The organism is Flavobacterium silvisoli, assembly GCF_004329815.1.
GTDB classification, from domain to species: Bacteria; Bacteroidota; Bacteroidia; order Flavobacteriales; family Flavobacteriaceae; genus Flavobacterium; species Flavobacterium silvisoli.
In genome coordinates, this window is record NZ_SJPE01000003.1 from 115,343 (window position 1) to 173,013 (window position 57,671).

Below are 57,671 nucleotides of genomic sequence, written 5' to 3' on the forward strand. Positions count from 1 at the left end.
TACCATATATGACCGCTACGGAAAGGTATTAAAGTACCTAAGACCAAACAACAGCGGTTGGGACGGAACCTACAACGGAGCACTCATGCCTTCTGACGATTATTGGTTCAGTGTAAGCTATAAAAACAAAGACAACGAAGAAAAAGAATTCAAAGCCCATTTCGCTATGAAGCGATAATTACCAGCCTTAACCTACTATTTGAACTCCCAAGTCCCCAACTTGGGAGTTTTTTTATGTTAATATTTGTAACATATCTTACCGTTCGGTGTCTACTACAACGTTAAACAAAATCATCAATCAAAAATAAAAATGAGATTAAGAGCATTACTCGTAGTTCTATTGAGCAGTATCAGTTTTTTACAAGCTCAAACTTCAGTTCCTGCCACTATCAACATCGGTAGTATTTCGGGAAAAGTCATCGACAAAAACAGCAAGCAGCCCATTCCTTATGTAAATGTTACTCTTAAACAAGCCGGTAAATTTATAACGGGCGGAATCACACAGGACAATGGAAATTTTACCATAAAAAATTTGGCTTTAGAAAAATATACGGTCGAATTTCAATTTATTGGTTATAAAAAACAAACTGTTGATGTAACGTTGGATGTCAACTCCAAAAGTGTTAGCATGAATACTATTTTATTGGAGGAAGAAGCTGTACAATTGGAAGGGGTAGAAATTGTTAAAGAAAAATCGACTTACGAACAAAAAATTGACCGTAAAGTAATTAATGTTGGAAAAGACTTGATCTCGGCTGGAGCCACTGCAGGCGAAATCATGAACAACATTCCTTCGGTAAGTGTTGATGCGCAAACCAATGCCATTAGTTTAAGAGGAAACGAAAACGTCCGAATTTTGGTAGACGGCAAACCTACCAATATCGATCCATCTCAGTTACTGAAACAAATTCCGTCAGCATCTATCAAACAAATCGAATTAATTACCAACCCTTCAGCAAAGTACAATCCGGAGGGAATGAGCGGCATTATCAATATTGTTTTACACAAAAATGCCGGCCAAGGTTTTAACGGAAGCATCAACAACGGAGTTACTTTCGCAAAAACACCTAAGGTAAATTCATCATTCGATATGAATTATAAAGTGGGTAAATTCAATGTTTACGGCAATTACGGTTTTAATCACGGAAAGCAAAAAAACCATGGTTTTGTGAACAGCTACCAACCCAATGCCGAGAAAGCGGTAGATTTTAATTTTCAAAACAAGAACACCTCGCATTTGTATAAAATTGGTGTTGACTACTATATTGACGACCGCAATACTTTTTCAGCCTACACCACGCAAAATCAATTCTTTTCATCAGGATACAGCACCACTGAAGTAAATTATGACGACCCTGCCATATATGACATTATTCAAAATAACAATGGCAGAAACTACAATCCTTCCGGAACCTACAATTTAGATTACAAACACAAATTCAAAAAAGAAGGCGAAAATATTGAATTAGAATACAACTTCAATCGCAACAAAGGAACCGAGAATACCATTTTCAGGACTTTTACCAATAACACTTCGAGCGATGACCCTAACGACATAACCAATATTAATAACAATACTAAAATCAATTTAGATTACACCAATCCGTTGCCTAATGACGCCCGTTTAGAAGTTGGTTTAGAGACACGCATCGAAAATACCAACAATACTTTCAACCGAAATTATGCTTACAACTCCGATTTTAAATACGAAAGACAAATACATTCGGCTTATGTGACCTATGGTCGCCAATGGACAAAATGGGGCTTTCAAATTGGAACACGTTTTGAAAATTATAAGGCTGATGCCAAATTCAACGCTTTAAATTCAAATGAAGAAAAATTTAACGATCAGATTAACACGTTTTATCCGAGTGGTTATGTGTCATATAAATTATCCGAAAATAACTCGTTTAACTTTAATTACTCAAGAAGAGTAGACCGTCCAAGCATCGGTCAGGTAAACCCCATCAGAGAATGGAGCACTCCAACGGTTTCTTCGATAGGAAATCCGTATTTGAAACCTCAGTTTACCAATTCATTTGAATTGAACTATACCCGAAAAACAAAAATAGGTTCTATCTCTACCGTAGTGTTTTATCGAGTAATTACTCAGGAAATCACCCGTTTAGTTGAAATTGACCCGAATGATCCTAACCGAAACATTTTGTCTTACGACAATTTCAAAGACAACAAATCTTATGGAGCCGAAATTTCAGGAAATTTAGATTTCACTAAATGGTGGAGTGCCAATATCGGTACCGATATTTATTTCAAAACCATCAGAGGTACCGTTTCTTCATCATTTATTGAAAAAGATGTTTCTATTTTCAACGCCAGAATCAACAACACATTCAAAGCTTCTAAAAATCTGCGATTCCAACTTTTCGGTATGTATCGCGGACAAGAACAGGGCTTACAATTTTTAAGAAAAAGCATGTACAAGACAGATCTGGGTGCAAGCTACAATATCCTGAAAGGAAAAGGCACCATCAGTGCTCGAGCCAGCGACATTTTCAACACCATGAATTTCAGCTTCGACGGCGATTTACCGTACAAACAAGACGGTGCCTTTTACTGGGAAAGTCAGTCAATTTATTTAGGATTCAACTATCGCTTTGGGGGTGGTAAAAACGCAGCGCTTCAAAGAAAGCAACGCGACAAAAACGAAACCCAAGGAGGCGGTGGAATGATGTAAAACATCCTATTTAATTTGGTTTAATTAGTGAACGAAAAAGCCATGCATTTGCATGGCTTTTTCAATTTATAGTAATCTGTTTTTACCATTTGATAATAGCGCTTCCCCAAGTAAATCCACTACCGAAAGCCGCAAGAACAATAGTATCACCTTCTTTTATTTTTCCCTGTTCCCATGCTTCGGTCAATGCAATCGGAATGGAAGCTGCAGTAGTATTGCCGTATTTTTGAATGTTATTAAAAACTTGATCGTCAGTCAACTTAAATTTTTGTTGAATGAATTGGGAAATTCTCAAATTGGCCTGATGCGGAATCAACAAATCGATATCGGATACCTGCAAATTGTTGGCCTGTAACCCTTCATTAATAACCTCACTAAAACGAACTACCGCATTTTTAAACACAAACTGTCCGTTCATGTGCGGAAAATAACTTTCGTCCTCCGGATTATCATCCGCTAAAATATCCGTCACCCATCTACCGCCCATTCCGGGAGCCAAAACAGCCAGCTCTTTGGCGTGTTCACCTTCGGAATGCAAATGGGTGGAGAGAATTCCTTTGGTCACATCTTCTTCTCTGCTCAACATGGCAGCTCCTGCTCCATCGCCAAAAATTACGGAAACTCCTCTGCCTCTGTCGGTCATATCCAATCCTAACGATTGCAACTCAGAGGCCACCACCAAAATATTTTTGTACATGCCGGTTTTGATGTACTGGTCAGCGATAGATAAAGCGTAAATGAAACCCGAACATTGGTTTCTGATATCTAAAGCTCCTATGGTGGGCAACCCCAATTCTTTTTGCAAAGAAACTCCGGGACCGGGAAAATAATAATCCGGGGAAATCGTCGCAAACACGATGAAATCTATGTCCTGATAAGCAACTCCCGAACGTTCGATGGCAATTTTGGCGGCCTTCACGCCCATAGAAGTGGTTGTATCTTCACCCCTGATGATGTGTCGTCTTTCTTTGATTCCGGTGCGTTCCTGAATCCATTCGTCACTGGTATCCATGATTTGGGCCAAATCATCGTTGGTTACTACATTATCGGGCACATAAAATCCCAGTCCGCTTATTTTTGAATGAAACATAAAAGTTACTTTTTACTAAAATACATAGCGCAAATTTAACAATCTTATAATGGCAATGATTGTTTTACTGCTGTTTTTAACAATTGATAAAAATTCATACTCATACCAAAGTAATCAAGTTTAACAAAATATTTACTTTTTTGTAACCATTCCACTTTATCTTAGACCTACCTATACAAACAATCAAAACCAATTTTTTAACTTATGAAATTACGTTACAAGCTACTGTTCTTATTCATCGGGTTTGGATTTTCAGCCATTGCCCAGGAAAACCTGACGTATCAAAAACCGTCAGCAGAAATTTTGGCATTGGCCGATTATGAAAGAACGCCCAATGTGAGCATGGATTCTAAAAAACAATACGTGCTTTTCACCTATCGCAACACCTACAAATCACTGGATGATCTGAATCAGGAGGAAATGCGTTTGGGCGGCTTGCGCATCAATCCGGTGACCAACATATCGAGTTCGGTGACTTATGTAAACAATCTCAAGATTCGAAAAATTGCCGATAAAACCGAAACTCAAATCAGCGGTTTGCCAGAAAATCCGAGGATAACCAACATTACTTGGTCTCCCAATGAAAAGAAAATCGCTTTCACCCACACTACCAACACCGGGGTTGAACTTTGGGTACTCGATGTGCTTTCGGCTACCGCCAAAAAAATTACAGAAGCTAACCTCAACGCCAATTTAGGCAATCCATTCAACTGGATGAAAGACAACGAAACCTTATTGGTCAAAATGTTGCCTAAGAATCGTCCGGCACTTATTGATTTAAAAAAAGAACTACCCAAAGGCCCAACCGTCTCTGTGAGCGACGGTTCCAAATCGCAAAACAGAACCTATGCTGATTTATTGAAAAACAAAACCGACGAGACTAATTATGAAACCCTGGTTACTTCTGAATTGTATAAAGTTTCACTAAACGGAAAATCCGAATTGTTTAAACCGGCCGCCATTTACGCCGGAGAAAGTTTTTCGCCCGATGGGAATTATTTGATGGTTACTACCATTCAAAGACCGTATTCGTATGTGGTTCCTATGAGTCGATTTCCGCAAAAAACAGTGGTGTATGATTCGAACGGAACAGAAATTAAAATTGTGAATGAAGTACCGCTAAACGAAGTAATGCCAAAAGGTTTTTCTTCGGTACGCAAAGGCAAAAGAAGCATGAACTGGAGAGCCGACAAGCCTTCAACACTAACCTATGTCGTAGCCTTAGACGAAGGGGACCAAGCCAACAAAGTGGATTTCAGAGATGAAATCTTCAATTGGGAAGCGCCTTTTACTGGTGACCCCAAATCGATTGTAAAAACCAAACAACGTTTTGCCGGCATCACTTGGGGGAACGACACAGTAGCGATAGCTTACGATGATTGGTACGACACCCGAAACACGAAAACGTATCTAATCAATCCGTCAAACCCGAGTCAAGAACCTAAAATCATTTTCGACCGTAACTCACAGGATATTTATGCCGATCCGGGCAATTTTGAAACCAAGCGCAACGAATACAACCGTTACGTATTAGCCATTGAAAACGATAATCTGTATTTGATGGGTGATGGTTTTACCAAAAACGGACAATTCCCTTTTATTGATGAATTCAATTTGAAAACCCTAAAAACGAAACGCCTTTACACCTCAACCTACAAGGACAAAAAAGAAGATTTGTTATCGATTGAAGATTTTAAAAAGGGCGATGTCTTGGTACAATTGCAGTCCAAAACCGACTATCCGAATTACTATTTCCGAAACCTGAAATCGGGTAAATTGACGCCAATTACCAACTTCAAGAATCCGTTTGAAAGCATCAAAAATGTGTACAAGGAAGTGATTACCTACAAGCGAAAAGACGGTGTCGATTTATCGGGAACCCTTTACCTTCCGGCCAATTATGACCGTGTGAAAAAGAACGAAAAACTGCCTTTACTGATTTGGGCTTATCCGGCAGAATTCAAAGACAAAAACTCAGCCGGGCAAAGCGATAAAAATCCCAACGAATTTACATTTCCAAATTATGGTTCGTTTGTCTATTGGGTAACCAAAGGCTATGCTGTGCTTGACGATGCTTCGTTTCCTATTATTGGAGAAGGTACTACCGAACCGAACGACACTTTCCTGCCACAATTGATTGATGACGCGGCGGCGGCTATCGATGCCGTGGATCGTTTGGGTTATATCAACCGCAAGAAGGTCGCTATCGGCGGGCATTCCTACGGTGCATTTATGACCGCTAATTTACTGACACACTCCAATCTTTTTGCCTGTGGTATTGCCCGAAGCGGTGCCTACAACAGAACACTGACGCCATTCGGTTTTCAAAGCGAACAACGCAATTACTGGGATGTACCTAAGGTGTATAATGAAATGTCGCCTTTTATGAATGCTGAAAAAATGAAAACGCCGCTGTTGTTGGTTCATGGTGATGCCGATAACAATCCCGGAACGTTTACATTGCAATCGGAACGCTATTTCCAAGCTTTGAAAGGATTAGGAGCACCGGTACGCCTAGTGTTATTGCCTAAAGAATCCCACGGGTATGCCGCCAAAGAAAATATTTTACACCTGCTTTGGGAACAAGATCAATTCCTCGAAAAGTATTTAAAAAACTAACTGAAAAGCCCCGAAATCAAATTGTTTCGGGGCTTATTTTTTGCAAAAAAACGAAAGTTCCTTCCGGAATGGCCGTGATGTGTTCAAAATAAAACGTTTCATCGTTACGACTTCCTTCTATCAAATAATGACTTCCTCTGAAGTAGCTTTCAGTTACCACAACCTTAAGCTCAGATTCAGGAACGACTTGTAATTGATTGGGGTAAATCAGTTCAACTTTCCCATCAACGACTATTTCGTTTACATCGCCAAAAAGTGACGCCACATATTTGCTTTTCGGATGGCTGTAAATGGTTTCAGGCGAACCGCTTTCTATGATTTTACCTTGTTGTAAGACCAAAACGGCATCGGCAAACGACAAAACATCAGTACTGTCGTGGGTAGCAATGAGAGTGGTAATTTCTTTTTCTTTCAAGTAGCGGAACAACTTACGGCGCAGGCTATTTTTTCTGAAATTATCGATGTGACTGAAAGGTTCGTCCAACAACAAGACTTCGGGTTCCAGTGCCAGAACACGCGCAATAGCGACGCGCTGCATTTGACCTCCGCTGAGATTTTTGGCTTTTACATCGACCCATTCCGTCATTTCAACCACCTCGAGGAGCTCGGCTATACGGGCTTGCTTTTTTTCGGGATAAAAATTGGAAAGATACTTCCCCACATTTTCCGCCACCGTGATGTAGGGCATCAAATCAAAATCCTGCGCCAAATATTTCATGTAAGACATACCGGGTATCAAATGGAACTTAGGTCCCAAGACTTCCTGTTCGTTCCAAAAAATTCGACCTTCATTAAGATCGTACAACCCATAGATGAGCTTTAGCAAAGTACTTTTTCCGCAACCGCTTTCTCCGATTAAAGCCAGTGTCTGCCCTTTTTCGAGTGAGAAATGAATATCGGACACTGTTATGGCATCTGAATAGGAAAAAGAGACTTGTTGTACCTGCAGCATTTTTTTTAAATAATGGACAAATTTACGAAGATTCTGAAAAAGAAAAGAGCCAAACTCAAACATGGAGCTCAGCTCTTTTCACCCTAACCAATAAATAAACAATCTATTTATCTTATATGTATTTTTCAAAAGATTGGGTATTAATTCTTGCTTTTAAATCGTGCAACAAATTATAAAGTCCGAAGAAAGTTCGGTTGATGTATAAGAAATGCTTGGAGCCACGGTTTCCATTCATCTTGCGAAGCTGGGTATCTTTAGAAAATTGTTCTCCCATTTGAGCAATTTGTCCAAAGAACTGTTCATCTGAAAAATCAAAAGTGTCTCCGTGAAACGGCTGGGTAAAGAGGCTCAGCAGCTCGTGAAAAACCTTGGTAAAATACGCCAATTCCTGTTTTGAATCATCGGTTCTCAAAATTTCCAATTCGTATAATTTGGCGGTAAACAATTCGGGATTATTGATTACTTCAGGCCGTGCCAGTTGAAAATACGGGATGTAAAACGCTTCGGGCACCTGCTTCATGCAACCAAAATCTATGGCTACTAAATTGCCTGCCGCATCGATTAAAAAATTCCCGGGATGCGGATCAGCGTGCACTTGTTTTAAATGATGCATTTGATACATATAAAAATCCCACAAAGCCTGTCCTATTTTATCGCCTTTCGCCCTATCCTGATTGTGGGCGGTGAACTCGGAAAGATGCTCGCCGTCTATCCATTCCATTGTGAGGATTTTGTCGGAAGACAGTTCCGGATAATACTTCGGGAAGCGCAAGTTGGCTATCTTTTGGCAATGCTTTGAAATTTCCAGACTTTGTTTGAGTTCCAATACATAATCGGTCTCTTCCAACAATTTATCTTCTACTTCTTTAAAATACTTTTCAGAATCTTTTCCTTTGAGGTTAAACATTCGGATGGCAAAAGGCTTGACCAACGCCAAATCAGAACTGATGCTATCCGACACTCCCGGATATTGAATTTTCACAGCAAAATTTTTCCCATTCTTGGTGGCTTTGTGAACCTGACCAATACTGGCAGCATTAGTAGCATCCGGGGTGAAAGTGTCGAATATAGTTTCGGGATAATGGCCCAAATATTTTTTAAACGTTCGGCGAACCAGAGGCGCTGACAAGGGCGGCACCGAAAATTGCGACAAGGAAAATTTGTCAACGTAGGCTTGCGGCATGATGCTTTTGTCCATGCTGAGCATTTGCGCTACTTTCAAAGCACTTCCTTTCAAGTTTTTTAATCCGTCATAAATATCCTCGGCATTGTTTTCGTTGAGTTTGTCTCGGTTCAAAGAAGGATTGACTATTTTTTCGCCATAATAAGCCACGTAGTTGCCCCCGACTTTGATTCCGGTTTTAACCAATTGGCCGGCGCGTTCGAGTTTTCCGGTTGGAATTTTATCTAATGTTTTCATTTACTGCATTTTTTCTTTCCAAAGGAATTTCCCCAAGTCAAACAAACTCTCCAACGGCTGGGTATCCAACAGGTCCACGGCGGTATTGACTGATTTTTCGATCAATACATCTGTCTTTTCAAATCCTTTAGACGTATCATCGATCCAAAATTTCAATAAAAACAAGAACTGAATCCAAGCGCCTTCAGCATAAACCGTATCTGTGATTTTGGCTACTTTTTGAAAAACCTCCGAAGGTTTGGTCTTTATTTGGTTGGCGATGTAATCTTTGAAGTGGTTTCGAAATTTCTTCAGACTTTTCAAATTCCGTAAGCCTTCTTTGTTATCCTGAAACGAAAACAGCACATAACTTCTGTTTAACGTCAATATTTCAAACAACGTAAAGTACAACGTCAGCAATTTATTTTTATCGGTATAAGTGGTAAAGTCCGGTTCTTTTTCGATGGCAGCCACGGCATTTTCAAAAAATTTAACCCAAATATCCTGTTTCAAAGCATCGAGCGAACCGAAAAAAGAATAAAAATCGCTTTCCTCTATACCGTGTTTCTTGCAGAAAACAAAAGCATTCTTAGGTTCCTCATGCATTTCAAGCACATCATTCATATACAACGAAATGATTTGCAAATCATCTTGCTGTTTTTTCTTTACCTTAGGATTTTTAGTCGTGGCCATACACTTTGAATTTAATAGTGTAAAGATACAAATCGTTTAACTATTATTCAAAATGTTTAAACAAAAAGTTTTGTTAAATTATTATCTGTGAGAGCATAAAAAAAGCGTTCACTTTGGGTGAACGCTTTTTTACAAATGTATATTAGTTATTTTCCTGCTTCTTTTTTGGCATCCTGAACCATTTTTTCGTTGGCTGTGATGGCAAATTCTACGCGGCGGTTTTGACTTCTTCCCTCCGGAGTATCATTGGTAGCAATTGGATCTGCAATCCCCAAACCGGTAGTGGTAAATCGGGTTGACGACAATCCTTTTCCTGCCAAATAGGTCTTTACCGCTGCAGCCCTTTGCTCTGATAATTTCAAATTGTATTCTGCGGTTCCGGTACTGTCAGTGTATCCGTAAATTTGAATATTTGTATCCGGATATTGGTTGAATACAGGTACCAATTTGTCTAAATTCGTCTTAGCAGCGGCAGTCAATGTAGATTTATTGGTATCAAAACGCACAGCATTTTCGCCCAAAACCAAACGGATTCCTTCCCCTACTCTTTCTACCTGAGCACCCGGTAAAGCGGTTTCTATCTCGCGGGCCTGTTTATCCATCTTGTTCCCAATAACTCCACCGGCCACACCGCCAATAACACCGCCTAACACAGCACCCAAAGCACCGTTTCCGCCTTTACCGACATTGTTTCCGATGATACCGCCTAAAACGGCTCCACCTACAGCACCAATTGCAGCACCGCGTTGGGTATTATTTGTGTTTTTTACCGCTTCACAACTGGTAAAAACCGTGGATAGCATTACTAAACTCCCAACTAAAATTGCACTTATCTTTTTCATCTTGCTTAATTTAATTTTTCAAATTGATATACTACATCAGTCATGTTGCCGGCTACGTTGATACGGTCAATCAACTGAAAAGAGGTTTCGGTTTGATTGGCTACACGCAACACATAACCCGATTTTACCGTTTTGGCTTTGGCTTCATCCAAAATTTTCATCACAAACTGGCCTTCTTTGTTGATAAACCAAGTAATGGGGGTGGAATAGGCTGTACATTTCGGACTTTCCAAAGTCATGATTCCTTTGTTGTTATTGGACACAAACTTCCATTTGCTACCAATAAAACACTTCGAATCGGCCAAATCAAACGAAGTGACTTTGATAACGTCAGCACCCGGATAATTTACCGAAGAAATCGTCCAGTTGCCTTTAATAGCTACTTCTGATTTTGTATCCAATTTGGTACTGGTGGCAGAGTTTTTTGATTTACAGGAAAAAATCAAAAGCGATAAGAAACTAATTAGAATAATTTTTTTCATGCTTGTTAGAATTATGTTTTATACAGACAAATATACGTTCATTTTTATAAAGCCCTTTACATTATAACCAATAAATATTATAGAATTATTACTACGCCAATTTGTCATAAGTACTTCAATTGGTATTAGTTTTGAGTAGATAAAATCCAAACGTTTAATTTAAAAAAAAATAACCATATGACAACAGGAAAAATTAATGTATCAGTTGAAAACATCTTTCCGCTCATCAAGAAGTTTTTATACAGCGACCACGAAATTTTCTTGCGCGAGTTAGTATCCAATGCCACAGATGCTACTTTAAAACTAAAACATTTAACCAGTATAGGCGAAGCCAAAGTTGAATACGGCAATCCTATCATTGAAGTTAAGATTGACAAAGAAGGCAAAAAGTTACACATCATCGATCAGGGTTTGGGAATGACCGCCGAGGAGGTTGAAAAATACATCAACCAAATCGCCTTTTCAGGAGCTGAGGAGTTTTTGGAAAAATACAAAGATTCCGCCAAAGATTCCGGAGTAATCGGGCATTTTGGGTTAGGGTTTTACTCTGCCTTTATGGTAGCTTCAAAAGTTGAAATCATCACCAAAAGCTACAAAGACGAACCGGCAGCACACTGGAGTTGTGACGGCAGCCCGGAATTTACCTTGGAACCCCACGACAAAACCGACCGTGGTACCGAAATCATCCTGCACATTGCCGAGGACTCTCTCGAATTCTTGGAAGAATACAGAATCCGCGAATTGTTGACCAAATACAACAAATTCATGCCGGTGCCAATTAAATTCGGAACCAAAAAAGAAGCCTTACCCAAACCGGAAGATGCTCCTGAAGATTATAAAACAGAATATGTTGATGTGGACAACATCATCAACAACCCAACTCCGGCCTGGACCAAGCAACCGAGCGATTTAAAAGAAGACGATTATAAAGATTTTTACCGCGAATTGTACCCCATGCAGTTCGAAGAGCCGTTGTTCAACATTCACCTGAATGTAGATTACCCATTTAATTTAACCGGGATTTTATATTTCCCAAAATTGGATGCCAATCTACAAGTACAAAAAGACAAAATCCAGTTGTACCAAAATCAAGTATTTGTAACCGATAATGTGGAAGGCATCGTACCGGAATTCTTAGTGATGTTACGCGGAGTCATTGATTCACCTGATATTCCGCTGAATGTATCGCGTTCCTATTTGCAAGCCGATGGCAATGTGAAGAAAATCTCCAATTACATCACCCGTAAAGTCGCCGATAAACTGAAATCACTGTTTAATGAAAACCGACAAGATTTTGAAAGCAAGTGGAACGACATTAAAATTGTCTTAGAATACGGTATGCTTTCGGAACCTAAGTTTTACGAAAAAGCAGGCGACTTCGTTTTATATCCGAGCGTTGACGGCAAATACTACACTTTAGCCGAATTGAAAGAAGCCATTTCGGCCAACCAAACCGACAAGAACGGAAAATTGGTCGTGCTGTACGCTTCCAACAAAGACGCGCAACACGGCTATATTGAAATTGCCAAAGAAAAAGGCTACGAAGTATTATTGTTAGATTCGCCTATTGTTTCCCACTTGATTCAAAAGCTGGAAAGCGATAACGAGAACCTGACTTTTGTTCGTGTCGATTCGGATCACATCGACAAATTGATTCAAAAAGAAGATACCCAGATTTCAAAATTATCGGAAGAAGAAACCACCAAGCTAAAAACGGTTTTGGAAGAAATTGTACCGAAAACCAATTACTCTGTGCAATTAGAACCAATGGACAGCACCGCAGCGCCTTTCATCATCACACAGCCCGAATTCATGCGTCGTATGAAAGAAATGAGTCAAACCGGCGGCGGTATGTTTGGCATGGGCAACTTCCCGGAAATGTACAATTTGGTGGTCAACACCAACTCGGATTTGGCCACGACCATCTTGACTACCGAAGACAAATCGGTTCAGGAAAGCTTGGTGAAACAAGCCTTAGACCTCGCCAAAATTTCACAAGGATTATTGAAAGGCGAAGAACTGACGGCTTTTGTCAAACGCAGTTTTGAATTGATTAAATAAAACAAACTGTTCTTCAATTCTGAATTAAATCAGAACAAATTGAAAACAACCTTATAACCCTGTCAGCATACCGCCGACAGGGTTTCTTATTTTGCAAAATCAAACACCGCAAGATTGGCACACTTTCTCTGAATTTCGTTTAGTACTTTTGCTTCAAAGTTTACTACCATGTTAAACAGCATCTTAGCATACATCAACAACCATCCGGAAGAAACAATCAGCCTGGAAAAATTGTCGGCCATCAGCGGATACTCCCCTCATTATCTGCACCGAAAACTGGGAGAGGAACTCAACGAACCCATTGGCAGTTATATAATCAGACAGCGCATCCAAACCGCCGCCTATTTATTGGCCATGACATCATTAAAAATCAGCGAAATCAAAGCATTGGTAGGATATTCAAACGACAGTGCCTTTGCCAGAGTTTTTAAAGCGCACAAAGGCATAAGTCCGAAAGCCTTTCGAAACCGCCAAAAAGAAGTCCTTCAGAGTGACCAACCTCAAGACAATTATCTTTCGCTCTGCCACGAAACGGTAAAAATAGCAGAACAGGAAGCCTACATTTTTCCGCATTTGTGCCACTATTTGAGCAAAGAAAGTTATGCTGTCTGGGAAAAGGTTGAATGGTTTCTGAACGAAAACAAACTCCACAAAAACGACTTTGACTACTATGCCATTTTGCACGATTGCCCCAATGTAAACAATTCGGAATTATTGCGGTACGATGCAGCATTGGTTCCGAAAAACGGACAAAAGCTTCCATTGTCCAAATTGTTTCAAACCACGGTACTGGGCGGTACATTCATCCGATATAAATTTTGCTGTCCGGTAGCCTCTTATGCCGCCACAGCAACTTTGGTCAACAACCATTTGTTTAGTTTAGAAGATGCCGAGCACTCCGCCGGAGTATCGTATTTTAAATTCAACACACTACCCGACTATCAAAATCCGGACAATCAATTTATCGAATGGTACCTACCCGTTAATTAATTAAATAAACCACAAAATGAAAAAAAGAATTGTAAGCTGCCTGATGATTATCGGGGCGGCAGGAATGTTATTTGCCTTTGGCGACCTGTTAATTCCGCAGGAAAATGTCATTTTTGACGCAGATAAAAACCCATCGGACTTTGCCGAATTAGTAACCACAACAAATTTTCGATACTGGGCTGCCCGGGGATTTCTGGGAGTACTCATGGAGATGATTGGTACGGTAGGATTGTATTTGTACCTGCAAAAAACCAAGGCAGAAAAAACCGCATTCATAGGCTTGCTTCTGAGTCTAACCCACCAAATACTCGGATTTGGCGTATTCAGCATTATTTATTTTATGTTTCCGGTTCTCGGAACGCTTTACCAACAAGGCAATACCTCGGTTATGGCATATGCCACCATGAAAGATGAACTGGCCCTACTGATGGGAAGTTCCTTACTCATTACCCTGACCGGTTTGGCCTTTATGGCGGTGGCAATCTGGCGCTCGGGCAAATTGCCCAAATGGAGCGGATGGCTGGTATTTCTGGGGTTTTTCCTGATTCCGTTTCCCTGAGTGATCGTGCAGTTTATGGCCAATATGATTTGGGGCTGCGCCTATTTCTGGATGGCTTTTACCGTGTATAAAAACCCACCGTTTCAAAAATAATCATCAATCAAAAAATCAATCAAAAAACCTACGAGTGAAAACTTGTAGGTTTTTTTCATACATTAGCACTAAGCTAATCCTTTTTATATGAAAAAAATTCTCTTTTTATTGACTTTGCTTCCATTGGCTGCCTTTGCCAAATTTTTTGACGGAACCATAAATTTCAATGACGGTACTTCTAAAACCGGTTTAATAGAACTTCCGGCAGAACCCAGTGAACAAACACTCAAATTCAAAACCGATTTAAAAGCTAAACCGGAAAGTTTTGACATTAACAATGTGAAAGGATTTGAAATCACCAGTGGCAGAGATGCAACACCAACCAAATTCATCCCAATTTTCCTGGCGAGAGGACCATTATTTGGAACCAAAGAATGTAAGATTGACAAAAAAAAGTCTTGGGTACGCATTGAAAAAGAAGGAAAAATAACCTTATACTCCAGCTACATTGGGTATCGTCCGGGTGTTAGAGGAGGTGCCGTGCATGACTCAGGTTGGCCTGCACAAACCAATTTTTTCCTCGGACGCCCCGGTAAAGATTATGCCGTATTCTTCTGGATGTATATGGAGAGTTCAGGTGGTATGATTGCCGTAAATAATTTTAAAGTCATCCAAAGACTGACTCGAGAACACTTTGAGGCAGATTGCCCAAGCTTAGAAACGTTTATTGACAAAAATGATTTCAAAACCAATGGTATCTCGCGTATTGTAGAGCTTTATGATGAGCACTGCGGAACCAAATAATTACCTAAAAACTCATGAAAAGCATAATCACCTTACTGCTTCTAATTTCAGGATTGACCTCCTTTTCGCAAACAGATAAAGTTATCGGAGAGTACTCCCTTAAACTCGGGACCAAAGAAAATAACTTATTTGAATATGACTTGACGTTGGCTCAGGATGGGACATTTACTTTTCATTACCATTCAAAGATTAAAAACGGAATTCCGCCCGAGGTAGATAAATACGGAAAGGGAAAATGGGAACTCAACAAGGATATAATCTCATTCTTCTGCGAAAAAACAATTGATATTGATGACAAAAACACCTTGGATTTTTCCAATTCAAAAGCACGATTTGTTACTAAATCACCCAGGGACACCTCTGACCGAATCATCAAAACAAAACTATTGTTTTTAGAATCTGAAATTTTGTGGATGAAACGAATTGAATTGTTCAAAATGTAATTATTGGCAAAATCTCAAAGATTTTTCACAACACAAAAACATAAATACTATAAAAAAACGCCCAAGTTTTACTTGGGCGTTCTTATTTAAAATACTATTTATTTTAATTATAAAAATATTGAACCGAAATAGAATGACTACCCTCATTCCATTCTCTGGTTGACGGGAAATTTTGTCCATTATAAGTGTAATTATAGGACATGGTCTCCGAAGGAAAACCGTCATGACTCTCAGTCAGCATATTATGAAAAACTCCCGTAGGATCCCCATCAGTAAAATTAACTTTATCAAGCCCGGTTATATTTTTAAACGGACTGTTTTTAGAATCATAACTATACATATACATACCTCCTGAATCCATATCTATCATACTCACATCTCCATTGTTTAAATAAATAGTTCCCGAATCGGAAAAATTACTTTGAACACTGGCATTCCCATATAACTTAGTTACCGAAATGGTACCGTCACTATTGTGGGTATAAAGCTCTCTGCTGCCATAATCATTAGTGAGTTCTATCCAACCATAACTGATTAATTGATTGTTGCTATTATAGTCATACGTTTCTTTGTAAATCCAAACATCAGAGTCATCAAAGTAATCTATTCTCGTAAGCAAGTCACCGGTATAATAGAACTTCTCGTAATAGCCATTAGACGACATTGATTTCTGTATCTTCTTTCCACTGTAAACATAAGTTGTTGTTATAGGTGTACCATTATCATAAGTCGCAATTGACTTTGTCATCAACACATCATTCTCAGCAGCAGGAGAAGAATCACTAGAGGAGCAGGAAGTAAACAACAAAGTCGATAATACCGTCAGCACAAGTATTTTTTTCATACAATAACATTTTTAAAATTTAGTGAGACAAGTATATGAAAAATTAACACGAAACCAATCCTAAATAAAAAAAACATCCCTCCACTTCCCGAAACACCATACAAACAACACTAATCTTTAGGGTAATACTAAACTTTATTAGGGTTTTTCTAAATTTCAATAGCATAATCATAAATTTAATCAGGGTAATCATAAATTTTATTAGGGTAATAATAAACCCCCTTTGTTTAATCCTAAATTTCATTAGTGTAATCATAAATATCTTTAGCATAATACTAAATTTAATCAAAACTATACCGTATTTAATTACAATAAATACTAAATTTGATTGTACCAAAAATTAGTAATCAAATAACAATCAACATGAAACCAAATCCAAACACATTGGCCAAACTCCCACACATGGGCACCTTCATCAAAAATAAAATCCAGGAACAAAACATAACTTATGCCGAAACAGCACGCAGAATGAACATCAAACAATCTACCCTAAACGGCTACTTCATTCAGGAAACCCTGCAAACAAGAATAATTTGGAAACTATCTCAAGCACTAAACTACAACCTCTTCACCGATATCATTCAACTACTCCCCGAAGAACTCCAAAACACCAATAAAACCAGCTTCCAACAAACCATCCAAACCCAACAACAGGAAATAAACGATCTGAAAAAAGAAATCTCTATTTACAAAGAAATCCTATCCCTAAAACCATAAAAAAACCGCCCCAATAAAAGGAGCGGTAACTTTATATAATGAGTAACATAATGTCACCCTAAGCCTGTCGAAGGGCATAACTCACATCTCAATTGTCACCCTGAGCCTATCGAAGGGCATAACTCACATCTCAATTGCCACCCTGAGCTTGTCGAAGGGCATAACTCACCATCTCAATTGTCACCCTGAGCTTGTCGAAGGGCATAACTCACATCTCAATTGTCACCCTGAGCCCGTCGAAGGGCATAACTCATATCTCAATTGTCACCCTGAGCCTGTCGAAGGGCATAACTCACATCTCAATTGTCACCCTGAGCCTGTCGAAGGGCATAACTCACATCTCAATTGTCACCCTAAGCCTGTCGAAGGGCATAACTCACATCTCAATTGTCACCCTGAGCTTGTCGAAGGGCATAACTCACATCTCAATTGTCACCCTGAGCCCGTCGAAGGGCATAACTCATATCTCAATTGTCACCCTGAGCCTGTCGAAGGGCATAACTCATATCTCAATTGTCACCCTGAGCTTGTCGAAGAGCATAACAGTAAGTAACTATTTACTCAAGTACATCTTACGTCGCGAGTACAACTCGTAGAATTGGTCGTCTTTTAAATCGTCAATAAATAAAATACTCTCGCCCGTTGATTTCATTTCAGGCCCCAAGGCTTTATTTACATTTGGAAATTTGCTGAAAGAGAATACCGGTTGCTTGATGGCAAAACCATTTAATTTAGGTGCAAATGTAAAATCGGTTACTTTATTTTCGCCCAACATAACTTTGGTCGCATAATTCACATAAGGTTCTCCATAAGCTTTAGCAATAAAAGGCACGGTTCGCGAAGCTCTCGGATTGGCTTCGATGATGTACACAATATCGTCTTTAATAGCAAATTGTATATTAATCAATCCTACTGTTTTCAGAGCTAAAGCTATCTTTTTGGTGTGATCTTTAATCTGTTGCATCACAAACTCTCCCAAATTAAAAGGAGGCAAAGTCGCATTTGAATCGCCCGAGTGAATACCGCACGGTTCTATGTGCTCCATGATACCGATGATGTATACATTTTCGCCGTCGCAAATAGCATCTGCTTCAGCCTCAATAGCGCCATCCAAATAATTATCCAACAATAATTTATTGCCCGGAATGTTTTTCAGCAAATCAATCACATGTTCTTCTAATTCCTGCTTGTTGATAACAATCTTCATCCCCTGCCCACCCAATACGTATGAAGGGCGAACCAGTAAAGGAAAATCGAGCACATCTGCCAAAGCCGACGCCTGGTCAGCGTTTTCGGCTACGCCAAACTTAGGAAACGGTATGTGTAGCTGTTCCAGTAATTCCGAAAATCTTCCTCTGTCCTCAGCCAAGTCCAAAGCGTCAAAAGAAGTTCCCAATATTTTGATCCCGTAACGGTCTAGTTTTTCTGCCAGTTTTAAAGCAGTCTGTCCTCCTAATTGTACAATGACACCTTCCGGTTTTTCATGTCGGATAATGTCATAGATGTGCTCCCAAAAAACAGGCTCAAAGTACAACTTATCGGCGGTATCAAAATCGGTTGAAACCGTTTCGGGGTTACAGTTAATCATGATGGTTTCATAACCGCATTCTTTAGCAGCTAAAACCCCATGCACACAAGAGTAATCAAACTCGATACCCTGCCCTATTCTATTAGGTCCTGAACCCAAAACCACAACTTTTTTCTTAGGTGTCACAACACTTTCATTCTGCACATAGCGCTCTCCTGTGGCCGTTTCAATTTCAGCTTCAAAAGTCGAATAGTAATACGGCGTCTTGGCCTTGAACTCGGCAGCACAGGTGTCTACCAATTTATACACGCGTTTGATGTTCATCTCCTCGCGCAGCTTGTAAACCTGACTTTCCAAACAGCCCATCATGTGAGCAATCTGGCGGTCTCCGTATCCTTTTTGTTTGGCTTCTAACAATAGTTCCTTTGGTAAAGTATCCACTTTATAGTTAGAAATCTCTCTTTCCAACAAGTATAATTCTTCGTATTGTTTGAGAAACCACATGTCTATTTTGGTGATTTCATGGATGCGGCTCAACGGAATACCCATAGCAATAGCATCATAAATCACAAAGACTCTGTCCCAACTGGCAAAAGTCAGTTTTTCTATAATCTGCTCGTAATTTTTATATCCTTTGCCGTCTGCACCTATTCCGTTGCGCTTAATTTCCAAAGATTGAGTCGCTTTATGCAAGGCTTCCTGAAACGAACGACCAATTCCCATAACTTCGCCCACCGATTTCATTTGCAGGCCCAACGTTCTATCAGAGCCTTCAAACTTATCGAAGTTCCAGCGCGGGATTTTTACGATAACATAATCTAAGGTTGGTTCGAATAAGGCGGAAGTCGATTTAGTGATTTGGTTTTGAAGTTCGTCCAAATGATAGCCCAAAGCCAATTTGGTGGCGATTTTGGCAATGGGATACCCCGTAGCTTTTGACGCCAAAGCCGAAGAACGGGAAACACGCGGATTAATCTCGATAGCAACAATATCTTCTTTCTCATCGGGGGAAACAGCAAATTGTACGTTACACCCACCGGCAAAATTTCCGATGGAGCGCATCATCAAAATAGCCATGTCTCTCATCTTTTGGAAAGTGGTATCAGATAATGTCATGGCTGGTGCTACAGTGATGGAATCTCCGGTATGAATTCCCATAGGATCCATATTTTCGATGGAGCAGATGATGACTACATTGTCGTTTTTATCACGGAGTAATTCCAATTCGTATTCTTTCCAACCCAGTAAAGCCTTATCAATCAATACTTCGTGTATAGGTGATGCTTCTAAACCGCGAGTAAGCAACTCATCGAAATCTTCTTTTTTGTGTACAAAAGCAGCTCCGGTTCCGCCCAATGTAAATGACGGCCGAATCACCAGCGGGAAACCGAATTCCTGAGCAATTTCTTTTCCTTTTAAGAATGAAGTGGCTGTTTTGGCGGGCGCTGTAGGCACCTTTATTTTTTCGAGTAATTGTTTGAACTGTTCGCGGTCCTCGGTAATATTGATGGCATTAATGTCTACTCCTATTAACCTCACACCAAAATCTTTCCAGATTCCTTTTTCATCTGCCTCCAAACAAAGATTCAAGGCGGTTTGCCCGCCCATGGTAGGCAATACTGCGTCAATTTGCGGGTGTTCTTTGAGGATTTGAATGATGGATTTGGTAGTTAAAGGCAGAAGGTAAACATGGTCGGCCATACTAGGATCAGTCATAATCGTTGCCGGATTGGAGTTGATCAAAATAACTTCGATTCCTTCTTCTTTCAGAGAACGTGCTGATTGAGAACCAGCATAATCAAATTCACAGGCTTGTCCGATAACAATAGGACCGGAACCAATAATTAAAACCGATTTAATGGAGTTGTCTTTGGGCATTGTAGTTAGTTGTTGTTTGTTGTAGTTAGTTGTATTCTGTTAGGAGACCCTAGCCCCGATGGCAGTGGAAATCCTTTTTATTTTTTGTTTTTAAAAATAAAAAGATTGTAATGAACAGCGGGAAATAGCTCCTAATATTTATCATTATTTATAAACAAGTTAAAAAAAAGCCGTTACTGATAAAAGTAACGGCTTGGTATTGATTAATGCTAATCATTATTTTTTGTGTCTTGGTTCGCAAGATACGGTTAATTTATGTCTTCCTTTAGCTCTACGACGCGCAAGGACCTTTCTTCCATTTGCAGAAGCCATTCTGTCCATAAATCCGTGTTTATTTCTTCTTTTTCTTTTCGATGGTTGAAACGTTCTTTTGCTCATTGCTTTGTATCTTTAAAATCGTGTATTAATATCTTTGGTATACGGCTTCTTCAAAACCGAGTGCAAATATACAAACCTTTTTTTTTCTGGCAAGTAGTTTTATAAAAATATTTTCAATTCCTTTTATTACCTTTGCGACCACAAAAATAACTATTATGTTCCACAGATTTATTAAATTAATTATAGCGGCTTTATTGGTAGCCACAGCCGTTTGGCAATTCTCGGAAAGCAATATCGGAAACGGAATTTTCCTGATTTTACTGACTGCTATTCCAATTTTCCTTTATTACAAAAATGAATTTATATTGATGGCATTCCTGAAATTGAGAAAGCAGGATTTTGCAGGAGCCAAAATGTGGTTAGATAAAATCAAAAATCCGGAAACGGCCTTAGTAAGAAAACAACAAGGGTACTACAATTACCTACACGGATTGATGTTGTCGCAAACCAATTTACACCAATCGGAGAAGTTTTTCAAAAAAGCCATCGAGTTAGGATTGAGCATGGACATGGATTTGGCCGTAGCCAAATTAAACTTGGCCGGGATTGCCATGTCAAGAAGACGTAAACTGGAAGCGACCGCTTTACTCAACGAAGCTAAAAAACTGGACAAACAAAATATGCTCGCTGATCAAATCAAAATGATGAAAGAGCAGATGAAGAAGATTTAAGCAAACAACAATATATTTTAAAAAAAAACATCCCGGTTTCCCGGGATGTTTTTTTTTATTTAGTCAATAGCATTTTACCGGCTATAATCAGCAGTACCACGCCGAATATTTTTCGCAATGTTTTTTGATCAATATTGATGGCTATTTTGCTTCCGTAATAACTTCCTATGATAAAAAAGACAGCAATAATCATCGCGTATTTCCATTCAATTTGTCCGGCTTTGTGATAATTTAAGACGGCTAAAAATGCTATGGGTGGCAACATCACGGCTAAACTTGTTCCCTGAGCTTGCTGTTGTGTCAATCCTATAAACAAAAGCATTGGTACAATTATAATGCCCCCGCCAATTCCAATTAGTCCACTAAGCATCCCTGCTAGAACACCAACAAAAACCAGAATTAAAACCGTTGACCCATCCATCTTCATAATTTAATATCCTGATAAGGGAATTTTGATTTCGTATCGCTTTTTAGCGGGATTTATCAACTTTTTATCTCGCAACCAAGGATTTTGAATTTTCAAGAGTTTATAATTGATTCCTTGTGAAAAGGCAAAACTGGCCAAATCATTGATGGTGCTGTCAACTGCAACGACTTTGGTGGGAATCGGCGGATACAAATCGCTTGGATAAATGCTGAACCCGTATTTTGCGGGCTGTTTCATGATTTCTTTCAAGGCCAAAATTCGGAAAACATAACGCGATGTTTCTTCTGTAAGTCCCAAATCATAATAATTGGTAACCTTTTGCTCTTCTATTTTTTTACTCAAACCATTCATTCCTCCGTTGTAGGATGCCGCAGCCATAGTCCAGGACCCAAATTTTTGTTTAGCCGCTAAAAAATATTTACAAGCAGCCTCGGTAGATTTTTCTAAATGATAGCGTTCATCAACAATGTCGTTGACCTCCATCCCTTTTTCTTTGGCCGTATCGGGCATAAACTGCCAAACCCCCTTGGCTCCTGCCGGAGAAGATGCGTTTATCAATCCGCTTTCAATCACGGCTAAATATTTAAAATCGTCAGGCACTCCGTATTGTTGCAATATTGGTTCAATAATAGGAAATACTCGGTTGGCACGTTTTATAATCAAAGCTGTAGTAGCATCTAAATTAGCATTAATAAGCAACTCTCGGTCCAAGCGTTCTTTTACGTCAACAATTTGCAACGGTGTAAGTTCACCGGCAAAATCAACACTTTCCGGAAAATAACTGGCAGTGCCCTCATGCATGGCTTTGTCTTTATTGTCACCGGCTACGCCAAAAACCAATATTCCGGAAATCAAAACCGCTGCAAGTGTCGATAATAGGGCTTTATTCGTTTTCATAATACTTTATTTATCTTGTAAATCTACAAAAATCAGACCGCAATCGTCCCTATTCTAACATAATTTTAGGCAAATTGTCATTGAGCCAGCGGTATTTTGTGAGAATCATAATATGAGTCCCGCCTTTTACAATCATACATTTTTTTATGTGCTTAATCGGGAAAACTTCATCCGCATCGCCATGAATATGAATGACTTCGGGATCAATAACCTCCCTATTCCAATTAATAATGTTTTCTATCGACCAGTCTAAATAATGCTTGTCGCGAACCGAAAGAAACTTTTCATACAATTTAAGTCGTTGTTTAGCATAATCACCCAAAGCAAACTTGGCCAGCTTATCTATGTTTTCAAATAGTTTGGTAGGGATGAGTTTGTAGGCCTTAGTTGCTTTTGCCACTTTCATACGCCTAGGCAGTTCGGTATTTGACTTGACGCTGGAGATGATAATGACTTTGCTTGGTTTAACAAACGATTTCATTTCCTGAACCAGAATACCGCCAAAAGAAACCCCTACTAAAACAGCATTTTCGTGTTGCACCTTTTGTGCCATCCTCCGGGCATAATTTTGCAGGGATTCTTCTTTCTCCGGAAGCATCCACTCAAGCAAATGCATCTCAAAAGTATCGGTTGGCAGTTGTATTCGCTCAAAAATGGTAGAACTGGCCGCCATTCCGGGCATGAAGTAAACATGAATTTTTGACATTATTTAACGTTAAACTGGTGATTTTTTAGTAAATTTGCATAAAAATAATCCTTTTATTTTACTTGATTATGAACACAACTGTTTTTTCGGAAAAAATAGAAATCAAAGACAATACTTTTGCCCGCCAATTTGAAACTTTGGTTGACGGGAAGATGATTTCTGTAGAATATTCATTTCAAGAAAAGAAAATATTCCTGACAAGAATAAATACTTTTGATGGTTTTGAAGATGAAGAATTTATCACTGATTTGTTAAAAAATATAATGGAGATTGCCTACGAGAGGAAACTGAAAGTAGTTCCGATTTTGCCAAAAATTGCGCAATTCTTCAGAAAACATACCACGTACCGCGATTTGCTGCCTCCCGGAATTAAAATTTAAGGGATATCGAATTACGAAAAAAGTCGTTTTGATTGCTCAGAACGACTTTTTTTGTACTTTATTTTTCTATTTTTATACAATGAATAAAGATTCCTTCCGACAAGAGATTATTACGTTTTTTGAATGCATCGACAAATATTACGGCTCTAAAACCGAAATAACCGAAGGTTTGTGCACTGATGCACAAGCATCAGATGCTAATTTGACGACTTGGAATTTATCCGAATTTGAATTAATTCGCTCCGCATACCGTACTGCAGGCGAAAAATTTATGATTGAAGGCCGCAATATGTATTACGAAATTTCAGCCGACCGAATTGCTAATTTCAAACAACTGGGCCGCAACGAATTTGAATTTATAGAACAATACAGCGAAACCGTCTTTCGGATTACCAAAATCCGATTTCACTACAAATATTAAACCTCAACAGTTAAAAACTCCATACGAACGGCTCCGTCCTCATCAATTTTGGTCAAATTGATAGCATGCAGGGTGTTGACCAATTCAGGATTCCATGGTGTTTTTACTTTTACATAATTTTCAGTAAATCCGTAAATGTAACCTTCTTTGTTTTCACCTTCAAAAAGGACGGTTCTGTTGCTGCCGATTTGACTCTCATAAAAAGCCCGACGTTTTTTAACCGACAATCCACGAAGCATTTTACTTCTTTTATTACGCACATTCATGGGTACTACATCCTGCATTATTGCAGCCTCGGTGTTATCTCTTTCGGAATACGTAAAAACGTGTAAATAAGAGATATCCAGTTCGTTCAGAAAATTATACGTTTCCAAAAAATGTTCGTCCGTTTCTCCCGGAAAGCCCACAATCACGTCCACCCCAATACAGGCATGCGGCATTACTTCGCGAATTTTGGAAACACGGTCGGTATAAACCTCTCGCAGATAACGGCGTTTCATTTTTTTCAAAATCTCATTGCTCCCGCTTTGCAACGGAATATGGAAATGCGGTACAAAAGTTCGGCTTTGGGACACAAACTCTATGGTTTCGTTTTTAAGCAAATTGGGTTCAATAGAAGAAATGCGCAAGCGCTCAATTCCTTCAACCTCGTCTAATGCTTTTACTAAATCCAGAAAAGTGTGTTCGTGTTTTTTGTTTCCGAACTCTCCTTTCCCGTAATCGCCAATATTTACACCTGTTAAGACAATTTCTTTGATGCCTTGTTTGGAAATATCAGCCGCATTTTTCAGCACATTTTCTAATGCATCACTTCTTGAAATCCCTCTTGCTAATGGAATTGTACAATAGGTACATTTATAATCACAACCGTCCTGCACTTTCAAAAAAGCACGGGTTCTGTCGCCTATAGAATAACTGCCAACGTAAAAATCAGCCTCCTCAATTTCGCAGGAATGTACTTCGCCCATATCATTTTTGGACAAATCATTAATATAATCGGTGATTTTGAATTTCTCTGTAGCTCCTAACACCAAATCGACGCCGTCAACGGCAGCCAATTCTTCGGGTTTTAATTGTGCATAACAACCAACCGCTGCAACGAAAGCTTTTTCGTTGAGCTTCATGGCTTTCTTTACGATTTGCTTGAATTGTTTGTCGGCATTCTCTGTAACCGAACAGGTATTGATGACATAAATATCGGCGACTTCTTCAAAGTCGACTCTGTCAAATCCTTCGTCCTGAAAATTTCGGGCGATGGTCGATGTTTCTGAAAAGTTCAGCTTACATCCCAGCGTGTAGAACGCCACTTTTTTTCTTTGTTCCATAAGTTATCTCAATTAATGAAATCGTTGTCAAAAATTGAGGGTGCAAATTTAAGTCATTTATTTGATTTTGAGAAAAGCATGTTTAAAATAAAAAAGGCGCGAATGATTTTATCATTCGCGCCTTTTTTATACTACATTTTTTGGTGCCAACATATTCTCCGGATTGAGAATATCGTCAAGTTGTTCTTTGGTCAATATATTATGCTCTAAAACCAAATGATAAACACTGCGACCTGTTTCTAGTGCTTCTTTTGCAATTTTAGTACTGTTTTTATAACCAATATATGGATTTAGAGCCGTTACAATACCGATACTATTTATAACCATTTCGTAACAATGCTCGACATTTGCCGTAATACCATCAATACATTTCATTCGTAAAGTATCCATTCCATTAATGAGTAATTGCATTGATTCTAGAATAGAAAAAGTCAAAACTGGCTCCATAACATTAAGTTGTAATTGTCCGGCCTCAGCAGCCATAGTGACTGTTAAATCATTTCCAATTACACGATAACAAATTTGATTCATAACTTCAGGAATTACGGGATTAACTTTTCCTGGCATGATAGACGATCCGGGTTGCATTGCCGGAAGATTAATTTCATTGAAACCACATCGTGGTCCTGAAGACAATAATCTTAAATCATTACAAATTTTTGAAATTTTAATAGCCATACGTTTCAATGCAGATGAATAAATTACATATGAACCTGTATCCGGCGTGGCTTCAATTAAATTTGGAGCTGAAACAAATGCCAAGCCTGTAATTTTTTTTAGGTTTTCTGCACAAAGTTTCGCATAACCGGGCGCAGCATTAATACCTGTTCCGATAGCGGTAGCACCCATATTGATTTCTAAAAAAAGATTTGAATTTTGAGTTAGTCGCTCTATTTCTTCTTCTAAATTAGCTGCAAAAGCTTCAAATTCTTGCCCTAATGTCATGGGAACTGCATCTTGCAATTGCGTACGACCCATTTTTAAAACATTTTTAAACTCTACACCTTTTTTTCTGAACGAATCTATTAATGGAGATAAATGTTGAATTAATACAGCTTTAGAATTAATTATTCCTAATTTTATTGCTGTTGGGTAAGCGTCATTTGTAGATTGTGATAAATTAACATGATCGTTTGGCGAGCAATATTGATAGTCGCCTTTTTGATATCCCATAAGTTCAAGTGCTCGGTTAGCTAAAACTTCATTGATATTCATATTTGTTGATGTTCCTGCTCCACCTTGAATCATATCTACAGGAAATTCTTTATCAAATTTTCCTTCAACAACTTCTTTCGCAGCTGCAACTATAGCTGTTTTTAATTTCTCATCTAATAAACCTAACTCAAAGTTGGTTTCAGCTGCTGCCCATTTGACATAAGCCAATGCTTTTATAAACTCCGGAAATTGATATAATTTTATTCCTGAAATATTGAAATTATCAATGGCTCTTTGAGTTTGAATGCCGTAATAGACATCTACGGGAACTTCTAAATCACCTAACAAATCATTTTCTATTCTATACATTTTTTCATTTGGTTTAAATAATTTACCATGTAAAGGTAATTTATTATTTAGCCAAAAAAAATGAGCAACTGTTAATTCTTTCGCAATAAAAAACCCGTAAAAAAAATCATTTTTACGGGTTTTTAGTTTTCAATTCATTGTTATTCTTTTCTATATTTTTGGGTCACTTCGAAAACGTGTTCTAAGATTTTAGCATCCTGTTCCGAAAATTCCACTTGACGTCTTGCCATCACAATTTTAGCTGTTTGAAAAGCTTTGGAAGTCAAATACGTTGTAAATCCTGAAGCACCACCCCAAGAAAAACTCGGCACAAAATTGCGCGGAAATCCGGCACCGAAAATATTAGCGGAAACACCCACTACAGTCCCGGTATTGAACATAGTATTGATACCACACTTACTATGATCTCCCATCATGAGTCCGCAAAATTGGAGACCGGTTTTGGCAAAACCTTCGGTTTCATAACTCCACAAACGCACTTCTTCGTAGTTGTTTTTTAAATTAGAGTTATTACTGTCGGCTCCAATATTGCACCATTCGCCCAAAACAGAATTACCCAAAAACCCGTCATGTCCTTTATTGGAGTACCCCATTAAAACTGAGTTATTTACTTCTCCTCCAATCACCGAATGAGGTCCTACCGTAGTAGCACCGTAGACTTTAGTAGCCAGTTTCACCCTTCCCGATTCACACAAAGCAAAAGGACCACGAATCACGGAACCCTCCATGATTTCGGCATTTTTTCCAATGTAGATTGGGCCGGTAGAGGCGTTTAACGTAACAAACTCGAGTTTAGCGCCTTCCTCAATAAAAATATTTTCCGGAGCAATAACGTTCACGCTTTTAGGTATCGGTTGCGAATGTCTGCCTTCGGTAATTAATTCGAAATCTTCGCGCAAAGCGGCATCGTTTTTGGCAAAAATATCCCAAGTGTGTTCTATTTTTAAACCATCTTCCTGATAGTCTATTATTTCATAACTATCAAAATCAACTTCGTCTTGTGTATCATTGGTGTAAAACGCAATCACCTCTTCTCCTTTGAAAATAGCCTGATTTTTTTCTAAACTTTTGACCATTTCGGCTAAAACATCATTGGGCAGAAACGCAGCATTAATCATAACGTTCTCCTCCATTTCAACCATGGGGAATTTTTCGGAAAGGTATTCTTCGGTTAATGTTGTGGTGGTGTACCCCAAATATTTTTCCCATTTTTCGCGTATGGTCAAAATTCCGATGCGGATATCAGCAACAGGTCGTGTGAAAGTAAAAGGCAATAAGGCATTGCGAACGGTTCCGTCAAAAAGTATGTAGTTCATGTGTTATTGATTTGAGACCAGACATTGTCCTGTCTTTGCTTTGTAATAATTGGCTAATTTAAATAAAAAAACCACTCACTTTCGTGAATGGTCTTTCTAAAATTTGAACACTATAACTATTACTTAGCGTGTTTAGCGTATTTGGTTTTGAATTTATCAATACGTCCTGCAGTATCGATAAGTTTAGATTTACCTGTGTAAAAAGGGTGAGACGTTCTTGAAATCTCCATTTTGTAAACTGGATATTCAACACCTTCATGCATAATCGTTTCTTTAGTTTCTACAGTAGATTTAGTGATGAACACATCTTCATTTGACATGTCTTTGAAAGCAACTAATCTGTAATTTTCCGGGTGGATTCCTTTTTTCATGATAAATCTTGTTATGGTTTTGAAGTAGTTTCGTTTTGAAGCTTCTGACTGAGAAGGTATAAACTGGCTACAACTTTTAATTAATTCTTTTTTAATTTGAGTGTGCAAAAATACAACTATTTTTCAAAAATCAAATCAATCTGTAACTTTTTTTAAATGTTACCCACTTAATATTGAGTAATAACGGAATTACTTATATTTGTTAAATAATTAAAACCAAAAAATCATGAACGAAATCATTAAGAAAAATGCTGTTACCTACGGTCTTATTTTGGGCCTAATCTCAATTGTATCCACAACCCTTCTTTATGTTATTGACATGAAGCTGTTTATGAATTGGTGGATAGGCGGAATTAGTCTTCTGATTAACATTACTATCGGTGTGCTATTGGTTACAAAAACCAAGAGTCAAATGAATAACATCATCAGTTTCAAAGAAGCATTTTCAGTGTATTTCATATCAGGAGTATTGGGCAGTACAGTTTCTGCATTGTACAATTACATTTTATTCAATTTCATCGATCCTCAAGCCAAAGAAACGCTGAAAGAAATGACTATTAAATATACGGTTGAAATGATGCAAAAATTCGGCACACCTACCGAGGTATTGAACCAAACTATAGCCGAAATGCAAAAAGCTGACAACTACTCGCTGGGCAACATATTCATGGGACTTTTAACGATGTATATTGTTGTTGCAATTTTTGGTTTAATTTTGGCAGCCATTTTCAAAACAAAATCGAATCAAGGATTATAAATGAATCTATCCATCATAATTCCGCTTCTTAATGAGCAGGAATCTCTACCCGAATTACACCAATGGATTGTCAAAGTCATGACAACCCACCAGTACAGTTATGAAGTTATTTTTATAGATGACGGCAGTACCGATGATTCGTGGACAATTATTGAAAAACTCTCGCACGAAAACCCTAATGTAAAAGGCATTCGTTTCATGAGAAACTTTGGTAAATCTCAAGCCTTACATGCTGGTTTTGCCAAAGCCCAAGGCGATGTCATTATCACTATGGATGCCGATTTACAGGACAGTCCGGATGAGATTCCGGATTTGTACAACATGATTGTGAACCAAAATTTCGATTTGGTTTCGGGCTGGAAAAAGAAACGCTACGACAATGCGGTAACCAAAAACCTGCCTTCTAAATTATTCAATTGGGCCGCTCGTAAAACTTCGGGGGTCCATCTGAATGACTTTAACTGCGGATTAAAAGCCTACAAAAAAGTGGTCATCAAAAACATTGAGGTTTCGGGCGAAATGCACCGGTACATTCCTGTATTGGCCAAAAATGCGGGCTTTGCAAAAATCGGCGAAAAAGTAGTCATTCATCAGGCTCGGAAGTATGGCGAATCTAAATTCGGCATAAGCCGTTTCATCAATGGGTTTCTTGATCTGATTACCATTTGGTTTTTATCCAAATACGGCAAACGACCCATGCACCTTTTCGGAGCGCTTGGTGTGGTGATGTTCATCATCGGATTTCTTTCAACCTTTTTGATTATAGGTATTAAGCTTTTGAAATTATTTGCCTTCCATCAACAAACTATTTTAGTGGCGCAAAACCCACTGTTTTACATTGCGCTAACCGCCATGATTATTGGCTCACAATTATTTTTAGCAGGCTTTTTGGGCGAAATTATTTTGCGCACCAAAAACAATGAAGAACGCTATAAAATTGCTAACGAAGTGAATTTGTAATTCATCTTCTCACCATTCAGATTAAAAAAAATTACAATGCATATTGAACAAAATATATTAGATAAAGTAAACGAATGGCTTACGCCAACTTTTGACAACGATACTCAGGATAAAATTAAAGTGATGATGACTTCTTCTCCTAAAGATTTGGAGGAGAGTTTCTATAAAAACTTAGAATTCGGAACCGGCGGTATGCGTGGCATTATGGGCGTGGGTACTAATCGCATTAACAAATACACTTTGGGTAAAAACACTCAGGGTTTATCTGATTATTTAAAAAAATCATTTCCGAGCGAAAACCTAAAAGTGGTTATTGCTTACGATTGTCGCCACAACAGTGACACCCTGGCAAAAGTTGTAGCCGATGTGTTTTCGGCCAACGGAATAAAAGTGTTTCTGTTTTCCGAAATGCGCCCTACACCGGAATTGTCTTTTGCAGTAAAACATCTTAACTGTCATGCCGGGATTGTCTTAACCGCTTCACACAACCCGCCGGAATACAATGGTTATAAAGTATACTGGCAGGATGGCGGTCAATTGGTTCCGCCACAAGATGGTGAAATCATCCAGGTCATTGAAAATTTAAAATACAGCGAAATCAAGTTTGAATCAAATGAAGATTTAATCGAATATATTGATGCGGACATAGATGCTGCTTTTGTTGATTCAACAGTAAAAAATGCCAGTTTCAACACATCGGCAGCTGCTCGTCAAAACCTGAAAATTGCCTACACTTCCTTACACGGAACGTCAATCAAAATGGTTCCTAAAGTATTGGAAGCCGCCGGTTATACTGACATCAATATTGTTCCGGAACAAGCTGAACCCAATGGTAATTTCCCGACGGTAATTTCTCCAAACCCAGAAGAACCGGAAGCACTGACCATGGCTTTGGCTTTGGCCGATAAGATTAATGCCGATATTGTTTTTGGCACCGACCCCGACAGCGACCGTTTAGGCGTTGCTGTACGCGACAACAACAGTAAAATGATTTTGCTTAACGGAAACCAAACCATGGCGATAATGACGCATTATCTTTTGGAACAATGGCGCAAAGCAGGCAAACTAAACGGCAAACAATTCATCGGCTCTACTATTGTATCGACCCCAATGATGCTCGAATTGGCTTCGGCTTATAACGTAGAATGCAAAGTGGGTTTGACCGGCTTCAAATGGATTGCCAAATTCATCAAAGATTTCCCTGATTTACAATTTATTGGCGGAGGTGAAGAAAGTTTTGGTTTTATGGTAGGTGATGCCGTTCGCGATAAAGATGCGGTCGGAGCGATTTTGCTGATGTGCGAAATTGCCGCACAGGCCAAAGAAAAAGGCGGTTCTGTCTATCAAGAATTACAACAAATGTTTGTTGATTTTGGTTTTTACAAAGAACACCTGATTTCAATAACTAAAAAAGGAATAGAGGGAGCCAATCAAATCAAACAAATGATGATTGATATGAGAGAAAAACCTGTTTCTGAAATCAATGGACAACGGGTAATTATGGTTGAAGATTATCAAAACTCTACTGCCCGAAATTTATTGACTAATGAATTGGAAACTTTGTCGGTCCCAAAATCAGACGTATTGATTTATTACTTAGAAGACGGATCAAAAATCTGTGCCCGCCCGAGCGGAACGGAACCCAAAATAAAATTCTATTTCAGTGTTAATGTAGCTATCGAAAGTATGGATGAAATTCCGGCTGCAGAAAAACAGCTGGATATCAAAATCAAAAATATAATTTCTGAAATGCAGTTGAACTAATGAGTAGTTTTAAGAAAATACTTCCCTTTATCAAGCCGTACAAAAAGTACGCGTACCTGAACATCTTTTTCAACATCTTGTATGCCTTGTTCAGCACGTTGTCGTTTATGGCTTTGATTCCGATGATGCAGGTATTGTTTGACCAAACCAAACGCAATACCGTTAAACCTGTTTTTCAGGATATCGCTCATTTCAAACATTATTTGGAAGATTTTCTGAGCTACTACATCACAACCACTACGGATGAAAAAGGAGTCAGCTTCACGTTGGCTGTCATGGTTGCCATCATTATTTCAATCTTTTTACTGAAGAATCTAAGCGATTATTTTGCGATGTTTTTCATCAACTTTTTGCGAAACGGCATCATGCGCGATTTGCGAAATGCGATTTACAAAAAAACACTCGAATTGCCACATTCTTTTTTTTCCGAAAAGCGAAAAGGCGACTTAATCTCACGGATTTCGGGGGATGCCAACGAAGTACAAACCTCGATGTTGTCAATGCTGGAACTGATTGTCAAAGAACCTCTGACGATTATTTTTACCATCATCATGATGTTTACCATCAGTGTAAAATTGACAGTATTTGTATTTATTTTCATCCCGGTTTCCGGATATATTATTTCACTGATTGGAAAACAATTAAAACGAAAATCAACCCGCATGCAGGAAGAACAAGGAACTTTTCTTTCTACCATCGAAGAAACCTTGGGTGGATTAAAAGTCGTTAAAAGTTATAATGCTGAAAACTATTTCAACAAAGTTTTTCAAGGATCAACCAACCGTTTTTTTAACCTGTCGGTCAACATCGGAAACCGTCAAAACCTGGCTTCACCTGTGAGTGAGTTCATGGGAATTATGGTCATTGCTATTTTACTCTGGTATGGCGGAAATATGGTTTTAATCGAGAAAACTCTGAATGGGGCGGCTTTTATTGCCTACATGGGATTGGCGTACAACATTCTTACTCCGGCCAAATCTATCTCAAAAGCCTCATACAGTGTCAAAAGAGGAAATGCTGCGGTAGAACGTATTTTTGAAATATTGGAACAGGAAAATCCAATTGTCAATAAAGAAAATGCCATTAAAAAAGAAACCGTAGAAAGCGGAATTTCAATTGAAAACATTGACTTCCGTTATGAGGAAGAAAATGTACTCAAAAAATTCTCATTACACATCCCGAAAGGAAAAACGGTAGCATTAGTAGGGCAATCCGGAAGCGGAAAAAGTACCATTGCTAATTTGCTTACGCGTTTTTACGATGTAAATGAGGGACAAATCAAAATAGACAACACCGACATCAGAGACATCGATATCAAATCCTTACGCACCATGATGGGATTGGTAACCCAAGATTCGATATTGTTTAATGATACGGTTAAGGCCAATATTGCATTAGGCAAACAAGACGCTAGCGACGAAGAAGTGATTGAAGCATTGAAAATTGCCAATGCCTACGAATTTGTCAAAGATTTACCCGAAGGCATTTACACTAATGTAGGTGATAGCGGCAACAAACTTTCGGGCGGACAAAAACAACGATTATCCATTGCTCGTGCCGTGCTGAAAAACCCACCGATCATGATTCTGGACGAAGCTACTTCGGCTTTGGATACAGAAAGTGAAAGACTGGTACAGCAAGCTTTAGAAAACATGATGCAAAACCGAACCTCAGTAGTCATTGCCCACCGACTCTCTACCATTCAAAAAGCAGACGTGATAGTGGTTATGCAAAAAGGTGAAATTGTAGAGCAAGGAACTCATGAAACACTTTTGGCCAAAAACGGTATGTATTCTAAATTGGTTTCTATGCAATCTTTTGAATAATGTACCTGCATAATCCAAATATCAAATTGCCTGAAGATCCCGATACGGTGGTTTGGAAATACTTGGATTTGTCTAAATTCCTGGATTTACTGCTTTCTAAGAAGTTATTCCTCTCGCGCTCCGACAAGTTTGAAGATCAATTCGAAGGTACGTTCAGCGAACCGACTTATGAAGAAATCAAAAAACTGTCCGAAAACAATCCGGAATTTTTAGCCTATTACAAAACGCATCGTGAGAAAGTAGTGGTGAGCAGTTGGCACATCAACGAATACGAATCATTTGCCATGTGGCAAATTTTCACCCAAAACAGTGAAGGTTTAGCTATTCAATCTACCATAGGCCGTTTGCAGAAAGCACTTGAGGCTGAGAAAGAGTTTCAACAATACATAGGCGAAGTCAATTATATCGACTACAAAAAAGAATACATCCCCTTTGATGATATGTTTTTCCCCTTTTTGTTTAAACGAAAAAGTTTTCAGTACGAACGCGAAGTGCGTATCATTGCTGATATTTCTTCTGAAAATATTAAAATCAATGACGGACTAAAAATTGATGTTGACATCAACCAATTGATTGAAAAAATATACATCCATCCCAAATCAGAAAACTGGTATAAACGTCTGGTAATCGAGTTGGTGTCTAAGTTGGGTTTTGATTTTGAGATTGAGAAATCAGACTTAGAAAGTGATATCCTGATTTAAATAGGTCTGTATTCCTGTACTTTCCAATCTTTATCGAACAAATTAACAAAGCGGTACTGCATCTTGTCTTCGGCATCAAATTCTCCGTTTTTATTGGTATCTTCAATGACTCTGAAGTAAAGCAATTGTTTTGACTCTATGATTTTCCAATCCACCAATTCCTGAAAATCAGCCGATAGTTTGGTGAATTTTTGTCCCGAAACAGTACTGATGTATAAAGATTTGATATCGCTTGAATCTAATTTCCCATCTTTGTTAGTATCCATATCCGCCAAAGAATAAATCATCAATTGCTGTTTTGTTTTGTCGGCAAAAGTCTTCAGGTAGGTAGCCGTTTCTATTAAAACCGGTTTATCGGTCAAAGCATAAATGGTATCCTTCCCTATCTCCTGAAACATGAGGTTTTTTAAGTAACCTGTAATTTGATATTCGCCATAATTGGAAACTGTAAAACTTTCACCTGATTCTGCAGAAGATTTAAATCCTTTACTTCTCCCAGATACAATTCCCACCGGATGAATTAAATACTGGGTTCCTTCCATATTTACCGGCAAATCCGCTATCAGAATCTGATTAGTATCCGCAGGTATTTCGGGTTTTATTTTGGAAGCTGCATCATAAATTACTTTAGGTTTCTCCTCTTCTTGTTTTTTGCAACTTACAAAAAACACAACAAGCATCACAGACAGATAAGACAGGTATTTTTTCATGGCTATCGAATTGAACACTCAAAAATAGTGATTTATTTTTACAGTTTGGCTGTCAATTTTACATTGAACACTCGGGTAGTCATGTAATTTGGTATTCCGTATTGATTTTTGGTATACACATCACGCACCCAGGTATTGGTTATGGCATTCTGATTGTTGAACAAGTTAAAAATCTCAAATCCAACAGATAAATCCTGGAATTTCTTTAACCAATGTCCGTCCGGTCTTTCGTTGTTTCTTTCGGTCAAAACATATGAAAACCCAACATCAGCACGACGGTAATCACGCAAACGATTTTGGTAATCGTAAGCATCCGCATACGACGGTGAACCACCCGGTAAACCTGTGTTGTATACCAAATTCAAATACAATTTCATGTTAGGTATGTTGGGCATATAATCCTGAAATAAAATCCCAAACTTCAGTCTTTGATCGGTTGGTCGGGCAATATACCCGCGATTGTTTTGATTTTCTTCGGTTTTCATATATCCGAAACTCAACCATGACTCGGTACCAGGAACGAATTCTCCGTTCAATCTCATATCTAAACCGTATGCATAAGCGGTGGCATCGTTATTAGCTCTGTAACGAATGCGTACATTTTCCAAAGTATAAGTATTAACATCTGTCATCGACTTGTAATAAGCCTCGGTGACCAACTTAAACGGTCGGTTGTTCATCTTAAAGTTGTAATCGTTACTCAACACATAATGCACCGATTGTTGAGCTTTAACATTCGGATTAACTACACCGTCCTCGTCTCGTAGTTCGCGATAAAATGGCGGTTGATGATAAAGACCTACTGCAAATCGGAATAACATATCTTTTTCCCAATCGGGTTTTAAGGTGAGTTGCAATCTCGGGCTGATTACGGTCTGCATTTTCCCTCCTGCAACGCCATCGGCAGAAACTTTCCAACTGTGAAAACGAGAACCTGCTGTAATCCACAGTTGATTTTCTCCCAATTTGGTTTTGGTACTCCATTGTGCGTAACCTGAGAGTCGATTGATGTCAACAAAATTGGTTGCTCTCACGTTTTGGTAAGGCACCAACGGCCCCACATAGGAGCTCGACGGCTGATTATTCGGAACATGAAATTGTGGTGGATTGATAGAAAAACCGGCTGAATCAATAACTTCCCATTCTACAATTCGGTCACGGAAATTTTCACGGGTGTATTTAAATCCCCAATCAATTTGATGTTTTTTATTATTGATTTGATGTGTCCCCTTAATTTCAGCATTGACAATCAAAGCATCCAAATCATTACGAGCATGGTTCAACTGGCTTCCTATTCCCTGATTATACTTTACCTCACCCAAAGTTTCCGAACCAATATTGGTATCTACTTCGCCTAAATAATAAGCCGCGAGAATATCATAATACTCCTGTTCCTGTGTGTGGTATATAGAAGTAATCAACTTGTAGGTATTATTTTCATTGGCTGAAAAAGTAGTTTTGAAAGCACCAAACAACGTTTGATACTTGTCGTTTTCCTGCCCTTCATAAAAAACCTGCAAGGCTATCGGCTCATCAATTGTCCCGAAATTGGTTTGTCGGGTCAGCGGTTGGTAATTGTATTTGTTTTGCGAAGCATTTCCCAAGAAACTGAATTGCCATCTTTTATTCGGGCTGAAATTGACATTGGTTTGCACATCAATAAAAGTGGGTCTGAAGTTGGTTTGTGTTTCCTGACTGTTCACCAAAAGCGAATTATCCCGGTAGCGAATTCCGGTGATGGCCGACCATTTTTTGTTTTTTGAAATCCCTTCCCCGGTTAAACTTCCGCCTAAAAAACTGGCTTCGGCAGTTAGGCCGTATTTCGTAGGTTTTCTGTAAGTTATATCTAATACCGAAGACAATTTATCTCCGTATTTTGCCTGAAATCCACCGGCAGAAAAATCTATATTTTGGACCATATCCGTATTGGTAAAACTCAATCCTTCCTGTTGTCCGGAACGAATTAAGAACGGACGGTAAACTTCTATCTCATTCACATACACCAGATTTTCATCGTAATTTCCACCACGAACATTGTAGCCTGAGCTTAACTCATTATTCGCATTTACTCCGGCAAAAGTTTTTAAAACGCTTTCCACACCTGGCATGGCACTGGTATTTCTGCGAACTGTTTCAGGAGACAAGGTGGTGATTCCCTGCACTTGTTTCCGGTTGTTGGTAATGACCACATCATTCAGCTGTTCCGCCTTATCGCTCATCACCACATGAAATTCAAAATTTTCTCCCGGTTTGAGTTGTAAAGTGGCCGTAATATTTTTGAGGGCAATATGTGTAAAAACCAATACCACTTTTTGATTGGCAGGGACGCTGATTTGGTAGAATCCATTTTTATCGGTAGTAGCCGATTTGGTTTGGTAACTAACATTGACACCGGCAACCGGCTTGTTGTTTTCGTCAAGAACTACTCCGGCCACTTTGGCGGTTTGATTTTGTGTAAAAGCAACTATACTGACGAGTAGAAAAAAAAGCGTGAAAAGTGATTTATTTGTTCTCAAACTGTATGATTAAGGTTTTTGACTTCTGAAAAATTGAGTTTCAAAGATAGTAGAATTTCCAACATTATCAGTAACTGTGATTTTTAAATCGTTTTTGCCCTCAGCTACTATTCCGTCCGAAAAACGGTGAATCAGTTTTTTGGTTTTGGATTCATACTCCAATAAAATCCATTTTCCGTTCAAATACCCGTCATAGCCTTTAATTCCTGAGAGATCATCAGAGATAGTGAATTGCAATTCATTTAAATTACTAATCCATTTTCCTCCTATCCTCTTATCGCTTTTTATTTTAGGAGGCATTCCGTCTCTGAGCAATTTATAATCGCCCAAGTATTTGGTGTAAATCGTAAACGAATTATCATAGCGTTTAGTATTATAGAAATACGTTTTTTTTCCGTCAACAAGCCCTATGAACAGTTTATCCCGCTCTCTTTGGGGAGTAATGCTGTCTTCAAACGTGATTGAAAAGTTGGCAAAAGCAGGCATCACATCTTCATGAACTTTCGCTAAACCGTTTTTCACTTCAAAATCCATGTAAAAATCTTCCAAAAACGTGTTGGCCGGTATTGAAACTGTAACATTTTCTAAAGCGAAAATATTGTCTCTTCCGGCTTGGATAAAATATTTAGATGTTATCGGCACCTCACTGATTTTTGCCGGTAAATTTGAATATTTAATGGGAATAAAAATTTTGGAGATGTTCTCACTGTAATCAGCTACTTCTATCCGGTAAGACTGCGAAATATTGTTAGCCACATTGATAACTCCGTTACTCGCTCCGGGCCTGATAATACTCAACGGATACGGCTTTTTCATGAATAATTTTTGCACGCGCTGTCCCAGTTTTTTATACCGTCCGTAATCAATGAGCGCATTAACATAGCGTGTTTCATCGAAGGCAAATGTATCAAACTGATACCCAAAATCGATCTTGCCGTTCAGAAATGTTTGTACTCTGAAAATACCGTTCGAGTTCCACGACACATTATCATAATCAATGGCAGTAATCCCGAAACCAATATTTCCAGTGGCATTTATGGTTTCTGCAATATAACTTCCGTCATCCTGCAAAGACAAATTGACCGAAATGGGTCTTTTGGATTGGTTGACAACTGCATTTTCATCCAAAGGGTAAACCCACAAACTGTTGATAAGAGGACGTTTGTCATCGGGTATTAAAATATCGTACCCAAAATACAACGGATTGATGATTTTTTCGCTTTGGGTATCCCGAATTTCAAAATGCAAATGCGGCCCGTCAGAACCACCGGTGTTCCCCGAAATTGCAATAACATCGCCTTTTTTCACCATCAAATCGCCGGAACTCAGAGAAACATCAATTTCATACGATTTGGCTTTGTACTGCTCTTTTTTGATTCTCTTTTCAAGCTCTCCGAATCCCGATTGTAAATGTCCGTATACCGAAGTAAAGCCGTTAGGATGTGTGATATAAATAGCCTTTCCGTATCCGATTTCGGAAATTTTAATCCGAGAAACATATCCGTCAGCTACAGCATAAACGCTGAATCCTTCTTTTTGTTGCGTTTTGAAATCGAAACCCGAATGAATGTGATTGGAACGCAATTCTCCAAAATTTCCGGACAACTGCAACGGAATATCCAAGGGTGAGCCGAAATAATCTTTCGGATATTGAGTTTGCCCCGATGCGAAGCAGACCATTAGTAAAAAGAACCAAAAAAATTTCATAAAAAAAACTTGATACGCTAAGATACAAAAAAGTGCGTAAAAAATTACAATCGCATTATGTTTTTGTAACTCGTTAAAAAACAAAATATTATAATATCGACTTAAAAAAGAAATAAATAATTGACAAAACTATTGTGCAAACAAAATAGAATCCTAACTTTGTAAAGTAAGTAATGAACAAGGTATTTCATGAGTGAAATTGCAGAAATAATTGATTCTCTTGAAAATAGAATTCAAAAACTTTTTATGAAAATAGAGAGTTTAGAGAAAAATTCTATCGAGTTAAAAGCAGAATTAAACAAAGCTGCAGCATTAATTCAATCACAATCGGGCGAAATTATCGCATTAAAATCGGAATGTGATTCACTCAAAATGGCAAATTCATTACTGGGCGGTGAAGAAAACAATCGAGATACGAAGCTTAAAATAAATTCATTAATTCGCGAGATAGACTACTGTATTGCACAGTTATCAGACTAAAGAGCATGGAGGATAAGCTTAAAATAAAATTATCAATTGCCGACAGAGTTTATCCGTTAACGGTAGACATGTCTCAGGAAGAAGGACTGAGAAGCGCTTCCAAGAAGATTGATGCTATGATTAAGCAATTCGAAGAGAACTATGCAGTTCGCGACAAGCAAGATGTACTGGCCATGTGTGCGTTACAATTTGCTTCGCAAATAGAACAAAAACAAGTCGAAAATTCCATTGATGGTACAGCCACATTGGAACGACTGAAAAAAATTAATGATTTATTATTCGATTATCTCGAAAAAAAATAACGTTCTTTACATAGATTACAATACCGCCTACATTAGTTTTTAATTGGTAAACTCAACACTAACAAATTAGAATGAGCCAGTCATCGTTACTAAAGCATGCCGTTTTTATCACGGATCCTTGACCAACGAGTTAGCTCAAAACTTGTCTTTACGAGTTTATGCATTCACCTAATGTAGGCTTTTTTTATATATAAACTTTAACAACAAAATGGGAACTGTACTAATTATAATTGCGTTAATCGCAGGAATTGGAGGAGGTTTTGGGATAGCTAAATATCTCGAAAAAAACAATGTCTCCAACATGATTAAAAATGCCAAAAAAGAAGCTTCTACAATCTTGAGAGACGCTAACGTTGAGGCCGAAAACATTAAGAAAGACAAACTGCTTCAGGCAAAGGAGAAGTTTTTGGAATTAAAATCGGAACACGAAAAAGAGATTTTAAACAAAGACAAAAAAATTGCCGAAGTTGAAAAAAGAATCAGAGACAAGGAATCTCAGGTTTCAAGTGAACTGGCAAAAGCCAAAAAAGTAAACGATGATTTTGAAGCCAAAACCAAAGAATACAACTCTAAGATAGAGCTGTTAGACAAGAAGCATCAGGAACTTGAAAAATTACACAAAAGCCAGGTAGAGCAATTGGAAGTGATTTCTGGGCTTTCTGCGGAAGACGCCAGAGAGCAATTGATAGAAAGCTTAAAAGCAGAGGCCAAAACTAAAGCTATGTCCCATATTCAGGACACTATAGAAGAAGCCAAACTAACCGCACAGCAAGAAGCTAAGAAAGTCATCATCAACACCATTCAGCGCGTTGGAACCGAGGAAGCCGTCGAAAATTGTGTCTCTGTTTTCAACATTGAATCTGACGATGTCAAAGGAAGAATCATTGGTCGTGAAGGTAGAAACATCAGAGCTTTAGAAGCTGCCACCGGCGTTGAAATTATTGTAGACGACACGCCTGAAGCCATCATCCTATCTTGTTTTGATCCGGTTAGAAGAGAAATTGCCCGCTTATCATTACACAAATTGGTAACTGACGGTAGAATCCACCCGGCTAGAATTGAAGAAGTGGTTGCTAAAACCACCAAACAAATAGAAGACGAAATCATTGAAGTAGGAAAACGCACGGTAATCGACCTAGGAATTCACGGTTTACACCCTGAACTGATTAAAGTGGTCGGAAGAATGAAATACCGCTCATCTTACGGACAAAATCTATTACAACACTCCAGAGAGGTTGCCAAACTTTGCGGAATCATGGCTGCTGAATTGGGCTTGAATGTTAAATTAGCCAAAAGAGCCGGATTACTTCACGACATCGGTAAAGTGCCGGATACTGAAAGTGATTTACCACACGCTTTATTGGGAATGCAATGGGCTGAGAAATATGGTGAAAAAGAAGAAGTATGCAATGCTATCGGAGCGCACCACGACGAAATTGAAATGAAATATTTAATTTCTCCTATCATCCAGGTTTGTGATGCTATATCCGGAGCAAGACCGGGCGCCAGACGCCAAGTATTGGATTCGTACATTCAACGTTTGAAAGATTTAGAAAATATCGCTTTTGGCTTCAACGGAGTTAAAAACGCATACGCTATCCAGGCGGGACGTGAACTTCGCGTAATTGTAGAAAGCGAAAAAGTAAGCGATGAAAATGCAGCTACATTATCTTTCGAAATTTCACAAAAAATCCAAACGGAGATGACATATCCGGGACAAGTTAAAATTACTGTAATTCGTGAGACCAGAGCGGTAAACATTGCAAAATAAAGCGAAGTAACTTTTTAAATAAAAAAGGCGATCAAATTGATCGCCTTTTTTATATGGAGAATATTGCTTTTAAAGCGTCAACCGTAACCGGTTTTAAATAATAATCTTTTACTTCTTCTTTAAACTCTTTTGCTTTGTCCTTATCCACCGTATTGTCGGAAGAACTGATAATGTAAATAATAATCTCTTTCTCGATTTTATCTTTAAGCAGTCTGAACTCTTCTAAAAACTGCCATCCGTCAAGTATAGGCATGTTGATGTCTAACAAAATCAAATCAGGAAGAGATTCCCTATTGTCAATTTTAGTTTTAATGCCTTCAATAGCAAGCAAACCGTTTTCAAAAAAAAGCGGGTTGACATCTATATTATTGCAAGCTAATAACTTCTTGATAAGAAAGTGGTAAATCTTATCATCATCTACGACAAAAACGTCATTGAATTTCATTTTTGAAAAGAGATTTGGGTTTACTTTTTATTTAAAACTGTCGCTAATGTAATTAAAATTAAACAAACTTACTTTTTTCTGGGATGAAATGTGTGCATGATTTGTGTTAAATGTTTACGATCCAAATGCACGTATATTTCGGTGGTAGTAATCGATTCGTGCCCCAGCATCAATTGAATGGAACGCAAATCAGCACCGTTCTCAAGCAAATGTGTTGCAAAAGAATGCCTTAGTGTGTGAGGACTTATATTTTTTTTCAAATTAATCTTTACCGCCAAGGTTTTGATAATGGTAAAAATCATCGCTCTGGTGAGTTGTTTCCCACGACGGTTTAAAAACAAGGTATCTTCAAAACCCTTTGCAATCGTTAAATGGGACCTGATTTCATTTTTATACAATTCAATGTATTTCTGAGTGGCAGTGGCTACCGGAACAAATCGCTGTTTATTTCCTTTACCCGTAATTTTTATAAAACCTTCTTCAAAAAACAAATCCGATATTTTAAGATTGATGACTTCAGAAACCCTGAGCCCGCAACCATAAAGTGTTTCCAAAATTGCCCGGTTTCGTTCCCCTTCAGGTGTCGACAAATCAATAGCTGCAATAAGATTATCAATATCCTCAACAGACAGAGTATCTGGAAGTTTTCGTCCTATTCTAGGAGCTTCTATTAACTCCATAGGGTTATCAGTTCTGAAATCTTCAAAAACCAAATACGAAAAAAAACTCTTCAACCCCGAAATAATACGAGCTTGGGAGCGGGCATTCACTTCTTTGGAAACCGAATAAATAAATTCCTGTATAGTCTCATCACTGATTTCTTCGGGGGAAACATTGATATCATTTTGAGCCAAAAAACTACACAATCGCTCCAAGTCAAACGTATAATTGGCCAGCGTATTCTTTGACAGACCGCGTTCGATTTTTAAATACGATTGAAAGTTTTTGATATAACTATTCCAGTTCATCTGACAAAGAAACAAAATGATACGCAATAAAAAAACCACGCCATTGGCGTGGTTAAATTTAAAATCTATCCAAAAGATTAGAATCTGTATCCTAAACCAATATTGAACGAGTTCTGAGTTATTTTTGCAGTTTCTAAACCAGAACCTGAAGGAAAATCATTAAGATCAGACAAACCTAAATTATATCTTGCGTCAAAAAACAATCCGGACGGCAACTCATAGGCAGCACCAAATCCTAAGGCAAAATCCATCGATTTCAAGTAATCTTTTGCATCACCACCTCCTGCAACAAAAGCGATTTCTGGTCCGGCGTGCAAACTAAATGCGTCTGCTACGTAAAATTTTGCCAGAACAGGAATTCTGATAAAATTCAAATCAAACTCCTTCTCACCATTTCCCTCCATAGTATACAACAACTCAGGCTGCACATGAAACTTTTCTGAAATGGTAAAATCTACCAAACCTCCTAAGTAGAAGCCTGTTCTTGGATCTCCATCATTAGCATCTGCACCATAATTAGCTGAAACTAAACCTCCTTTGATACCATATCTCATATCTTCAGAAGCTCCTTTTTTTTGCGCATTGGCAAAAGCTGCAGTTAACACCACTGCCATTGTTAAAATAATTTTTTTCATGATTTGTTATTTTAAAATTAGTATAACAAAAATATTATTTACAAAATGGCATACAAATTTTCTGGTAAAAATCCGATTAAACGCAAAAAAAACCGCGTCAATGACGCGGTTTAGATTTTTTGGTTCTACAAAATTATAGTTTGTAGATTAAACCGAATGATGCAGCATTGAAGAAGTTATTGAAAACATTAACATTCAAGTCTGTATTAGTTTGTTTAGCATCACCAGCTTTTTGGTTTTGGTAAGACAATACATTTGCAAGACCAAAATCGATAGCTAATTTAGGAGTAACGAAATAGTTGATTCCTAAACCACCTCTGATACCAAAAGTATTAGTTTTATCAGCACCAGTATCTGGATCTGAACTACCAATGTTGATTCCGAAGTTAGTGAAAGTTTTGAATCTTTCTCCTAGGTTTAAGAAGTAATATCTACCTCCTAAGTTTACGTCAAATGAATTTGGTTTGTTAACACCGTTATCTACAGTAGTGTAATCTAAACCTAAAGTAACTGCGAAGTTATCAGAAATGAAATAACCAGCTTCAGGAGCGAAAGTAGTACTTGTAGTTTTAACAACATCGTCATCTTCGCTTGAGTAAGAAATTCTACCACCTAAGTAGATATCTCCTTTACCAAAACCGAATGAGCTTTCTTTTTTGTCTTGAGCGTTAGCAAACGATAAAGCGAATACTGCAGCTACTGTTAAAATAATTTTTTTCATGTTTGTTTAATTTTAAAATTAATATAGCAAAAGTATAAGTATTCTAATTCGAGCAACAGCAAGGGTTGTTGCAGTTATCAACAATTTTATTAACAAAATATTTCTGTAACTTATTTAAAAACAAAAGAATAAGTGGTTTTCAACAAAAAAAGACGAATGAATCATAAATTCCAAACTGGCAATATTTCGTCATTTTAGGGCGATTTCCCACAAATAATTGGATTTTCAGAGGGAGTTATCTTTATAAAAGATTATTTTTACATTTACAGAAAGATAAAATTGTATGAAAATTATAATAATAAACGGCCCCAATCTTAACTTATTAGGGCAACGAGAACCCGAAGTATATGGCAGTCTGTCTTTTGACATTTTTTTTAACGGTCTGAAACGAAAATACACAACCGTTGAGTTACACTATTTTCAAAGCAATATAGAAGGTGAAATTATTGACAAACTTCAGGAAGTAGGCTTTTCGTATGACGGCATCATTCTCAATGCTGCAGCATACACCCATACTTCCATCGGAATCGGAGATGCGGTTAAAGCCATCACCACACCGGTTATAGAGGTACACATATCCAATACCTTTGCCCGGGAAACATTCCGCCATCAGTCTTTCATTTCGCCAAACGCCAAAGGAATCATCATTGGTTTCGGACTCAAAAGTTACGAATTGGCTCTGCAATCCTTTTTATAAACCCAACCATAACTCCCATGTTGCTCAAAAAAACACTAGCTCTTTATTGCTTACTGTCAACATTTTTTTCGTTGGCACAAATAAAAGGGACCGTCAGCGATGTAAACGGCAAACCACTGCCATTCGTAAACATCTTTGAAGAGAACACTTATAACGGCACCACTACGAATGATTTGGGAAAATTTGAATTGAACATCAAAACCCCGGGGACACACAAAATTATTTTCCAGTATTTAGGATATAAAACGGTTAAAGAGGTAATAGAACTCAACAAAACAGCAGTGGTTATTGATGTAATGATGCAAGAGGAAAACATCACGCTCAACGAAGTTGTAATCAACCCAAAAGACAATCCGGCCAATGAAATCATCAGGAATGCAATAAGAAACAAAAAAGAAAATTCGGAAAAAACCGCCCGTTACAAATCTGATTTTTATTCGCGCGGTATCATACGCCTGAAAGATGCACCCAAAACCATCATGGGACAAAAGTTTGATTTTTTTGACGAAATCCTCGACTCTACGCGAAGCGGCATCGTTTACCTTTCCGAAACAGTTTCCCGAATCACATTTCAGAAACCCGACAAAATGAAGGAGGTCATCGTGGCTTCAAAAGTAAGCGGAAAAGACAACGGCTTTAGCTTTAATAATGCTGCCTCGGTGAATTTTGATTTTTATGAAAACTACCTGCCTTTTGAAGTTAATGTGGTCTCCCCTATTGCTGACAATGCATTTAACTACTACAAATACAAATTTGAAGGTTCATTTTTTACCGAAAACCGACAACAGATTAACAAAATAAAAGTCATCCCACGTCGCGATACCGAACCCGCCATGGAAGGATACATTTATATAGTAGACGATTCCTATTCTATTTATGCGATTGATTTGTCAATCAAAGGCAATCAGATGCAGACACCCGTTATCGATAATTTGACTCTGAAACAGAGCTTCAGTTATAATTCGAACAACAAGATATGGGTAAAAAATACACAAACGCTCGATTTTGTTGCCGGCATGCTCAGCATCAAAGTCAATGGCCGCTTTACGTATGTCTATTCAAATTTTGAATTTGAAAAAGAGTTTGCCAAACGAACTTTTACCAACGAAATTCTCTCGTTTGAAGAAAACGCCAACAAAAAAGATGATGTTTTTTGGAACACTATTCGACCTGTACCGCTGACTCAGGAAGAAGCTACTGATTATGTCAAAAAAGACATTTTACAAACCAAAAAGAAATCGCAGCAGTATCTTGATTCTATTGATGCCAAGCACAATAAGTTCAAACCCATGTCAATTCTGAGTGGTTACAGTTATAAAAATTCGTTTAAAAAATGGTCCCTCAATTATGACGGACCGCTGTTTTTGCCTTCTTTCAATACCGTACAAGGATGGCGTATAGATGCCGGTTTATCATATTTTAAACGCGATGAAGAACAAAAAAGCTACACCAGTATAGGTACCCGTTTTACTTATGGTTTTTCAGAAGATAAAGTGAGAGGAGTATTCAACTATGCTCACAAATTCAACAACACCAACAACAGCTTATTAACGATTAACGTAGGAAGTTCGGTGAGTCAGTTCAATTCAAACAATCCCATTAGTTCCTTAGTAAATACTGTCGGTTCTTTATTCTTTAAAAATAATTACATGAAGTTGTATGAGAAGAATTTTGTGTCGGCATTTTTCGGCAGAGAAGTGGTGAACGGATTTTACATGAATGCCGCGGTTGAGTATGCCGAAAGAAAACCGCTTTACAACACTACCGATTACACCATTATCAAAAGCAATGACTTGTACAGCTCCAACAATCCGCTTGCGCCGGAAAATGAAACCTCAGCGGCCATTACCAAGCACAATTTGGTAAAAACCAACATAGCACTGCGATTTAATTTCGGCCAAAAATATTTATCCAGACCTGACGGCAAGTTCAACATTCCAAATGACGATTATCCCACACTGACTTTGGGTTATGAAAAAACGTTTGCCGCTACCGAAAAACAATACGAGTACGACTTACTTTCATCCCGTCTGAACTATGAAGTGACTTTGGGAAACAAAGGATTCATGCAAATGAATTGTAAAGTCGGTAAATTCTTCAATGCTGAAAGCATTTCGTTTGCAGATTACAAACATTTCAATGGCAACCAAACTCATATTGCTCAAAGCGAAAGTTACACCAACGTATTCAATTTACTGCCTTATTACACCGCCAGTACAAATGATAGTTATTTTGAAAGCCACCTGGAGCACAACGACAAGGGGTATCTGATGAACAAACTGCCTTTACTCAAATACCTGCAGGCACAATTGGTTTTAGGATTTCACAACCTTGCCATTCCGGAGCGTAAGCCTTATCAGGAATTCACCATCGGTTTAGATAATTTAGGCTTTGGTAAATACCGCTTGTTGCGTATTGATTACGTTCGTGCTTATCAAAATGGCTATCGGGGTGATGGAGTTATCTTTGGGCTGAAGTTTTTAAATGTCTTTGAATAATTAGAATCCAAACACATCATAACCAAAACGGATGAGTGTTCCGATAACTACAATTAAAAAAAAGACACGAATGAATTGATTCCCTTTTTTGATGGCCAACTTGGCTCCTAACCAGCCTCCGCAAGCATTACAAACAGACATAGGAACCGCTATGGTCCAAATGATTTTTCCTTTTAAAACAAAAAGAAAAATAGAACCAAAATTGGTAGCCAAATTCACCATCTTGGCATTGGCGGAAGCGTGAAGAAAATCGAAACCCAATAGAGTTACAAAACCTAATACCAAGAAACTACCGGTACCCGGACCTATAAATCCGTCATAAAACCCAATGAATACACTCATAACTACCGCAAAAAGTAATTGCTTTTTTGAAGAATAAGCCTTTATCTGATGGGCACCAAAATCCTTTTTGATAAAAGTATAAACGGCAATCACACTGAGCACTATCAGCAGTAATGGTTTCATAAAATCGTTGTGTACGAGTGTCAGCAGGTTTGACCCTAAAAAAGCCGAAACAAAAGCCACTGCAGCCATGACCGAAAGCAGCTTCCAGTTGATTTCAACGTTTTTGAGGTATTGTCGTGCCGCCAAAGCAGTACCGCTAAAGGATGGTACTTTTAAAGAACCTATTACAGAGGCAACAGCTAAATTAGGCAATAAAATCATAGCAACCGGGGTTTGAATCAAACCACCACCACCCACAATAGCATCAACAAAACCCGCAAAGAAAGCGGCCAGACAAAGTAGTATTATGACGTATGGTTCCATATTTTTTTTTGAAAATGAAAAGAGGCACTATCAGCGCCTCTATATTTATTCTTGTCTATCTTCTATTATCCTAGAACTATACTCTCACAATATTAGCTCCCAGTGCCCGAAGTCTTTCATCAATACGCTCGTATCCTCTGTCTATTTGCTCAATATTTTGAATAGTAGATGTTCCTTTAGCGGAAAGCGCGGCTATCAACAATGAAATTCCTGCGCGGATATCCGGCGAAGACATGGTAGTAGCTTTCAACTGCGATTTGAAATCATGTCCCATAACCACCGCTCGGTGCGGATCGCACAACATAATTTTGGCTCCCATATCAATCAGTTTGTCTACAAAGAACAAACGGCTTTCAAACATTTTTTGGTGGATCAACACATCTCCGTTAGCCTGAGTAGCCACAACCAATACGATACTCAACAAATCAGGTGTAAATCCGGGCCATGGCGCATCGGCAATGGTTAAGATTGAACCATCGATATCGGTTTTTACCGTATAGCCTTTGGTATGTGCCGGTATGTAAATATCATCTCCTTTTTTTTCAAGGGTAATTCCCAACTTTCTGAATACATTCGGAATTACTCCCAAATTTTCCCAACTCACATTTTTAATGGTAATCTCACTGCGGGTCATAGCTGCAAGACCAATCCAAGAGCCTATTTCAATCATGTCCGGAAGAATTCTGTGCTCACAACCGCCCAGTTTTTCCACACCTTCAATGATTAACAAATTAGAACCAACTCCTTTGATTTTGGCCCCCATAGAATTCAGCATTTTGCACAATTGCTGCAAATACGGTTCACAAGCAGCATTGTAAATGGTGGTAGTCCCTTCGGCTAAAACGGCTGCCATTACTATATTGGCTGTTCCGGTAACCGATGCTTCATCAAGCAACATATAGGTTCCTTTCAAACGACCTTTCGATTCTACTCCATAAAAATGATCCTCTCTTTCGTAACGGAATTTGGCGCCCAAATGGATGAAGCCCTCAAAGTGAGTATCCAAACGACGACGTCCGATTTTGTCACCACCCGGTTTCGGAATGTATCCGCAACCAAAACGAGCCAAAAGCGGACCAACAATCATGATTGATCCTCTCAAACTTCCTCCTTCTTTTTTGAACGCTTCTGTTTTTAAATAATCGATGTTTACCTCATCGGCTTGGAATGTATAATCACCGGGACCGTTTTTCTGAATTTTAACACCCAAATTACCTAATAAAACAATAAGTTTGTTGACATCAATAATATCCGGAATGTTGGTAATCCTTACTTTTTCTGAGGTTAATAATGCCGGACATAAAACTTGTAACGCTTCATTTTTAGCACCTTGCGGATGAACATCTCCTTTTAGTTGGATGCCACCTTCTATTTTAAAAGTTCCCATTTTTTGTAATTATAAAATCGTGAATTGCGAATCACGGCTGGCACGAAATAAATTAAAATCCAACCCTGCAATTCTTAACTATTTCTGATTGTTGTTATTTTTCTGAAAATTCTTTTTGCCGTTTTTATTCTTGTTGGATTTACCGTTGTTGTTTTGTTGCGGCATGTTTTTGTTTGACATTTTTTTGTTAGTACGCATCAAATCATTGGTGTTCAGCAACTCTTCTGTGCTTTGCAACAAATTCAACTTGCCTCCCGACAATTCAAACAAATGTTCAAAAATTACGGTATCGGTCACCGTATCTTTATTCCAACTCAGGTATGATTTTTTCATGTGGTTGGCAATGACTTTTACCAAAGCATTCTTCATTTCGCCTTCTTCCCAACTGTTGGCCACGTCAATCATGTATTTGATATTATTGCCGTAAAAACGATACTTAGGGTTTTTTTGCGGATAAGCTAATCGTTCCGGTTTAAGATGAATTACATCTTTACTCGGAATCGGATATGGCGAATCGACGTCTAATTTAAAATCAGACATGATAAAGATTTGATCCCAAAGTTTATGCTGAAAATCGGGCACATCGCGCAAATGCGGATTCAAACTTCCCATCACCTGAATGATGTATTTTGCCGCTTTGTTGCGTTCTTCCCTGTCTTGGATTAAAGTAGCCTGATCAATCAACTTTTGCAGATGGCGCCCATACTCAGGAATAATCAAATGCGGTCTTTCGGCATTATATTCTAAATGATGAACCACATCATTGGCATTTTCTTTAATATATTTTTCAGCCATCATAATGAAATTATCCCTTCTATGTTTGAAACTTCAATGTATTTCTCTACCACATGATCCGGGGTTTCCATCATTACATTCACAGAAATACTGGTATATTTTCCGGTTTTTGATTGTGTAGTTTGGATTACGGCTCCCATATTATCAAAGGCGTTTTCTACTTCTTCGACCTTTTTAGGATCCGTAGGTACAATAAACTTGTACAGGTATTCGCTTGGCCAATCTGAAGTGTTATTCAACTCTTCACGCAAGCGGATGTAAAATTCTGTCGTCTTCTTATCCATTTATTCAAAATAAAAGCAAATATACAGTATTGATTTCAGATATCGGAATTAGGAATCCACGATTTAAAAAAAATCAGCATCATCAGCAAAAAATAAAAGTCAAAACACTTTCGGTATTCTAATTTGTTTCAATAAATTTGCGCCTTATTTCAAAAAAAAACTTGAAAAAAGAGCTGATAGTCATAACCGGTGGTCCGGGCACGGGAAAAACCACAATCATCGATACACTTATCGAACAGGGTTATGCGTGTTTTCCCGAAATTTCCCGTCAGGTGACTATGGAAGCCAAAAAACAGGGAATTGAACAATTATTTCTGGAAAAACCACTACTGTTCAGCGAACTATTACTCGAAGGCAGAAAAAAACAACACCAGCAAGCACTTCAGGATCAAGCCGAAATTGTATTCTTAGACCGCGGTATTCCTGATATTTTAGCCTACATGCATTACATAGGCGACAGCTACCCTTCTTTTTTTGACCAAGCAAGTAAAGACCATAAATACTCTAAAATTTTTGTATTGCCACCTTGGGAAGAAATCTACGAAAGTGATGAAGCCCGCTACGAAAATTTTGAACAGGCCAAACTTATTTTCGCTCATTTACTCGAAACATACCAAAAATACGGGTACGAATTAATTGAAGTTCCCAGAGGAACAGTAGAAGAACGCGTTGAGTTCATCTTAAACCAACTGGCATAATTACACTTTTTGTGTAACTCAGAGCCGATTCTTTTTTCTATTTTTATCCAAAATCCGAATTAGTTGCTAATTCCTAACGAACCTTTCAACATTTGAATACAGCTCTGGAAATACTCCAAAAGTATTGGAAACACGATGCTTTCCGCGAACCACAGCAAGCCATTATCCATTCGGTGATGGATGGAAATGACACGCTTGCCCTAATGCCGACGGGTGGCGGAAAATCGATTTGTTTTCAGGTACCTGCGTTAATGCAAAGCGGTATCTGTTTGGTTATTTCACCGCTCATTGCTTTGATGAAAGACCAAGTCAAGAATCTGCAGAACAAAGGTATTAAAGCCATTGCACTTACCGGAGGAATTCATCAGGATGAAATTATCGATTTATTAGACAATTGTCAGTTTGGCAATTATAAATTCCTGTACCTTTCACCCGAACGTTTACAGAATGATTGGATTTTGGAACGCATCAAAAACCTTCCGATTAAACTGATTGCTGTTGACGAAGCACATTGTGTGTCGCAATGGGGCCATGATTTCAGGCCCGCCTATTTAAAAATTGCTCAACTGAAAGAGTATTTTCCTAAAGTCCCTTTTATGGCTTTGACAGCTTCGGCCACACCCAGAGTCAAAGAAGACATTATAGCACAGTTAAAGCTGAATAAACCGCAAATTTTCTCAAAATCTTTTTACAGAGAAAACCTTGCTTATATGGTTTTTGAAACCGAAGACAAACTCCATCTTTTACAACAAATCCTGAAAAAAAATCCGCAACCATCCATCATATATGTCACCAACAGAAAGTCTTGTCTGGAAACCGTAAATCAACTGGAAACCATGGGTTTTACAGCAACATATTACCATGGCGGACTAACCCACAAAGACAAAGCTGCTCATATGCAACTCTGGATGGAGGAAAAAGTACAGGTCATGGTAGCCACCAATGCTTTCGGAATGGGAATTGACAAAGCTAATGTCAAAACCATAATCCACTTGCATTTGCCGCAAAACCTAGAAAACTATTATCAGGAATCCGGGCGGGCGGGTCGCGATGGTGAAAAAGCATTTGCAGTAATGCTCAACAATCCTTCGGACGTGTTACATGCCGAAGCACAATTTCTGAGCATTTTGCCCGACAAAGCTTTTTTAAATTTAGCTTTCTCCAAACTCTGCAATTATTTTCAAATAGCCTATGGTGAAGGTATAGATGAACAATTTGGGTTCAACCTGAATCAGTTTTGCATCAAATACAACTTACCGATGCTGAAAACTTATAATGCACTGCAGTTTTTAGACCGTCAGGGAATCATTACCTTGTCACAGGAATTTTCAGAAAAAATCAACATTCAATTCATCATTCCTTCAAAAGAAGTAATTCGATACATGAGTCTCAACCCAAATGATGAAGAAATCATTCTGACGATTTTGCGTACTTATCCCGGAATTTATGACATGCAGACCGCTTTCAATCCGCAGCTCATTGCTAAAAAATCGAACAGCACTGATAACGCGGTACTATCACTGTTGCAAAAACTGAAAGAAAAAAATATCCTTGAAATGATTGCCAAAAACAATGATGCTGCGATAACTTTTAACGAAGTCAGAGAAGACGAGCGCACCATCAACAGAATCTCTAAATATTTAGAGACTCAAAACAAACTGAAGGTTGAGCAACTTCAAGCGGTACTGCATTACAGCAAAGACACCAAAACCTGCAAACAAAAACTGCTGATGGCCTATTTTGGCGAAAGTCTAAACGAAGATTGCGGCATTTGTTCCTACTGCATTACGAAAAACAAACCAACTCAACATCCGGAAACTGTTACTGAAAAAATAATCGAATTACTGAAAATACAGGATTTCAATTCGAGAGATATTCAAAAATTGACCAAATTTCCCAAGGACGATGTTATCTTTGCCCTGCAAAAGCTTTTGGACGATCAAATCATCAGCATTAAACCAAATAATTCATACTCCTTACAATAAAGGATTCATTCCTAAAACAGAGTCAGGATTACTAAATCAATATATAATATATGGAAAAGTTGCGTATTGTTTTCATGGGTACCCCTGAGTTTGCCGTAGGCATTTTAGACACAATTATCAAAAACAACTATGAAGTAGTGGGTGTCATTACTGCTACTGACAAACCTGCCGGCAGAGGACAAAAAATAAAATACTCGGCCGTGAAGGAATATGCCCTAGCACACAACTTAAAACTCCTACAGCCTGTCAACCTGAAAGACGAAACGTTTTTAGCCGAATTACAAAGTCTCAATGCAAATCTGCAGGTAGTGGTTGCGTTCAGAATGTTGCCCGAGGCGGTATGGCGCATGCCAAAATTAGGAACCTTCAATTTACACGCCTCCTTATTGCCAAATTACCGCGGTGCTGCACCTATTAATTGGGCCATTATTAACGGAGAAACCAAAACCGGAGTAACTACATTCTTTATAGACGATAAGATAGATACAGGCGCCATGATTCTTAGTAAAGAAATTGAAATCGGTTCAGAAGAAAACGCAGGCGAACTTCACGACAAATTAATGAAGCTAGGGAGTAAAGCAGTAACAGAAACTTTGACAATGATTGAAAGAGGTGTGGTCAATACAACCATACAAATAGACAATCCGGAAATCAAAACAGCCTACAAACTCAACCGTGAAAACTGTAAAATCGACTGGACAAAATCGGTTGCCGAAATTCACAATTTAATTCGCGGCTTATCTCCCTATCCGGCAGCTTGGTGTATCTTTAAGGATAATGGTGAAGAATGGAATGTCAAAATTTACGCGGCACAAATTATTCCTGAGCATCATTCGTTCAAAACCGGTCAAATCATTACCTCTAAAAAAGAAATTAAAATTGCAGCAAAAGATGGTTTTATTCAAATATTGAGTCTGCAACTTCCGGGAAAGAAAAAAATGCAAGCTCAGGAACTGTTAAACGGTGTTGCCTTTTCGGAAAAAGCTCAGGCAGAATAAGGTCTGAAGCGATTTTTAAACACAAAAACACGATAAAAAGCATTGGTTTATCAACAAATAAATCAAGTTATCAACAAAATTTTGAAAAAAACACGAAAACGCTTGCACAGTAAGCAATTCCTATTAAATTTGTTATCATTAACAAAATGTTTAACCAACAATTAATAACTAACATTATGAACAAATCAGAATTAATCGATGCAATTGCAGCTGACGCTGGAATCACAAAAGCAGCTGCTAAACTAGCTTTAGAATCATTTTTAGGAAATGTGGGCGGTACCTTGAAAAAAGGTGGAAGAGTATCTTTAGTAGGTTTTGGTTCTTGGTCAGTATCTAAAAGAGCTGCCAGAGAAGGAAGAAATCCACAAACTGGTAAGACTATCAAAATTGCTGCTAAAAATGTAGTTAAATTCAAAGCTGGTGCTGAATTAGACGGAGCAGTAAACTAATAATTAGTTCTTCTGATATACATAATCCATCCTGAGAAACCGGGATGGATTTTTTGTTTTTTGTTAAAATCATTTGGATTTTTAATTTTTTTTTACCAACTTTAGTAAAAAATTATCACAATGATCTCAGAAAAATTAGAAAAAGGTCAATTATTAATAGCCGAACCGTCCATTATTGGCGATTTGTCTTTTAACCGATCTGTAATTTTATTGGCCGATCACAACAAAGAAGGTTCTGTGGGTTTCATCCTCAACAAACCTCTGAAATACGCCATACGGGATTTGCTCCCGGAGATCAATTCAAAATTTAAGATATACAACGGCGGCCCTGTTGAACAGGATAATCTTTATTTCATACACAACGTCCCGCATTTAATCCCCAACAGTGTCGAAATATCGAACGGTATATTTTGGGGAGGCGATTTTGAGCTCACTAAAGATTTGATTAACTCAGGCATCATCAAGAAAAAGAATATTCGTTTCTTTTTGGGATATACCGGTTGGGATGCTGAACAACTCGAAAACGAAATGCACGCCAGTTCTTGGATACTGTCTAAAAACATTTATAAAAACAACATTTTAGGCAAATCGTCGGCTCATTTCTGGAAAGAAAAAATTATCGAGTTAGGTGGGGAGTACCTCATTTGGTCAAACGCTCCCGAAAACCCTATACTGAATTAAGCTACTATCAATGCATTCAGCTGCTCCACTAACTTTTTAGATAACGAGACTTCAAATTCCTTTTTGCGGTATTTCGTTATAGGTTGAATTCCCGTGATAACATTTGTTATAAACAACTCATCCGCTTTTTGCAAATCAAACGGCGAAACGGATTCTTCCGACACCACAAGATTATCTGTATTTTTAGCCAAAGCCATCACCTGCTTTCTCATTATACCATTCAAACAACCTTCTGTAAGTGGCGGTGTAATTAATTTGTCACCCATCAACATAAAAAGATTACCATTAATCGCTTCCACTACATTCTTATCTTCGTTAATCAGCAAACAAGAATCCAATTGATTTTCTTTTGCAAAAATACCCGCGGTAATATGAATGATTTTAGTATTGGTTTTGAGTGTGGAAATCAATTGTTTTGACACCGAAAAATCTTTGTATAAATCAACTTCAAAAGAAGATTCTGAAAGTACATAAGCCTTATTTTTCAATTCAGAAGCTGTAATCGCGAACGAAACCGAATTGTCCGATGGAGTGTAAAATCCGCCTTCATTTCTGAAAACCGTCAATCGGACACGAGCAGATTCGAGTAAATTTTGAGTTCTGACTAAGTCTAAAATCTGCGCCTCTAAATATTCCATGGTAAACGACATCGGGATTTCCATACGAACAATTCGCATAGAAGCCATCAATCTGAAATAGTGATCTTCAAAGAATAAAATTGTATTGTTTACAATTTTCAAAGTTTCAAACACACCGTCACCATACAGAAATGAACGATTTGAAACGCGTATTTGTAAATCAGAATCCTGAATAGTACCGTTAAAATTTACCATAAAAAAAGTCCCGTTTTAAGCGGGACAAATATAAGGCAATAATAAGTATTTATATAGAACCAATGACGTGTTTTAGGTCCGAAATTTGATTTTCCCACAACAATTTAGCTTCATCAATTTCATTCTCTTCGGCAAAATCAACAACCATCAACGACACATCTTTAGTAATCTCGTCTTCTAAGATTCGCAGCTCAAAATAATAATCGGTATCTTTTTTGGCGTCATCCACCCATTTGAATTTTACTTTTTCCCCGGTTTTTTTTGAGGCCAAACGAGCATTTTCTTCAGTA

General features: G+C 38.2%; 56 protein-coding genes and 1 other RNA gene (2 of these 57 running past the window's edge). 28 read left to right on the forward strand and 29 right to left on the reverse strand.

What is annotated here, in order from left to right:
- On the forward strand, nt 1–178 hold the 3' portion of the coding sequence (locus EZL74_RS04170; RefSeq protein ID WP_131475338.1) for a T9SS type B sorting domain-containing protein. It extends 4,436 nt beyond the left edge of the window; only the last 178 of its 4,614 coding nucleotides appear in the window; its start codon lies off the left edge, out of view; the stop codon is at nt 176–178.
- Between the two features lie 132 nt (nt 179–310).
- Nucleotides 311–2,695, forward strand: coding sequence for a TonB-dependent receptor domain-containing protein (locus EZL74_RS04175; protein WP_131475339.1), 2,385 nt, complete (start codon nt 311–313; stop codon nt 2,693–2,695).
- A gap of 82 nt (nt 2,696–2,777) precedes the next feature.
- On the opposite strand, the gene EZL74_RS04180 is transcribed toward EZL74_RS04175, so the two are convergent.
- A complete protein-coding gene (locus EZL74_RS04180) occupies nt 2,778–3,785 on the reverse strand; it encodes a 3-oxoacyl-ACP synthase III family protein (protein ID WP_131475340.1) in 1,008 nt (335 codons plus the stop codon).
- 204 nt (nt 3,786–3,989) lie between these two features.
- Here EZL74_RS04180 and EZL74_RS04185 point away from each other — a divergent pair, with 204 nt between their 5' ends.
- Nucleotides 3,990–6,404: an alpha/beta hydrolase family protein gene (locus EZL74_RS04185; RefSeq protein ID WP_131475341.1), complete on the forward strand. Its 2,415-nt coding sequence runs from the start codon at nt 3,990–3,992 to the stop codon at nt 6,402–6,404.
- Between the two features lie 16 nt (nt 6,405–6,420).
- Here EZL74_RS04185 and EZL74_RS04190 read toward each other — a convergent pair whose 3' ends face one another.
- From EZL74_RS04190 to EZL74_RS04210, 5 genes are all read right to left on the reverse strand, one after another.
- Complete coding sequence (locus EZL74_RS04190) at nt 6,421–7,356, reverse strand: ABC transporter ATP-binding protein (protein WP_131475342.1); 936 nt, start codon at nt 7,354–7,356, stop codon at nt 6,421–6,423.
- A 112-nt stretch (nt 7,357–7,468) separates the two neighbouring features.
- On the reverse strand, nt 7,469–8,776 hold the full coding sequence (locus tag EZL74_RS04195) for an ABC1 kinase family protein (RefSeq protein WP_131475343.1): 1,308 nt from the start codon (nt 8,774–8,776) through the stop codon (nt 7,469–7,471).
- Nucleotides 8,777–9,448, reverse strand: coding sequence for a TetR family transcriptional regulator C-terminal domain-containing protein (locus EZL74_RS04200; RefSeq protein ID WP_131475344.1), 672 nt, complete (start codon nt 9,446–9,448; stop codon nt 8,777–8,779). It lies immediately after the preceding gene.
- Between the two features lie 146 nt (nt 9,449–9,594).
- Complete coding sequence (locus EZL74_RS04205; protein ID WP_131475345.1) at nt 9,595–10,290, reverse strand: OmpA family protein; 696 nt, start codon at nt 10,288–10,290, stop codon at nt 9,595–9,597.
- Between the two features lie 5 nt (nt 10,291–10,295).
- Complete coding sequence (locus EZL74_RS04210) at nt 10,296–10,772, reverse strand: lipocalin family protein (protein WP_131475346.1); 477 nt, start codon at nt 10,770–10,772, stop codon at nt 10,296–10,298.
- Nucleotides 10,773–10,949: 177 nt separating this feature from the next.
- Between EZL74_RS04210 and htpG the strand changes: the two genes are divergently transcribed.
- From htpG to EZL74_RS04235, 5 genes are all read left to right on the forward strand, one after another.
- Nucleotides 10,950–12,833 (forward strand): molecular chaperone HtpG, encoded by a 1,884-nt coding sequence (htpG, locus tag EZL74_RS04215; RefSeq protein ID WP_131475347.1) that lies wholly within the window; start codon nt 10,950–10,952, stop codon nt 12,831–12,833.
- Nucleotides 12,834–13,001: 168 nt separating this feature from the next.
- A complete protein-coding gene (locus tag EZL74_RS04220) occupies nt 13,002–13,823 on the forward strand; it encodes an AraC family transcriptional regulator (protein WP_131475348.1) in 822 nt (273 codons plus the stop codon).
- A gap of 16 nt (nt 13,824–13,839) precedes the next feature.
- Nucleotides 13,840–14,382 (forward strand): DUF6796 family protein, encoded by a 543-nt coding sequence (locus tag EZL74_RS04225; protein ID WP_131475349.1) that lies wholly within the window; start codon nt 13,840–13,842, stop codon nt 14,380–14,382.
- A gap of 180 nt (nt 14,383–14,562) precedes the next feature.
- Nucleotides 14,563–15,219 carry a hypothetical protein gene (locus EZL74_RS04230; protein WP_131475350.1) on the forward strand — a complete coding sequence of 219 codons (657 nt, stop codon included), beginning with the start codon at nt 14,563–14,565 and terminating at the stop codon, nt 15,217–15,219.
- Between the two features lie 14 nt (nt 15,220–15,233).
- A complete protein-coding gene (locus EZL74_RS04235) occupies nt 15,234–15,662 on the forward strand; it encodes a hypothetical protein (protein ID WP_131475351.1) in 429 nt (142 codons plus the stop codon).
- 103 nt (nt 15,663–15,765) lie between these two features.
- Here EZL74_RS04235 and EZL74_RS04240 read toward each other — a convergent pair whose 3' ends face one another.
- Nucleotides 15,766–16,506 carry a hypothetical protein gene (locus EZL74_RS04240; protein ID WP_131475352.1) on the reverse strand — a complete coding sequence of 247 codons (741 nt, stop codon included), beginning with the start codon at nt 16,504–16,506 and terminating at the stop codon, nt 15,766–15,768.
- A 363-nt stretch (nt 16,507–16,869) separates the two neighbouring features.
- On the opposite strand from EZL74_RS04240, the gene EZL74_RS04245 reads away from it, so the two are divergent.
- Nucleotides 16,870–17,223 (forward strand): helix-turn-helix domain-containing protein, encoded by a 354-nt coding sequence (locus EZL74_RS04245; protein WP_131475353.1) that lies wholly within the window; start codon nt 16,870–16,872, stop codon nt 17,221–17,223.
- A gap of 553 nt (nt 17,224–17,776) precedes the next feature.
- Here the strand turns inward: EZL74_RS04245 and carB are convergent.
- Nucleotides 17,777–20,629: a carbamoyl-phosphate synthase large subunit gene (carB, locus tag EZL74_RS04250; RefSeq protein WP_131475354.1), complete on the reverse strand. Its 2,853-nt coding sequence runs from the start codon at nt 20,627–20,629 to the stop codon at nt 17,777–17,779.
- 216 nt (nt 20,630–20,845) lie between these two features.
- Nucleotides 20,846–21,007: a 50S ribosomal protein L34 gene (rpmH, locus tag EZL74_RS04255; RefSeq protein WP_007136275.1), complete on the reverse strand. Its 162-nt coding sequence runs from the start codon at nt 21,005–21,007 to the stop codon at nt 20,846–20,848.
- A 155-nt stretch (nt 21,008–21,162) separates the two neighbouring features.
- Here rpmH and EZL74_RS04260 point away from each other — a divergent pair, with 155 nt between their 5' ends.
- On the forward strand, nt 21,163–21,678 hold the full coding sequence (locus tag EZL74_RS04260) for a DUF2892 domain-containing protein (protein ID WP_131475355.1): 516 nt from the start codon (nt 21,163–21,165) through the stop codon (nt 21,676–21,678).
- Between the two features lie 55 nt (nt 21,679–21,733).
- On the opposite strand, the gene EZL74_RS04265 is transcribed toward EZL74_RS04260, so the two are convergent.
- From EZL74_RS04265 to EZL74_RS04275, 3 genes are read right to left on the reverse strand one after another with little or no spacing between them, the layout of a single operon-like run.
- Nucleotides 21,734–22,099, reverse strand: coding sequence for a sulfite exporter TauE/SafE family protein (locus EZL74_RS04265; protein ID WP_131475356.1), 366 nt, complete (start codon nt 22,097–22,099; stop codon nt 21,734–21,736).
- A 9-nt stretch (nt 22,100–22,108) separates the two neighbouring features.
- Nucleotides 22,109–23,002 (reverse strand): lytic transglycosylase domain-containing protein, encoded by an 894-nt coding sequence (locus EZL74_RS04270; protein WP_131475357.1) that lies wholly within the window; start codon nt 23,000–23,002, stop codon nt 22,109–22,111.
- 49 nt (nt 23,003–23,051) lie between these two features.
- Nucleotides 23,052–23,708: an alpha/beta hydrolase gene (locus EZL74_RS04275; protein WP_131475358.1), complete on the reverse strand. Its 657-nt coding sequence runs from the start codon at nt 23,706–23,708 to the stop codon at nt 23,052–23,054.
- Nucleotides 23,709–23,776: 68 nt separating this feature from the next.
- On the opposite strand from EZL74_RS04275, the gene EZL74_RS04280 reads away from it, so the two are divergent.
- Nucleotides 23,777–24,088, forward strand: coding sequence for a GNAT family N-acetyltransferase (locus EZL74_RS04280; RefSeq protein ID WP_240034551.1), 312 nt, complete (start codon nt 23,777–23,779; stop codon nt 24,086–24,088).
- Between the two features lie 79 nt (nt 24,089–24,167).
- The gene (locus EZL74_RS04285) at nt 24,168–24,509 is read left to right on the forward strand and encodes a hypothetical protein (protein WP_131475359.1); all 342 of its coding nucleotides are present in this window, start codon (nt 24,168–24,170) and stop codon (nt 24,507–24,509) included.
- On the opposite strand, the gene mtaB is transcribed toward EZL74_RS04285, so the two are convergent.
- The 4 genes from mtaB to EZL74_RS04305 all read right to left on the reverse strand — a co-directional run bounded on the left by mtaB (nt 24,506) and on the right by EZL74_RS04305 (nt 29,045).
- Complete coding sequence (gene mtaB / locus EZL74_RS04290) at nt 24,506–25,834, reverse strand: tRNA (N(6)-L-threonylcarbamoyladenosine(37)-C(2))-methylthiotransferase MtaB (protein ID WP_131475360.1); 1,329 nt, start codon at nt 25,832–25,834, stop codon at nt 24,506–24,508. The genes EZL74_RS04285 and mtaB overlap by 4 nt on opposite strands.
- A 126-nt stretch (nt 25,835–25,960) precedes the next feature.
- The gene (gene aspA / locus EZL74_RS04295; RefSeq protein ID WP_131475361.1) at nt 25,961–27,358 is read right to left on the reverse strand and encodes an aspartate ammonia-lyase; all 1,398 of its coding nucleotides are present in this window, start codon (nt 27,356–27,358) and stop codon (nt 25,961–25,963) included.
- Between the two features lie 140 nt (nt 27,359–27,498).
- On the reverse strand, nt 27,499–28,674 hold the full coding sequence (locus tag EZL74_RS04300; protein ID WP_131475362.1) for a GlmU family protein: 1,176 nt from the start codon (nt 28,672–28,674) through the stop codon (nt 27,499–27,501).
- Between the two features lie 119 nt (nt 28,675–28,793).
- Complete coding sequence (locus tag EZL74_RS04305) at nt 28,794–29,045, reverse strand: type B 50S ribosomal protein L31 (protein ID WP_131475427.1); 252 nt, start codon at nt 29,043–29,045, stop codon at nt 28,794–28,796.
- A gap of 226 nt (nt 29,046–29,271) precedes the next feature.
- On the opposite strand from EZL74_RS04305, the gene EZL74_RS04310 reads away from it, so the two are divergent.
- From EZL74_RS04310 to EZL74_RS04330, 5 genes are read left to right on the forward strand one after another with little or no spacing between them, the layout of a single operon-like run.
- Nucleotides 29,272–29,802 carry a DUF4199 domain-containing protein gene (locus EZL74_RS04310; RefSeq protein ID WP_131475363.1) on the forward strand — a complete coding sequence of 177 codons (531 nt, stop codon included), beginning with the start codon at nt 29,272–29,274 and terminating at the stop codon, nt 29,800–29,802.
- Nucleotides 29,803–30,762 carry a glycosyltransferase family 2 protein gene (locus EZL74_RS04315; protein WP_131475364.1) on the forward strand — a complete coding sequence of 320 codons (960 nt, stop codon included), beginning with the start codon at nt 29,803–29,805 and terminating at the stop codon, nt 30,760–30,762.
- 36 nt (nt 30,763–30,798) lie between these two features.
- A complete protein-coding gene (locus EZL74_RS04320) occupies nt 30,799–32,526 on the forward strand; it encodes a phospho-sugar mutase (protein WP_131475365.1) in 1,728 nt (575 codons plus the stop codon).
- Nucleotides 32,526–34,352, forward strand: coding sequence for an ABC transporter ATP-binding protein (locus EZL74_RS04325; RefSeq protein ID WP_131475366.1), 1,827 nt, complete (start codon nt 32,526–32,528; stop codon nt 34,350–34,352). Before EZL74_RS04320 ends, EZL74_RS04325 begins: the two co-directional genes overlap by 1 nt.
- The gene (locus EZL74_RS04330; protein ID WP_131475367.1) at nt 34,352–35,053 is read left to right on the forward strand and encodes a DUF2971 domain-containing protein; all 702 of its coding nucleotides are present in this window, start codon (nt 34,352–34,354) and stop codon (nt 35,051–35,053) included. Before EZL74_RS04325 ends, EZL74_RS04330 begins: the two co-directional genes overlap by 1 nt.
- Here the strand turns inward: EZL74_RS04330 and EZL74_RS04335 are convergent.
- From EZL74_RS04335 to EZL74_RS04345, 3 genes are read right to left on the reverse strand one after another with little or no spacing between them, the layout of a single operon-like run.
- Complete coding sequence (locus tag EZL74_RS04335; protein WP_131475368.1) at nt 35,050–35,763, reverse strand: hypothetical protein; 714 nt, start codon at nt 35,761–35,763, stop codon at nt 35,050–35,052. The two genes, EZL74_RS04330 and EZL74_RS04335, sit on opposite strands and share 4 nt — an antisense overlap.
- 38 nt (nt 35,764–35,801) lie before the next feature.
- Nucleotides 35,802–38,279, reverse strand: coding sequence for a TonB-dependent receptor (locus tag EZL74_RS04340; protein WP_131475369.1), 2,478 nt, complete (start codon nt 38,277–38,279; stop codon nt 35,802–35,804).
- A 9-nt stretch (nt 38,280–38,288) separates the two neighbouring features.
- Nucleotides 38,289–39,986 carry a M23 family metallopeptidase gene (locus EZL74_RS04345; protein WP_131475370.1) on the reverse strand — a complete coding sequence of 566 codons (1,698 nt, stop codon included), beginning with the start codon at nt 39,984–39,986 and terminating at the stop codon, nt 38,289–38,291.
- 189 nt (nt 39,987–40,175) lie between these two features.
- Here EZL74_RS04345 and EZL74_RS04350 point away from each other — a divergent pair, with 189 nt between their 5' ends.
- From EZL74_RS04350 to rny, 4 genes are all read left to right on the forward strand, one after another.
- On the forward strand, nt 40,176–40,466 hold the full coding sequence (locus EZL74_RS04350; RefSeq protein WP_131475371.1) for a hypothetical protein: 291 nt from the start codon (nt 40,176–40,178) through the stop codon (nt 40,464–40,466).
- Between the two features lie 5 nt (nt 40,467–40,471).
- Nucleotides 40,472–40,768 carry a cell division protein ZapA gene (locus tag EZL74_RS04355; RefSeq protein ID WP_131475372.1) on the forward strand — a complete coding sequence of 99 codons (297 nt, stop codon included), beginning with the start codon at nt 40,472–40,474 and terminating at the stop codon, nt 40,766–40,768.
- Between the two features lie 50 nt (nt 40,769–40,818).
- A non-coding RNA gene (gene ssrS, locus EZL74_RS04360) (6S RNA) lies at nt 40,819–40,926 on the forward strand.
- Nucleotides 40,927–40,976: 50 nt separating this feature from the next.
- Complete coding sequence (gene rny, locus EZL74_RS04365; protein WP_131475373.1) at nt 40,977–42,539, forward strand: ribonuclease Y; 1,563 nt, start codon at nt 40,977–40,979, stop codon at nt 42,537–42,539.
- A 49-nt stretch (nt 42,540–42,588) separates the two neighbouring features.
- Here rny and EZL74_RS04370 read toward each other — a convergent pair whose 3' ends face one another.
- The 4 genes from EZL74_RS04370 to EZL74_RS04385 all read right to left on the reverse strand — a co-directional run bounded on the left by EZL74_RS04370 (nt 42,589) and on the right by EZL74_RS04385 (nt 45,308).
- On the reverse strand, nt 42,589–42,984 hold the full coding sequence (locus EZL74_RS04370) for a response regulator (RefSeq protein WP_131475374.1): 396 nt from the start codon (nt 42,982–42,984) through the stop codon (nt 42,589–42,591).
- Nucleotides 42,985–43,052: 68 nt separating this feature from the next.
- Nucleotides 43,053–43,952, reverse strand: a complete 900-nt coding sequence (gene xerD / locus EZL74_RS04375) for a site-specific tyrosine recombinase XerD (protein ID WP_131475375.1) — start codon at nt 43,950–43,952, stop codon at nt 43,053–43,055.
- Between the two features lie 77 nt (nt 43,953–44,029).
- Nucleotides 44,030–44,587: a porin family protein gene (locus tag EZL74_RS04380; protein ID WP_131475376.1), complete on the reverse strand. Its 558-nt coding sequence runs from the start codon at nt 44,585–44,587 to the stop codon at nt 44,030–44,032.
- Between the two features lie 133 nt (nt 44,588–44,720).
- Nucleotides 44,721–45,308: an outer membrane beta-barrel protein gene (locus tag EZL74_RS04385; protein ID WP_131475377.1), complete on the reverse strand. Its 588-nt coding sequence runs from the start codon at nt 45,306–45,308 to the stop codon at nt 44,721–44,723.
- A gap of 283 nt (nt 45,309–45,591) precedes the next feature.
- On the opposite strand from EZL74_RS04385, the gene aroQ reads away from it, so the two are divergent.
- Together aroQ and EZL74_RS04395 are read left to right on the forward strand one after the other, a co-directional pair.
- A complete protein-coding gene (aroQ, locus tag EZL74_RS04390) occupies nt 45,592–46,005 on the forward strand; it encodes a type II 3-dehydroquinate dehydratase (RefSeq protein ID WP_131475378.1) in 414 nt (137 codons plus the stop codon).
- A gap of 71 nt (nt 46,006–46,076) precedes the next feature.
- Nucleotides 46,077–48,503 (forward strand): DUF5686 and carboxypeptidase regulatory-like domain-containing protein, encoded by a 2,427-nt coding sequence (locus EZL74_RS04395; RefSeq protein WP_317125797.1) that lies wholly within the window; start codon nt 46,077–46,079, stop codon nt 48,501–48,503.
- On the opposite strand, the gene EZL74_RS04400 is transcribed toward EZL74_RS04395, so the two are convergent.
- The 4 genes from EZL74_RS04400 to EZL74_RS04415 form a co-directional block, all read right to left on the reverse strand.
- Nucleotides 48,504–49,271, reverse strand: a complete 768-nt coding sequence (locus EZL74_RS04400; protein WP_131475380.1) for a sulfite exporter TauE/SafE family protein — start codon at nt 49,269–49,271, stop codon at nt 48,504–48,506.
- A gap of 76 nt (nt 49,272–49,347) precedes the next feature.
- A complete protein-coding gene (murA, locus tag EZL74_RS04405) occupies nt 49,348–50,658 on the reverse strand; it encodes a UDP-N-acetylglucosamine 1-carboxyvinyltransferase (RefSeq protein ID WP_131475381.1) in 1,311 nt (436 codons plus the stop codon).
- A gap of 78 nt (nt 50,659–50,736) precedes the next feature.
- Nucleotides 50,737–51,453 (reverse strand): DUF4290 domain-containing protein, encoded by a 717-nt coding sequence (locus tag EZL74_RS04410; protein WP_131475382.1) that lies wholly within the window; start codon nt 51,451–51,453, stop codon nt 50,737–50,739.
- The gene (locus EZL74_RS04415; protein WP_131475383.1) at nt 51,453–51,737 is read right to left on the reverse strand and encodes a DUF493 family protein; all 285 of its coding nucleotides are present in this window, start codon (nt 51,735–51,737) and stop codon (nt 51,453–51,455) included. Before EZL74_RS04415 ends, EZL74_RS04410 begins: the two co-directional genes overlap by 1 nt.
- Nucleotides 51,738–51,898: 161 nt before the next feature.
- On the opposite strand from EZL74_RS04415, the gene EZL74_RS04420 reads away from it, so the two are divergent.
- From EZL74_RS04420 to EZL74_RS04440, 5 genes are all read left to right on the forward strand, one after another.
- Nucleotides 51,899–52,435, forward strand: a complete 537-nt coding sequence (locus EZL74_RS04420) for an AAA family ATPase (RefSeq protein ID WP_131475384.1) — start codon at nt 51,899–51,901, stop codon at nt 52,433–52,435.
- A 92-nt stretch (nt 52,436–52,527) separates the two neighbouring features.
- Entirely contained in the window at nt 52,528–54,420 is a 1,893-nt protein-coding gene (locus tag EZL74_RS04425; protein WP_131475385.1) for a RecQ family ATP-dependent DNA helicase, read from the forward strand.
- Nucleotides 54,421–54,470: 50 nt separating this feature from the next.
- Nucleotides 54,471–55,418, forward strand: coding sequence for a methionyl-tRNA formyltransferase (gene fmt / locus EZL74_RS04430; RefSeq protein WP_131475386.1), 948 nt, complete (start codon nt 54,471–54,473; stop codon nt 55,416–55,418).
- 146 nt (nt 55,419–55,564) lie between these two features.
- Complete coding sequence (locus tag EZL74_RS04435) at nt 55,565–55,867, forward strand: HU family DNA-binding protein (protein WP_161971690.1); 303 nt, start codon at nt 55,565–55,567, stop codon at nt 55,865–55,867.
- Nucleotides 55,868–55,987: 120 nt separating this feature from the next.
- On the forward strand, nt 55,988–56,548 hold the full coding sequence (locus EZL74_RS04440) for a YqgE/AlgH family protein (protein WP_131475388.1): 561 nt from the start codon (nt 55,988–55,990) through the stop codon (nt 56,546–56,548).
- On the opposite strand, the gene EZL74_RS04445 is transcribed toward EZL74_RS04440, so the two are convergent.
- Together EZL74_RS04445 and EZL74_RS04450 are read right to left on the reverse strand one after the other, a co-directional pair.
- The gene (locus EZL74_RS04445; RefSeq protein WP_131475389.1) at nt 56,545–57,381 is read right to left on the reverse strand and encodes an aminotransferase class IV; all 837 of its coding nucleotides are present in this window, start codon (nt 57,379–57,381) and stop codon (nt 56,545–56,547) included. The two genes, EZL74_RS04440 and EZL74_RS04445, sit on opposite strands and share 4 nt — an antisense overlap.
- 49 nt (nt 57,382–57,430) lie before the next feature.
- Nucleotides 57,431–57,671: the 3' portion of an START-like domain-containing protein gene (locus EZL74_RS04450; RefSeq protein WP_131475390.1), read on the reverse strand. It continues 152 nt past the right edge of the window; only the last 241 of its 393 coding nucleotides appear in the window; its start codon lies beyond the right edge, outside the window — the gene reads right to left on this strand; its stop codon occupies nt 57,431–57,433.

Coding starts and splice junctions, on each gene's coding strand:
- EZL74_RS04175 (WP_131475339.1), top strand. CDS start 311: ATGAGATTAAGAGCATTACTCGTAGTTCTATTGAGCAGTATCAGTTTT.
- EZL74_RS04180 (WP_131475340.1), bottom strand. CDS start 3,785: ATGTTTCATTCAAAAATAAGCGGACTGGGATTTTATGTGCCCGATAAT.
- EZL74_RS04185 (WP_131475341.1), top strand. CDS start 3,990: ATGAAATTACGTTACAAGCTACTGTTCTTATTCATCGGGTTTGGATTT.
- EZL74_RS04190 (WP_131475342.1), bottom strand. CDS start 7,356: ATGCTGCAGGTACAACAAGTCTCTTTTTCCTATTCAGATGCCATAACA.
- EZL74_RS04195 (WP_131475343.1), bottom strand. CDS start 8,776: ATGAAAACATTAGATAAAATTCCAACCGGAAAACTCGAACGCGCCGGC.
- EZL74_RS04200 (WP_131475344.1), bottom strand. CDS start 9,448: ATGGCCACGACTAAAAATCCTAAGGTAAAGAAAAAACAGCAAGATGAT.
- EZL74_RS04205 (WP_131475345.1), bottom strand. CDS start 10,290: ATGAAAAAGATAAGTGCAATTTTAGTTGGGAGTTTAGTAATGCTATCC.
- EZL74_RS04210 (WP_131475346.1), bottom strand. CDS start 10,772: ATGAAAAAAATTATTCTAATTAGTTTCTTATCGCTTTTGATTTTTTCC.
- htpG (WP_131475347.1), top strand. CDS start 10,950: ATGACAACAGGAAAAATTAATGTATCAGTTGAAAACATCTTTCCGCTC.
- EZL74_RS04220 (WP_131475348.1), top strand. CDS start 13,002: ATGTTAAACAGCATCTTAGCATACATCAACAACCATCCGGAAGAAACA.
- EZL74_RS04225 (WP_131475349.1), top strand. CDS start 13,840: ATGAAAAAAAGAATTGTAAGCTGCCTGATGATTATCGGGGCGGCAGGA.
- EZL74_RS04230 (WP_131475350.1), top strand. CDS start 14,563: ATGAAAAAAATTCTCTTTTTATTGACTTTGCTTCCATTGGCTGCCTTT.
- EZL74_RS04235 (WP_131475351.1), top strand. CDS start 15,234: ATGAAAAGCATAATCACCTTACTGCTTCTAATTTCAGGATTGACCTCC.
- EZL74_RS04240 (WP_131475352.1), bottom strand. CDS start 16,506: ATGAAAAAAATACTTGTGCTGACGGTATTATCGACTTTGTTGTTTACT.
- EZL74_RS04245 (WP_131475353.1), top strand. CDS start 16,870: ATGAAACCAAATCCAAACACATTGGCCAAACTCCCACACATGGGCACC.
- carB (WP_131475354.1), bottom strand. CDS start 20,629: ATGCCCAAAGACAACTCCATTAAATCGGTTTTAATTATTGGTTCCGGT.
- rpmH (WP_007136275.1), bottom strand. CDS start 21,007: ATGAGCAAAAGAACGTTTCAACCATCGAAAAGAAAAAGAAGAAATAAA.
- EZL74_RS04260 (WP_131475355.1), top strand. CDS start 21,163: ATGTTCCACAGATTTATTAAATTAATTATAGCGGCTTTATTGGTAGCC.
- EZL74_RS04265 (WP_131475356.1), bottom strand. CDS start 22,099: ATGGATGGGTCAACGGTTTTAATTCTGGTTTTTGTTGGTGTTCTAGCA.
- EZL74_RS04270 (WP_131475357.1), bottom strand. CDS start 23,002: ATGAAAACGAATAAAGCCCTATTATCGACACTTGCAGCGGTTTTGATT.
- EZL74_RS04275 (WP_131475358.1), bottom strand. CDS start 23,708: ATGTCAAAAATTCATGTTTACTTCATGCCCGGAATGGCGGCCAGTTCT.
- EZL74_RS04280 (WP_240034551.1), top strand. CDS start 23,777: ATGAACACAACTGTTTTTTCGGAAAAAATAGAAATCAAAGACAATACT.
- EZL74_RS04285 (WP_131475359.1), top strand. CDS start 24,168: ATGAATAAAGATTCCTTCCGACAAGAGATTATTACGTTTTTTGAATGC.
- mtaB (WP_131475360.1), bottom strand. CDS start 25,834: ATGGAACAAAGAAAAAAAGTGGCGTTCTACACGCTGGGATGTAAGCTG.
- aspA (WP_131475361.1), bottom strand. CDS start 27,358: ATGTATAGAATAGAAAATGATTTGTTAGGTGATTTAGAAGTTCCCGTA.
- EZL74_RS04300 (WP_131475362.1), bottom strand. CDS start 28,674: ATGAACTACATACTTTTTGACGGAACCGTTCGCAATGCCTTATTGCCT.
- EZL74_RS04305 (WP_131475427.1), bottom strand. CDS start 29,045: ATGAAAAAAGGAATCCACCCGGAAAATTACAGATTAGTTGCTTTCAAA.
- EZL74_RS04310 (WP_131475363.1), top strand. CDS start 29,272: ATGAACGAAATCATTAAGAAAAATGCTGTTACCTACGGTCTTATTTTG.
- EZL74_RS04315 (WP_131475364.1), top strand. CDS start 29,803: ATGAATCTATCCATCATAATTCCGCTTCTTAATGAGCAGGAATCTCTA.
- EZL74_RS04320 (WP_131475365.1), top strand. CDS start 30,799: ATGCATATTGAACAAAATATATTAGATAAAGTAAACGAATGGCTTACG.
- EZL74_RS04325 (WP_131475366.1), top strand. CDS start 32,526: ATGAGTAGTTTTAAGAAAATACTTCCCTTTATCAAGCCGTACAAAAAG.
- EZL74_RS04330 (WP_131475367.1), top strand. CDS start 34,352: ATGTACCTGCATAATCCAAATATCAAATTGCCTGAAGATCCCGATACG.
- EZL74_RS04335 (WP_131475368.1), bottom strand. CDS start 35,763: ATGAAAAAATACCTGTCTTATCTGTCTGTGATGCTTGTTGTGTTTTTT.
- EZL74_RS04345 (WP_131475370.1), bottom strand. CDS start 39,986: ATGAAATTTTTTTGGTTCTTTTTACTAATGGTCTGCTTCGCATCGGGG.
- EZL74_RS04350 (WP_131475371.1), top strand. CDS start 40,176: ATGAGTGAAATTGCAGAAATAATTGATTCTCTTGAAAATAGAATTCAA.
- EZL74_RS04355 (WP_131475372.1), top strand. CDS start 40,472: ATGGAGGATAAGCTTAAAATAAAATTATCAATTGCCGACAGAGTTTAT.
- rny (WP_131475373.1), top strand. CDS start 40,977: ATGGGAACTGTACTAATTATAATTGCGTTAATCGCAGGAATTGGAGGA.
- EZL74_RS04370 (WP_131475374.1), bottom strand. CDS start 42,984: ATGAAATTCAATGACGTTTTTGTCGTAGATGATGATAAGATTTACCAC.
- xerD (WP_131475375.1), bottom strand. CDS start 43,952: ATGAACTGGAATAGTTATATCAAAAACTTTCAATCGTATTTAAAAATC.
- EZL74_RS04380 (WP_131475376.1), bottom strand. CDS start 44,587: ATGAAAAAAATTATTTTAACAATGGCAGTGGTGTTAACTGCAGCTTTT.
- EZL74_RS04385 (WP_131475377.1), bottom strand. CDS start 45,308: ATGAAAAAAATTATTTTAACAGTAGCTGCAGTATTCGCTTTATCGTTT.
- aroQ (WP_131475378.1), top strand. CDS start 45,592: ATGAAAATTATAATAATAAACGGCCCCAATCTTAACTTATTAGGGCAA.
- EZL74_RS04400 (WP_131475380.1), bottom strand. CDS start 49,271: ATGGAACCATACGTCATAATACTACTTTGTCTGGCCGCTTTCTTTGCG.
- murA (WP_131475381.1), bottom strand. CDS start 50,658: ATGGGAACTTTTAAAATAGAAGGTGGCATCCAACTAAAAGGAGATGTT.
- EZL74_RS04410 (WP_131475382.1), bottom strand. CDS start 51,453: ATGGCTGAAAAATATATTAAAGAAAATGCCAATGATGTGGTTCATCAT.
- EZL74_RS04415 (WP_131475383.1), bottom strand. CDS start 51,737: ATGGATAAGAAGACGACAGAATTTTACATCCGCTTGCGTGAAGAGTTG.
- fmt (WP_131475386.1), top strand. CDS start 54,471: ATGGAAAAGTTGCGTATTGTTTTCATGGGTACCCCTGAGTTTGCCGTA.
- EZL74_RS04435 (WP_161971690.1), top strand. CDS start 55,565: ATGTTTAACCAACAATTAATAACTAACATTATGAACAAATCAGAATTA.
- EZL74_RS04440 (WP_131475388.1), top strand. CDS start 55,988: ATGATCTCAGAAAAATTAGAAAAAGGTCAATTATTAATAGCCGAACCG.
- EZL74_RS04445 (WP_131475389.1), bottom strand. CDS start 57,381: ATGGTAAATTTTAACGGTACTATTCAGGATTCTGATTTACAAATACGC.